At 72.6% G+C, this 56,189-nt stretch carries 50 protein-coding genes (1 of these 50 only partly in view); 29 read left to right on the top strand and 21 right to left on the bottom strand.

What is annotated here, in order from left to right; genetic code table 11:
• The 3 genes from ACZ5Y0_RS16725 to ACZ5Y0_RS16715 all read right to left on the bottom strand — a co-directional run.
• Positions 1-1,104: the 5' portion of a damage-control phosphatase ARMT1 family protein gene (locus ACZ5Y0_RS16725; protein WP_469129395.1), read on the bottom strand. It extends 81 nt beyond the left edge of the window; the window shows 1,104 of its 1,185 coding nt (coding positions 1-1,104); the start codon lies at positions 1,102-1,104; its stop codon lies beyond the left edge, outside the window.
• 238 nt (positions 1,105-1,342) lie between these two features.
• Entirely contained in the window at positions 1,343-1,993 is a 651-nt protein-coding gene (locus ACZ5Y0_RS16720) for a ScbR family autoregulator-binding transcription factor (RefSeq protein ID WP_469129434.1), read from the bottom strand.
• A gap of 69 nt (positions 1,994-2,062) precedes the next feature.
• Entirely contained in the window at positions 2,063-2,938 is an 876-nt protein-coding gene (locus ACZ5Y0_RS16715; RefSeq protein ID WP_469129394.1) for a ScbA/BarX family gamma-butyrolactone biosynthesis protein, read from the bottom strand.
• 206 nt (positions 2,939-3,144) lie between these two features.
• On the opposite strand from ACZ5Y0_RS16715, the gene ACZ5Y0_RS16710 reads away from it, so the two are divergent.
• Positions 3,145-3,795, top strand: a complete 651-nt coding sequence (locus tag ACZ5Y0_RS16710; RefSeq protein ID WP_469129393.1) for a ScbR family autoregulator-binding transcription factor — start codon at positions 3,145-3,147, stop codon at positions 3,793-3,795.
• A gap of 94 nt (positions 3,796-3,889) precedes the next feature.
• Here ACZ5Y0_RS16710 and ACZ5Y0_RS16705 read toward each other — a convergent pair whose 3' ends face one another.
• Positions 3,890-5,725 carry a S8 family peptidase gene (locus tag ACZ5Y0_RS16705; protein WP_469129392.1) on the bottom strand — a complete coding sequence of 612 codons (1,836 nt, stop codon included), beginning with the start codon at positions 5,723-5,725 and terminating at the stop codon, positions 3,890-3,892.
• Between the two features lie 354 nt (positions 5,726-6,079).
• Between ACZ5Y0_RS16705 and ACZ5Y0_RS16700 the strand changes: the two genes are divergently transcribed.
• Positions 6,080-7,024: a lytic polysaccharide monooxygenase gene (locus ACZ5Y0_RS16700; RefSeq protein ID WP_469129391.1), complete on the top strand. Its 945-nt coding sequence runs from the start codon at positions 6,080-6,082 to the stop codon at positions 7,022-7,024.
• Between the two features lie 98 nt (positions 7,025-7,122).
• Here the strand turns inward: ACZ5Y0_RS16700 and ACZ5Y0_RS16695 are convergent, their stop codons facing one another.
• Entirely contained in the window at positions 7,123-7,761 is a 639-nt protein-coding gene (locus ACZ5Y0_RS16695; RefSeq protein WP_469129390.1) for a Tat pathway signal sequence domain protein, read from the bottom strand.
• A gap of 685 nt (positions 7,762-8,446) precedes the next feature.
• On the opposite strand from ACZ5Y0_RS16695, the gene ACZ5Y0_RS16690 reads away from it, so the two are divergent.
• Positions 8,447-9,112 (top strand): DUF6230 family protein, encoded by a 666-nt coding sequence (locus tag ACZ5Y0_RS16690; RefSeq protein ID WP_469129389.1) that lies wholly within the window; start codon positions 8,447-8,449, stop codon positions 9,110-9,112.
• Complete coding sequence (locus ACZ5Y0_RS16685; protein WP_469129388.1) at positions 9,109-9,531, top strand: DUF6114 domain-containing protein; 423 nt, start codon at positions 9,109-9,111, stop codon at positions 9,529-9,531. The genes ACZ5Y0_RS16690 and ACZ5Y0_RS16685 overlap by 4 nt, the downstream gene beginning before the upstream one ends.
• Before the next feature lie 55 nt (positions 9,532-9,586).
• Here the strand turns inward: ACZ5Y0_RS16685 and ACZ5Y0_RS16680 are convergent, their stop codons facing one another.
• Genes ACZ5Y0_RS16680 through ACZ5Y0_RS16670 form a run of 3 tightly spaced genes read right to left on the bottom strand, consistent with a single transcriptional unit; the run spans position 9,587 to position 12,982 of the window.
• Positions 9,587-10,045 (bottom strand): ankyrin repeat domain-containing protein, encoded by a 459-nt coding sequence (locus ACZ5Y0_RS16680; protein WP_469129387.1) that lies wholly within the window; start codon positions 10,043-10,045, stop codon positions 9,587-9,589.
• A 35-nt stretch (positions 10,046-10,080) separates the two neighbouring features.
• Positions 10,081-12,021, bottom strand: coding sequence for an aromatic amino acid ammonia-lyase (locus ACZ5Y0_RS16675; RefSeq protein ID WP_469129386.1), 1,941 nt, complete (start codon positions 12,019-12,021; stop codon positions 10,081-10,083).
• 10 nt (positions 12,022-12,031) lie between these two features.
• Positions 12,032-12,982: an ABC transporter substrate-binding protein gene (locus ACZ5Y0_RS16670; RefSeq protein ID WP_469129385.1), complete on the bottom strand. Its 951-nt coding sequence runs from the start codon at positions 12,980-12,982 to the stop codon at positions 12,032-12,034.
• Positions 12,983-13,377: 395 nt separating this feature from the next.
• On the opposite strand from ACZ5Y0_RS16670, the gene ACZ5Y0_RS16665 reads away from it, so the two are divergent.
• From ACZ5Y0_RS16665 to ACZ5Y0_RS16650, 4 genes are read left to right on the top strand one after another with little or no spacing between them, the layout of a single operon-like run.
• Complete coding sequence (locus ACZ5Y0_RS16665; protein WP_469129384.1) at positions 13,378-16,218, top strand: sensor histidine kinase; 2,841 nt, start codon at positions 13,378-13,380, stop codon at positions 16,216-16,218.
• Positions 16,215-16,691 (top strand): roadblock/LC7 domain-containing protein, encoded by a 477-nt coding sequence (locus ACZ5Y0_RS16660; RefSeq protein WP_469129383.1) that lies wholly within the window; start codon positions 16,215-16,217, stop codon positions 16,689-16,691. Before ACZ5Y0_RS16665 ends, ACZ5Y0_RS16660 begins: the two co-directional genes overlap by 4 nt.
• A gap of 37 nt (positions 16,692-16,728) precedes the next feature.
• Positions 16,729-17,169, top strand: a complete 441-nt coding sequence (locus tag ACZ5Y0_RS16655; protein WP_469129382.1) for a DUF742 domain-containing protein — start codon at positions 16,729-16,731, stop codon at positions 17,167-17,169.
• Positions 17,156-17,755 carry a GTP-binding protein gene (locus tag ACZ5Y0_RS16650; RefSeq protein WP_469129381.1) on the top strand — a complete coding sequence of 200 codons (600 nt, stop codon included), beginning with the start codon at positions 17,156-17,158 and terminating at the stop codon, positions 17,753-17,755. The genes ACZ5Y0_RS16655 and ACZ5Y0_RS16650 overlap by 14 nt, the downstream gene beginning before the upstream one ends.
• A gap of 236 nt (positions 17,756-17,991) precedes the next feature.
• Here the strand turns inward: ACZ5Y0_RS16650 and ACZ5Y0_RS16645 are convergent, their stop codons facing one another.
• Genes ACZ5Y0_RS16645 through ACZ5Y0_RS16635 form a run of 3 tightly spaced genes read right to left on the bottom strand, consistent with a single transcriptional unit; the run spans position 17,992 to position 20,503 of the window.
• Positions 17,992-18,660: an ABC transporter permease gene (locus ACZ5Y0_RS16645; protein WP_469129380.1), complete on the bottom strand. Its 669-nt coding sequence runs from the start codon at positions 18,658-18,660 to the stop codon at positions 17,992-17,994.
• On the bottom strand, positions 18,657-19,376 hold the full coding sequence (locus ACZ5Y0_RS16640; RefSeq protein WP_469129379.1) for an ABC transporter permease: 720 nt from the start codon (positions 19,374-19,376) through the stop codon (positions 18,657-18,659). Before ACZ5Y0_RS16640 ends, ACZ5Y0_RS16645 begins: the two co-directional genes overlap by 4 nt.
• Positions 19,373-20,503 (bottom strand): ABC transporter ATP-binding protein, encoded by a 1,131-nt coding sequence (locus tag ACZ5Y0_RS16635; protein ID WP_469129378.1) that lies wholly within the window; start codon positions 20,501-20,503, stop codon positions 19,373-19,375. Before ACZ5Y0_RS16635 ends, ACZ5Y0_RS16640 begins: the two co-directional genes overlap by 4 nt.
• 617 nt (positions 20,504-21,120) lie before the next feature.
• Between ACZ5Y0_RS16635 and ACZ5Y0_RS16630 the strand changes: the two genes are divergently transcribed.
• Positions 21,121-22,146 (top strand): lysylphosphatidylglycerol synthase transmembrane domain-containing protein, encoded by a 1,026-nt coding sequence (locus ACZ5Y0_RS16630; protein ID WP_469129377.1) that lies wholly within the window; start codon positions 21,121-21,123, stop codon positions 22,144-22,146.
• Positions 22,147-22,170: 24 nt separating this feature from the next.
• Here ACZ5Y0_RS16630 and msrB read toward each other — a convergent pair whose 3' ends face one another.
• From msrB to ACZ5Y0_RS16610, 4 genes are all read right to left on the bottom strand, one after another.
• Positions 22,171-22,578, bottom strand: a complete 408-nt coding sequence (gene msrB / locus ACZ5Y0_RS16625) for a peptide-methionine (R)-S-oxide reductase MsrB (protein ID WP_469129376.1) — start codon at positions 22,576-22,578, stop codon at positions 22,171-22,173.
• 13 nt (positions 22,579-22,591) lie between these two features.
• Entirely contained in the window at positions 22,592-23,980 is a 1,389-nt protein-coding gene (gene murC / locus ACZ5Y0_RS16620) for a UDP-N-acetylmuramate--L-alanine ligase (RefSeq protein WP_469129375.1), read from the bottom strand.
• A gap of 295 nt (positions 23,981-24,275) precedes the next feature.
• Positions 24,276-24,749 carry an indole-3-glycerol phosphate synthase gene (locus tag ACZ5Y0_RS16615; protein WP_469129374.1) on the bottom strand — a complete coding sequence of 158 codons (474 nt, stop codon included), beginning with the start codon at positions 24,747-24,749 and terminating at the stop codon, positions 24,276-24,278.
• Positions 24,750-24,971: 222 nt separating this feature from the next.
• Complete coding sequence (locus ACZ5Y0_RS16610) at positions 24,972-25,817, bottom strand: pyrimidine reductase family protein (protein ID WP_469129373.1); 846 nt, start codon at positions 25,815-25,817, stop codon at positions 24,972-24,974.
• A 37-nt stretch (positions 25,818-25,854) separates the two neighbouring features.
• On the opposite strand from ACZ5Y0_RS16610, the gene zapE reads away from it, so the two are divergent.
• From zapE to ACZ5Y0_RS16565, 9 genes are all read left to right on the top strand, one after another.
• On the top strand, positions 25,855-26,961 hold the full coding sequence (gene zapE / locus ACZ5Y0_RS16605) for a cell division protein ZapE (protein ID WP_469129372.1): 1,107 nt from the start codon (positions 25,855-25,857) through the stop codon (positions 26,959-26,961).
• Between the two features lie 178 nt (positions 26,962-27,139).
• Positions 27,140-27,541, top strand: coding sequence for a hypothetical protein (locus ACZ5Y0_RS16600; protein WP_469129371.1), 402 nt, complete (start codon positions 27,140-27,142; stop codon positions 27,539-27,541).
• An 82-nt stretch (positions 27,542-27,623) separates the two neighbouring features.
• Positions 27,624-28,205: a carbonic anhydrase gene (locus tag ACZ5Y0_RS16595; RefSeq protein WP_469129370.1), complete on the top strand. Its 582-nt coding sequence runs from the start codon at positions 27,624-27,626 to the stop codon at positions 28,203-28,205.
• 8 nt (positions 28,206-28,213) lie between these two features.
• Complete coding sequence (locus ACZ5Y0_RS16590; RefSeq protein ID WP_469129369.1) at positions 28,214-29,671, top strand: SulP family inorganic anion transporter; 1,458 nt, start codon at positions 28,214-28,216, stop codon at positions 29,669-29,671.
• Positions 29,672-29,841: 170 nt separating this feature from the next.
• Positions 29,842-30,744, top strand: coding sequence for a slipin family protein (locus ACZ5Y0_RS16585; protein ID WP_469129368.1), 903 nt, complete (start codon positions 29,842-29,844; stop codon positions 30,742-30,744).
• Positions 30,745-30,834: 90 nt separating this feature from the next.
• Positions 30,835-32,205 carry a PhoX family protein gene (locus ACZ5Y0_RS16580; protein WP_469129367.1) on the top strand — a complete coding sequence of 457 codons (1,371 nt, stop codon included), beginning with the start codon at positions 30,835-30,837 and terminating at the stop codon, positions 32,203-32,205.
• Between the two features lie 97 nt (positions 32,206-32,302).
• Positions 32,303-33,160, top strand: a complete 858-nt coding sequence (locus ACZ5Y0_RS16575; RefSeq protein ID WP_469129366.1) for a polysaccharide deacetylase family protein — start codon at positions 32,303-32,305, stop codon at positions 33,158-33,160.
• Positions 33,161-33,189: 29 nt separating this feature from the next.
• Positions 33,190-33,378 carry a hypothetical protein gene (locus ACZ5Y0_RS16570; protein ID WP_467515557.1) on the top strand — a complete coding sequence of 63 codons (189 nt, stop codon included), beginning with the start codon at positions 33,190-33,192 and terminating at the stop codon, positions 33,376-33,378.
• Between the two features lie 426 nt (positions 33,379-33,804).
• The gene (locus ACZ5Y0_RS16565; protein WP_469129365.1) at positions 33,805-34,506 is read left to right on the top strand and encodes a peptidyl-tRNA hydrolase; all 702 of its coding nucleotides are present in this window, start codon (positions 33,805-33,807) and stop codon (positions 34,504-34,506) included.
• 110 nt (positions 34,507-34,616) lie between these two features.
• Here ACZ5Y0_RS16565 and ACZ5Y0_RS16560 read toward each other — a convergent pair whose 3' ends face one another.
• Both ACZ5Y0_RS16560 and ACZ5Y0_RS16555 read right to left on the bottom strand, forming a co-directional pair.
• Positions 34,617-35,810, bottom strand: a complete 1,194-nt coding sequence (locus tag ACZ5Y0_RS16560) for a N(5)-(carboxyethyl)ornithine synthase (RefSeq protein WP_469129364.1) — start codon at positions 35,808-35,810, stop codon at positions 34,617-34,619.
• A 117-nt stretch (positions 35,811-35,927) separates the two neighbouring features.
• Positions 35,928-36,203, bottom strand: coding sequence for a hypothetical protein (locus ACZ5Y0_RS16555; protein ID WP_469129363.1), 276 nt, complete (start codon positions 36,201-36,203; stop codon positions 35,928-35,930).
• Positions 36,204-36,916: 713 nt separating this feature from the next.
• On the opposite strand from ACZ5Y0_RS16555, the gene ACZ5Y0_RS16550 reads away from it, so the two are divergent.
• The 5 genes from ACZ5Y0_RS16550 (at position 36,917) to ACZ5Y0_RS16530 (ending at position 43,873) form a co-directional block, all read left to right on the top strand.
• A complete protein-coding gene (locus ACZ5Y0_RS16550) occupies positions 36,917-37,999 on the top strand; it encodes a fatty acid desaturase family protein (RefSeq protein ID WP_469129433.1) in 1,083 nt (360 codons plus the stop codon).
• Between the two features lie 209 nt (positions 38,000-38,208).
• The gene (locus tag ACZ5Y0_RS16545) at positions 38,209-39,564 is read left to right on the top strand and encodes an MbnB/TglH/ChrH family RiPP precursor modification enzyme (RefSeq protein WP_469129362.1); all 1,356 of its coding nucleotides are present in this window, start codon (positions 38,209-38,211) and stop codon (positions 39,562-39,564) included.
• A 253-nt stretch (positions 39,565-39,817) separates the two neighbouring features.
• A complete protein-coding gene (locus ACZ5Y0_RS16540) occupies positions 39,818-40,600 on the top strand; it encodes a DUF4142 domain-containing protein (protein WP_469129361.1) in 783 nt (260 codons plus the stop codon).
• Between the two features lie 104 nt (positions 40,601-40,704).
• Positions 40,705-41,496: a TIGR04222 domain-containing membrane protein gene (locus ACZ5Y0_RS16535; protein WP_469129360.1), complete on the top strand. Its 792-nt coding sequence runs from the start codon at positions 40,705-40,707 to the stop codon at positions 41,494-41,496.
• A 778-nt stretch (positions 41,497-42,274) separates the two neighbouring features.
• Positions 42,275-43,873, top strand: coding sequence for an alpha/beta hydrolase (locus ACZ5Y0_RS16530; protein WP_469129359.1), 1,599 nt, complete (start codon positions 42,275-42,277; stop codon positions 43,871-43,873).
• On the opposite strand, the gene hemQ is transcribed toward ACZ5Y0_RS16530, so the two are convergent.
• Entirely contained in the window at positions 43,874-44,605 is a 732-nt protein-coding gene (gene hemQ, locus ACZ5Y0_RS16525) for a hydrogen peroxide-dependent heme synthase (protein ID WP_469129358.1), read from the bottom strand.
• Between the two features lie 5 nt (positions 44,606-44,610).
• Complete coding sequence (hemG, locus tag ACZ5Y0_RS16520; protein ID WP_469129357.1) at positions 44,611-46,065, bottom strand: protoporphyrinogen oxidase; 1,455 nt, start codon at positions 46,063-46,065, stop codon at positions 44,611-44,613.
• Positions 46,066-46,248: 183 nt separating this feature from the next.
• On the opposite strand from hemG, the gene ACZ5Y0_RS16515 reads away from it, so the two are divergent.
• Together ACZ5Y0_RS16515 and ACZ5Y0_RS16510 are read left to right on the top strand one after the other, a co-directional pair.
• Positions 46,249-47,166: a DUF4349 domain-containing protein gene (locus tag ACZ5Y0_RS16515; protein WP_469129356.1), complete on the top strand. Its 918-nt coding sequence runs from the start codon at positions 46,249-46,251 to the stop codon at positions 47,164-47,166.
• Between the two features lie 476 nt (positions 47,167-47,642).
• Complete coding sequence (locus ACZ5Y0_RS16510) at positions 47,643-49,049, top strand: FAD-dependent oxidoreductase (protein ID WP_469129432.1); 1,407 nt, start codon at positions 47,643-47,645, stop codon at positions 49,047-49,049.
• 59 nt (positions 49,050-49,108) lie between these two features.
• Here the strand turns inward: ACZ5Y0_RS16510 and ACZ5Y0_RS16505 are convergent, their stop codons facing one another.
• Complete coding sequence (locus ACZ5Y0_RS16505; protein ID WP_469129355.1) at positions 49,109-49,378, bottom strand: hypothetical protein; 270 nt, start codon at positions 49,376-49,378, stop codon at positions 49,109-49,111.
• A 125-nt stretch (positions 49,379-49,503) separates the two neighbouring features.
• Here ACZ5Y0_RS16505 and ACZ5Y0_RS16500 point away from each other — a divergent pair, with 125 nt between their 5' ends.
• Positions 49,504-50,310, top strand: coding sequence for a rhomboid family intramembrane serine protease (locus ACZ5Y0_RS16500; protein WP_469129354.1), 807 nt, complete (start codon positions 49,504-49,506; stop codon positions 50,308-50,310).
• A gap of 259 nt (positions 50,311-50,569) precedes the next feature.
• Complete coding sequence (locus ACZ5Y0_RS16495) at positions 50,570-52,735, top strand: ATP-binding protein (RefSeq protein ID WP_469129353.1); 2,166 nt, start codon at positions 50,570-50,572, stop codon at positions 52,733-52,735.
• Between the two features lie 126 nt (positions 52,736-52,861).
• On the opposite strand, the gene hemE is transcribed toward ACZ5Y0_RS16495, so the two are convergent.
• Positions 52,862-53,929, bottom strand: a complete 1,068-nt coding sequence (hemE, locus tag ACZ5Y0_RS16490) for a uroporphyrinogen decarboxylase (RefSeq protein WP_469129352.1) — start codon at positions 53,927-53,929, stop codon at positions 52,862-52,864.
• 183 nt (positions 53,930-54,112) lie between these two features.
• On the opposite strand from hemE, the gene ACZ5Y0_RS16485 reads away from it, so the two are divergent.
• Entirely contained in the window at positions 54,113-54,778 is a 666-nt protein-coding gene (locus tag ACZ5Y0_RS16485) for a DUF3000 domain-containing protein (RefSeq protein ID WP_469129351.1), read from the top strand.
• Between the two features lie 483 nt (positions 54,779-55,261).
• Positions 55,262-55,924: a response regulator transcription factor gene (locus ACZ5Y0_RS16480; RefSeq protein ID WP_003972894.1), complete on the top strand. Its 663-nt coding sequence runs from the start codon at positions 55,262-55,264 to the stop codon at positions 55,922-55,924.
• Positions 55,925-56,189: the final 265 nt, after the last annotated feature.

Raw genomic sequence — 56,189 nt, 5'->3', positions numbered from 1 at the left:
GTCGGCGGACAGCCCGGTGATCACGTCCGACTTCAGGGTGCGCAGGGCGACGACCGGGCCGGGGAAGTGTGCGGTCACGTCCGCGAAGGGGGTGGTCGGCGGCCAGAGCCTGTCGCCCACCAGACGTCGGTAGTTGAGGTCGCCTTTCACGATCGTCAGCGCCGCGGCCGCGAACTCGGCGCGCAGGTCGTCGGGCATCCGCTCGTACGGCAGCGGGGCCGCGGCGAAGGGGTGGGCGCGGACCGTGAGGGTGCCGTCCGCCATGGCCGCCCACAGCCGCCGCCCGTAGGCGGCGGCCGCCCCCTGAGCCGCCGTCAGGCGGCGCAGAGCGTCGACGACATCGGCCGTCGTGGCGTCCGAGACGTAGTAGGGGTAGGGCTTGAGGTGCAGGACGACCCGGCCGACGCGCCGGTGGGCGAGCAGGTGGGCGGCGAGGAGCAGATCGGGGATCAGCTCGCGGCCGGCGTTGTCGGCGACCAGGCACAGCGTGCCCTCGGCGGCATTCGCGGGCTCCAGCAGCTCCCACAGCGTCTCGCTGTCGTCGGCGACGAGACCGGGTACGGCGGCCCGGTCCCGCGCGCCCGCGTCGGACAGCCGGAAGCCGAGGTCGGCGCGGTTGCCCCACAGCGAGCCGTGCAACAGGGCCTGGGCCCGTTCCCGTGCCGGGAGGTCCCCGAGGCCGTCCAGCGCGGCGAGTTCCTCGTCGGTCTCGGGAGCGTCCAGCTCGGCCAGCTTGAACGGGCGGAACGGGTCGAGGCCCTGCCAGGGACCGGGCCGGAACCAGCCGACGGCTTCGAGGAGCAGGCGGTAGAAGTAGCTCTCCGACCACAGCCAGGGCACCTCGTACCAGGAGCTGCCCGCGAATTCGTCCAGCCCCCAGGCACGCCAGCGCTCGCGGTCGTGCGCGTCGGCGGGGAGCGGCTCGATCACGCCCTCGACGCAGGTCGTCAGCAGGGCCTCCAGGGACCGCCGGACGTCCGGTCCGTAGGGGAAGGCGTCCCGCACCTGCCGGATGATCGCCGGGTGCCTCTCGGCGAGGACGCCGCGCGGGAAGGAGCCGGGCTCGTCGCCGAGGATCACGGGCGGCACGGGAGTGTCGGGCATGCGCATCACGGTATCGCGGGGCGGGTGAGGGTGGAGGCAGGCGGACGGCGGGGGCGGGCGCGGGGCGCGGGAGGGGGTGAAGACATGCGGACGGCGAGGTGGCCCGCGGGCGGGTCCGGGGGTGGCCCGCGGGCGCGGGTCCGGGCGCGATCGGCCTTGGGCGGTGTCACGGACCGCGGAATCGGCTTCCCCGCGCGGGCCACCGGCCGCGAGGGCGGCGGAACACGGGCGGGGTCGTTCAGACCGCCGCCATGACCTCCCGTTCCAGACGGGCCGCGAGGCTCAGGTAGCGGGGACGGCGGGGGACCGGGACCAGGCCGCGGATGAGGACGAGCCACATCTCGGCCATGCGGCGCGGGAGCCGGGTGCCGGGTTCGCGGGAGCGGCCGACCACGCGGGTGCCGACGAAGAAACAGACCAGGGAGTGGGCCACGGCGTCCACGTCGACGTCCGGATGGATGTCGGACTCCCGCACCGCGCCGACGAGTCGGCGGGAGATCAGCTCCAGCCACTCGGTGAACGGGTGGGGCACGGGCGGCCGTACGGCGACGCCGCCGGTGGCCAGGCGCAGGCCCGCGCGGGCGATCGGGCCCTCGACCGACAGCCGCGCCATCCCGAAGGTGAGGCGCATCAGGGCTTCGAGGGACGGGTAGCCGCGGTCGTCGATCTCACCGGCGACCCGGCGCGAGGCCTGGGACTGCAACTCCAGGATGGCCTGGGCGAGATCCTCCTTGGCCGCGAAGTGGAAGTAGAGCGCGCCCTTGGTGACTTGGGCGTGCTCGACGATGTCGCTGAGGCTGGTCGACTCGTAGCCGTTGCGGTCGAACAGATCGGCTGCGGCCCTGATGATCGTCGCGCGGGTCTGTTCCGCGCGTAGTTGCCTCGCCATCGACTGGTCACCCCTGGGCGGTAAGGAACGGGTCATGCCGTTTGTTTCTCACCCCCAGTAAACAACAGTTCACGATCCGGCGGTACCGACCAGGCAGTCAAAGACCGTCGATTCCCCTTGCAGGCCGACCACTTGCACCTCGGTGCCGTGGCCGCCCTTCGCCTCGATCCAGATGGGTTCGTCCAGCTCAGCGTACCGGTGGAAGACGGCGTGGTAAGCCGTGGGCACCCGTTTCCCCGGCGTTCGCAGCAGGGCCGCCTGGCGGGCGGACTCCAGCAGGAGCATGCCGGGAACGTGGTCGAGCGGATGGTCGAAGAAAACGGGGTGTGCGGTATGTACTCGCAGCTGCCAGCGGTCCGGTCGGTCGGCGGGGGCGAGGACGACGTCCGTGGGCAGGGCGCGGTCGACGGCTTCGACGGGTACGCCCGGTGGGACGGGGAGGGCGGTCACGGTCTCGGGCGTACGCCCGCCGCGCAGCCGCTGGTAGACGGGTCCGCTCACACAGGTGAAGGCGACGTCCGCGGTGGCGACGAGGGTGCCCTCGCGCAGGACGCGCGCGGTGTAGCGGGCGGCCGCGGGGCGCCCGCCCCGGTAGCGGACGTCGGTGAAGACGAGTTCGACCTCGGGTTCGGCCGGCAGGGGGCCGAGCGCCAACGTCGCGGCCTCCGTCCTGACCCGCAGCTCGTTGAGGACGAACCGCCGATCCAACGGGACCTCGTACTCGGTGTGGGTGACCAGGGTGCCGCTCTGCCGGATCGTTTCGACGACGAGCAGCGGGTCGTACGCGGACCAGTCGGGCGACACGTGTAATCCGTGGGCGCGCGGCCACTGGGCGGACACGGTGAACCGGTCGGTGCCGGTGCGCCGCCAGCCGGTGAGGAAGGTCTCGGCGACGGCGGCGCGATGGACGAGTTGGCGCGGAACGGTTGCGGTCAGGGACGGCATGTCGGCAGGCTGCCGCGGTCGAGTCATCTCTCTCCCTACGGCCCCCCGAAGGCCACGGCGGACGGCGAACCGCCCGCTCGGTGAGCGTTAGAGTACGAGGCGACCGGTTTGTCTTCAATGAGATCAGTCGACGGCATCCTATGATCGGAACGAACCCGCATCCGACAGCGGGGACGGCCGACTCGGTGCCGTGAAAGGGCTCTTCAATGGCGAAGCAGGAGCGCGCGATCAGGACGCGCAGGGCGGTCGTGGAAGCGGCGGGCGCGGTGTTCGACGAGCACGGCTACACCTCCACCACCATCTCCATGGTCCTGGAGCGCGCCCAGGTCACCAAGGGTGCCCTGTACTTCCATTTCGCCTCGAAAGAGGCCCTCGCGCAGGCCGTCCTGAACGAGCAGGTGCCCTTCGGGTCGGTCCCGCCGCAGCCGTGCAAGCTCCAGGAGATCATCGACATGACCTTCGTGGTGGCGCGTCGGCTGCTGGACAACGCCCTGCTGCGGGGCAGCGTGCGGCTGGCGGTGGACCAGGAGACGCCGTCGGGGGTGGACCACGGCGAGCCGTTCCGGCAGTGGGCGAAGGCGCTGGCCGAGCTGCTGGAACTGGCGGGCGCGCAAGGCGAGTTGCTGCCCACGGTGAAGCCGGCGGAAACGGTCGAGCTGCTGGTGGGCGCCTTCACGGGCGTCCAGTTGATGTCCCGGGCGCTGACCGACCGCGCCGACCTCGGTGACCGGCTGTCGGTGATGTGGGCGCACATCCTGCCCAGCATCGCGGTGCCCGGTCTGCTCCCCGGTCTCGACGCCCGCGCCGACCGGGGCGCCCGGGTGCTGGCCTCGCTGGAGCAGCGCGTCGCTTCCTGACCCGGACGTGCGGCGGGCCGGTCGGTGTCCATCCACACCGGCCGGCCCGCCCGTTTGTGCGGTCGCGAGACCGCTCCTCCGTACGGCGCGAGGCCTAGAAGGTCAGCTTCCAGCTGTTGAGCCGGCCCGTGTCCTGGGCGGCGACGTCCTGCACCCGCAGCTTCCAGGTGCCGTTGGCGACCTCGCTGGAGGCGTTCACCGAGTAGGTGGCGACGACGTTGTCCGCGGAGTCCGAGGTGCTGGACGCCTTCAGGCGGTACGCCGTGCCGTCCGGGGCGACGAGGTCGATGACCAGGTCACCGCGGTAGGTGTGGGTGATGTCCACGCCGACCTGGAGGGCCGTGGGCGCGTTGCCGGTGCGGCCGGTGACGGCGATCGACGACTCGACGGCCGACCCGTTGTCCGGGATGCCGACCGCGGTGGTGTTGGTGAAGGTGGTGCCCCCGGTGGAGCCGCCGGAGCCGCTCACCGCCTGCACCGTCTTGGCCGCGTCCGCCAGACCCGCGCCGCAGCCGCCGGAGCAGGCGCCGGGCAGGGCACGGGCGTTGCTCTTGATGGCCGTCTCGATCTGTGCCGGGGTCAGCGAGGAGTTCGCCGACTTCATCAGCGCGACCAGGCCGGCGATGTGCGGGGTGGCCATGCTGGTGCCCTGGTAGTAGGCGTACGACTCCGTGGACGCCGTCTTGGTGCCGGAGTTCAGCGTGGACAGGATGCCGTTCGCGGTGCCGGTGCTGGTCTGGCCACCGGGCGCCGAGATGTCCACGAGGGAGCCGTAGTTGGAGTACGAGGCCTTGGCGCCGGTGCGGCTCGTCGCGGCGACCGAGATCACGTTGTTGCAGTTGCCCGGCGAGTGGTTCGCGACGTTGTCGTTCTCGTTCCCGGCCGCCACGGCGATGGTCGTGCCCCGGCTCACGGCCGCGTTGATCGCGCTCTGGGTGGCCGACGTGCAGGCTCCGTCGCCGCCCAGGCTCATGTTGATGACCTTGGCGACGTTGGTGTTGGCGGGCACGCCGGACACCGTACCGCCGGACGCCCAGGTGATGGCGTCGATGATGTCGGAGTCGTAACCGCCGCACTTGCCGAGGACGCGGAGGGGGGAGATCTTGGCGCCGTGGGCGATGCCCGCGATGCCCTTGCCGTTGTTGGTGACGGCGGCGATGGTGCCGGCGACGTGGGTGCCGTGCCAGGAGGAGTTGCTGGCCGGGATGCCCGAGCCGCACTCGTTGGCCGCGTAGTAGTCGCCCGGGTCGGCCGGGTTGCTGTCACGGCCGTCGCCGTCCACCGAGACGGCGGTGTCGGCGATGAAGTCGTAGCCGCCGACGATGTTCGCGGCGAGGTCGCTGTGGGCGACGTACCCGGTGTCGATGACGGCGACCGTCACGCCGGTGCCGGTCGCGGTGTTCCAGGCGCCGGGTACGTTCATGCCGGCGGTGGCCTCGAACAGGTCCCACTGCTTGGCGTACTCGGTGTCGTTGGGGTCGGCCTTCGCGGTGTTCAGACGGTCCGGTACGACATAGGCGACCTGCGGGTCGGCCCGGTACTCGGCGACGACGTCGGCGACGTCCGCTCCGGTGACGCCGGAGCCCAGGTCGACCAGGGCTGCGCCGGTGCCGAGGCGGCGCGTGAAGTCGACGTCCTCGCCGGCCTCCTTGCCCTTCGCGGCGGCGTCGGCTTCGGCAGCCTGGTTCGACTTGGCCTCCTCCGCACCGGACTTGTAGCCGACGATCAGGCGCTCGGCCGGGGTGCCGGGCGCGGCCTCGGTCTGAGCGGCCGGCACGGCGGCCTCGGTCTGAGCGGCCGGCACGGCGGCCTCGGCCGGCGCGCTGCCCGGGGTGGCGGCGGAGGAGGCGGTGGTGGCGGCGGTCAGGAGGGCCGCGGAGACCGCGGCGACGGATATCAGCTTCCGTCTGAGGGCGGGTGAGGTGCGCATGGGGCGTGCCTTTCGTGGCCGGCTCCGGGCAGGAGGAGCCGCGGTCGATTCGCTTCGTCGTCGAAGCGGCGGGGGGTGAACCGAGGAGCAACGCGATGGCCGGCCAGGCGGGCTGCCGCCACGAGGGGTTACCTGTGGGTCAGCTGTGCTGGAACGATAGGCAGGGCACCTGTGGTTCGGATACGGGGGAAACCCTCGATCAGGCTGGAATACGACCCTCGGCAGCGGCAAGTGGCGCGCGATTGCCCGGATTTGCCGGGGAGAGGTCCGGTGCGCGGCGCGTTGAACGCGCCGGGCCGCCACCGCGTACTGCACGTCGAACCGTTCCCGCGCCGGCCGGAGGAGACGTCCCCGATGCGCCGCACGACCGCACACCGCACCGCCGCCCTGGCGGCCACCGTCCTGACCCCGCTGCTGCCGGCGCTGCTGTGGGCGGCGGCACCGGCGCAGGCGCACGGCGCGCCGACGAACCCGGTCAGCCGTGTGTACGCCTGCTCCCCCGAGGGCGGTCCGCCGTCCGGGTCCGCCGCCTGTCGGGCGGCCGTGGCCGCCAACGGAGCGCCCTTCACGGCCTGGGACAACCTGCGGGTGGCGAACGTCGGCGGCCGCGACCGGAGCACGATTCCCGACGGGCGGTTGTGCAGCGGCGGCCTGCCGGCCTACCGGGGACTGGACCTCGCGCGCTCCGACTGGCCGTCGACCCGCCTCACGCCGGGCGGGACACTGCGCATGACGTATGTCTCGACGATCCCGCACAAGGGCACGTTCAGGTTCTACCTGACGAAGCCGGGATACGACCCGTCCCAGCCGCTGACCTGGGACGATCTCCCCGATCGGCCGTTCGCCCAGGTGACGGACCCGGCACTGCGGGACGGCGCCTACCGGCTCACGGCCGAGCTGCCCGCCGACCGCACGGGACGTCAGGTGCTGTACACGGTCTGGCAGAACAGCGGGACGCCCGACACCTACTACTCGTGCTCGGACGTGGTGTTCCCGGAGAAGGCCGCGGCGGCGTCCTCGCCGTCGGCGGCAACGGGCACCGCATCGACGAGGCCCCCGTCCGCCGACCCCTCGGTTTCGGCCAGTAGGGCGGCCGGTACGACGACGTCCGCCGCCCCCGCACGGGGAGCGGCGCCGGCCACCGGCACGCCGGCCGCCGCGACTCCCGCGAGCACCCCGGTGGCCTCCGCCTCCGGGGCCGGCTCCGGGCCGTCCGCGCCGCTGCTGGCGGGTGGCGCCGCGACGGTGCTGGTGCTCACCGGCGGCGCCACCCTGGTACTGCGCCTACGACGGCGCTGAACCGTTGCCTCAGCCCCTTTCCGGACCGGTCCCGGAGCAGCTTGCGGCTCGCTTCGCGGGCCGGGGTCCGAACCGGTCGCTGAACCTCCCCCCGACGATCAGTTGACGGTGACGACGGCGCCCGCGTCGGTCACCGGGGCGTACTTGGCGGTGAAGTAGCCGTTGGCGAAGCACAGCGACGAGCCGGACGCCTTGGTGAACTGCTGACCGGTGAAGGTGATGCTGTTGTCGGCGTTGCTCGCCACGCCGGTCAGGCTGGGCGCCCGGTAGACGCAGCTGATGCTGCCGAGGAGGGTGCGCAGCACGACCGTCGTCTGGATGGTGGAACCGGCCGCCGGGGTCACGGTGACGGCGCCGGCGGAGGACACGGCCGTGGAGTACGGCAGGTTGTTGACCGTGATGCTGGTGACGCCGAGCACGCCCGGGACGTTCGCGGAGCAGTTGCCGAAGGTGTGCGCGGTGAGCGACTCGGTGGCCGTGCCGGGAGCGGTGGGGTTGCCGGTGACGGTGGCGGTGAAGCCCGACGAGGCGCAGGAGACGCCACTGGTCCCGGTGGCGGAGGAGTAGAGGGTGGCGTTGGTGCCACCGGCGAGGGAGGCGGTGAGGACGTCACCGACCGCGACGTCGCCGTTGGCGGTGGTGAGGACGGCCGGGCCGGCCGCGGAGGCCGGGGTGGCCGCCGTCAGCGAGAGGGCGGCAACGGTACCGGCGAGGGCGAGGAGAGGGCGAGTGCGCATGCGGGTGCCTCGTTTTCTCGAGTGGGGGTGCCCCAGAGGTTTCTGGGAGGTGTTCCGAGAGGGGTGTGCTCAGGGGAGTCGCGGAACGCGAGTCGACGCCCGAACCGGTGCCGGCCCGGCACGCCTTCTCCGTACGTGACGGACCGGCAGGGAGGTGGCGGCGGGCACAGCCGCAGGGGGAAGCGGCCGTGGCGGCGCCGGGTGGGAATCGGACTCGGGGCGCGTGAGGTGCCCGTGCTGGATGCCCGGGCAGGTCGTACCCGTACCGACGGGGGTCCGGCCGTCGGTTTCGCGGACGGCCGGACCGGGGGTCCGGGAGCGCGGAGAGCGGCTCGCCGCGCTACGGATCCGGCGCCACGGATCCGGGCTGAGTCACCGAGAGTTGTAGACCTGATGGTTCGTCACAGTCAAGGCCTCTCACCGAAGTTGCCGGGTGCGCAGATATATGCGGAGAGAGCGCCGAACATGTCGGCCGACAGCCGCACGCTTCCCACACCCCATTTCCACATCTCCCTTGACCCTGGGGTGTAACCATCGGTAACTTCCTCGTTGGCTACTGACGCGTAATGAGAAAGCCCTTGCAGTTTCCGGGAGTTGTGAGGCGACGTGCGCGGTAGCCGCTGTCCGCGCCAGGACAACGCGCCACTGAAGCCCAACCCGCATGACTATGCCTATGGGAGCAGACATGGCCTCGTCCTCGGACGTCACATCGTCCGCCGAGAACACCGGGAACCCGGCAAGCGGTTCCGCAGACAGGCGCGGCCGGGTCCGGCTGCGCCGGGCCGCCGTGATGGCCGTGCCCGCCACCTTCGTCGCCGCAGGCCTCGCGGTGCTCACCGCCCAGGGGGCCCTCGGTGTGCAGTTCGCGATCTCCGGCATGCCGTTCGTGGTGACCGCCGACAAGCTCGAGGGAAACGGATTCGCACAGTTCGGCTCGCTGGACCACATGATCGAGAACAGCCCCAACGAGGGCGACACCGGCGGTCAGGTCCTGGTCGTCACGTCAGTGGTGAAGTCGGGCAAGCTGACCAGCCTGTGCCAGAGCGTCGACCTCGGCGGTGTCCAGCTCGTCCTCACCGCCGGCGACAAGGGCGACAGGGTGAGCGTGGAGAACCTGGCGATCGACTCGGACGACATCACCGGCGACGCCGCGTTCAACAACATCGAGATCGGCCGCGACGCCAGCACCTTCGACAAGGTCGACACCCGCGGCATGCCGGGCGTCTACGGCCAGCAGGCGGAGAAGGTCGTCATCAACAACCTGTACCAGCACAACTACGCCGCCACCGCCGCCGTGTTCAAGCTGCCCGACCTGCACATGCGGTTCGGGGGCGAGGGCTGCCCGCGGTGAACCGCTTCCGACGGTGGACCGCGCGCCGTCCCTTCCCGGGCGGGCTGCTGCTCGTCCTGGGCGGCGCGGAGATCCTGGTGACCATGAAGGCACCGCTTCCGGTGATCCTGCACATCGGTATGCAGGGCCTGGCGGGTTATCTCCTGCCGACCCTGATGGTGCTGATCGGGCTGCTGATCCTGTTCAACCCGACGCAGCGGCTGTTCTACTCGATCATCGGCGTGCTGCTGTCCCTCGGGACGTGGCCCACCTCGAACCTCGGGGGCTTCTTCGTCGGTCTGCTCCTCGGGGTCGTGGGCAGTTGCCTGACCTTCGGGTGGCTGCCGGACCAGGAGCCGCGCGGATTCCGCAGGCAGCGGCGCGAGGAGGCGCGGGCGGCTGATCAGCCGCCGTTGGCGCAGGCCGGTGAACCCGCCTGAGCGGGGCTCCGCCGGGCTCACCGCGGGGGCCGGGCACGATCCACCGTCGACGGGATCACTCCCGGTCCCTTTTCCACCGGCGTCCCGCCGGCGGGGAAGCGGCCGCCCCCGCCGCGAGCAGTACGGCGATCGCCTCGGGGTGCGGCCCTCGCTGCGCCCACTGAAGCGGCGTCCAGCCCGTGCCCCGGTCCTCGCGCAGGCCGGGGTCGGCGCCGTGGGCGAGCAGGACACGGGCGGTCTCGGTGTGCCCCCAGCAGGCGGCCGCGCACAGCGGGGTTCCCTCGGAGCCGGCTCCGGCGCTCTCCGCGTCGGGCGGGGCGCCGGCCTCCAGCAGCCGTCGGGCGATGCCGGCGTTGCCCTGGACGGAGGCGAGGTACAGCGCGGTGGTGCCGTCGCGGTCGGCCGCCGCCGGGTCCGCACCGGCCCGCAGCAGTGCGTCGACGCGGGCGCCCTCGTCGAGCAACGCCGCCGTGACGAGTTTCGTGGCCAGTTTCTTCTGCCGCCGCCTGTTCATGACCGACGAGGGTAGTCGGATGGCGGTAACGGTGCTCACAACTGCGCCAGCAACGGCAGAAGTTCGCTCGCCGCGGTCAGATCTCCGGTCAGCGGGCGGTCGTCGGTGCCGTCGGGCAGGGCGCCCGCCGCCAGGGTGAAGGCGGCCACCGCCGGAGGCCCGGGGTGCATTCTCAACGCCCGGACGGACGCGACCAGTTCGCAGCCGAGGACCGTGCGGTACGCCTGCGCCGCGCGCAGCGTCTGACGGGCGGCCTGGCCCGCGAAGCTGGCCGCCTCCTCCAGCCCGTGCGACAGGACGGCGTGCCCGACGGAGGCGGGAGCGGCGCACGAACGCAGCTCCGCCAGGGCCGAGTTGGCGGTGTACTCCAGAATCATCGTGCCCGAGCTGCTGGCCGGGCCGACGGCGAGGAAGGCGGACAGGCCGGTGAGACCGGGATCGCCGAGCGCGGCCAGGCGCGCCGCCGAGAGCTGGGCGGTCTGCAACAGCGTGAGGCTGACCGTCTCCAGGGCGTGACCCAGGGGTGCGGCGAAGAAGCCGCCGTGGTGGTAGGCCGCGGTGCCGTCGAGGGCCACGAGGGGATTCTCCGAAGGGCAGTTGATCTCCACCTCGACGACCTCGCGCAGTCGTTCCGCCGCGTCGAGGGCACAGCCGTGGACCTGGGGGAAGGCACGGAAGCCGTACGGGTCCTGGATGCGGCGCCCCGAGTTCTCCGGCCGGTCCGGCAGCCCGAGCAGGCGCCGCACCTCCCCTGCCGCACGGGCCCCGCCGGGGTAGGGCCGCAGCGCGTGCACGGGCGCGGCGTACGCCTCGGCCGACCCGCCGACCGCGGCCAGCGACAGAGCGGCCACGGCGTGTGTGGCCCGCAGCAACCGGTCCACCTCGTGCAGACCGAGCGAGGCCTGCCCCAGCGCGAGCGCGTTGCTGCTGAGCAACGCGAGCGCGTCCCCCGGGTGCAGGACCACGGGGGCGGGGAGGGCTCGGGACGCGGGACCGGTCCGCGCGGGCACACCGACCGCCGCCGTCCCGGCAGGCACGGTCTCGGGCACACCCACCGCCGCCGTCCCGGCAGGCACGGTCTCGGGCACACCGACCGCCGCCGTCCCGGCAGGCACGGTCTCGGGCACACCCACCGCCGCCGTCCCGGCAGGCACGGGCCCGCCGTCGCGTGCCGTACCGGCTCCCGCCGGCCGGATTCCCGGCGTGCCGCCGCGAGGCGCGGGGCCGCCCTCGGGCGCGCTCCCGCGCGGGTCGGAGAGGCTCTCTGGCCCTGGCCCTTGCGCCGTCCTCGAGGACCGCGCCCCGGACGCGCCGTCGACCGAGGTGATGTCGCCGTCGGGCGAGCCGCGGTCCACGGTGGGCGGGCTCTCGCCACCGCTGCCCGCGATTCCCTCGTGCCCGCCGCCGGTGCGGGCCTCGGGCACGCTGCCCGTCCGGTCCGGCCTGTCCGCCCCGGACGGGTTGTTCAACCCGCTGTCCAGCCAGGGCCTTTCGCCCAGGAGGGTCAGGCCCGTCTGGGCCAGGGCCGTCAGGTCGCCCGTGCCTACCGAACCGTATTCGTTGACGGCCGGGTGGACGCCCAGGCGGAGGGCCTCGACGAGGGCGTCGATGAAGGCGGGGTGGATGCCGGAGCCGCCGGCCAGGAGTTGGTTGGCGCGGATCGCGAGCATCGCGCGGATCTGCCGGGCGGGCAGCAGCGCCCCCGCCCCACCCGCGTGGCTGCGCAGTACGCGCAGGCCGTGCGCTGCCTCGTCGTCCGGGTCGACGGACACCGCGCGTTGGGCGCCGACACCGGTGCCACGACCGTACAGCCGGCCGGCGGCGGCCAGTTCGCGTCCGGCGCGGAAGGAACGTACGGCCCGCTCGCGTGCCTCGGGGGCCGTCACGGGCACGGCCGCACCGTCGGCGAGCGCGATCAGCTCGCCGACGGTGAGGGTGGTGCCGTTCAGGACGACCGGAAGTGCTGTCGTGTCCAACGCGGGCGGGTCAGCCCAGGCCGACGGACTTCAGCCAGGCCTTGGCGACGTCCAGCGGGTCCTTGCTCTCCAGCTGCACCTGGGAGTCCAGGTCCAGCAGCGTCTTGGTGTCGAGCTTGGCGGAGACCGCGTTGAGCGCGTCGACACCCTTCTGCGAGAGCCCGCTCTTGTAGACCAGCGGTGTCACGTTCGCGAAACCGAAGAGGTTCTCCGGGTCCTGGAGGACGACGAACTTCTCCTTGGTGATGGTCGGGTCCGTGGTGAAGACGTCCGCGGCCTGCACGGTGTTCTTCTTCAGCGCGGCCTGGGTCAGCGGACCGCCGGCGTCCAGGGCCTTGAAGGTCTTGAACTTCAGTCCGTACACCGATTCCAGTCCGACCATGCCCTGCTGCCGGGTCTGGAACTCGGGTGAACCCCCGAGGACCAGTTCGGGGGCGATGTCCTTGAGGTCGGCGAGCGTGGACCGCGCGGTGAGGTTGTACTTCTTCGCGGTGTCCGCGTTGACCGTGACGGAGTCCTTGTCCTCGGCGGGCGAGGACTCAAGCAGGGTCAGCTTCGGGTCGAGCTTGGCCTTGGCGGCGGCGTTGACGGCCTCGAGCGACTTCTGCTCGGCCTTGGCGTCGAGGTACGCCAGCAGCGAGCCGTTGTACTCGGGCAGGACGGTGATGGAACCGTTCTTGAGCAGGCCGTACGTGGTCTCCCGGCTGCCGATGTTGGGCTTGTAGGACACCTTGATGTCCTTGGCCTTGAGGGCCTCGCCGTAGATGTCGGCCAGCAGGATGCTCTCGGCGAAGTTGTTGGAGCCGACGACGACGGTGTCGCCGGCCGCCTTGTCCTCGGAGAGCGGGTCGGTGTCGTCGGAGGAACAACCCGCCAGCAGGGCCGTCATCGCGGCGAGCGCGACGGCCGCCGCGCCTGGGTGGTTCCTGAAGGACCTGCTGCTGTGGGCGTTGGAAGTCACGTCTGCCGTTCCGGGCTCGGAGGTTGGTGGAGAGAACGAACGCTCCACCTGATCCAATCCAGCGCGTTCTCCGTCAGTCAAGTGCCACCGGGTTACCGATTGGCTTCGATGCGCGGGCGGTTGTGTCGGTTTGTGAAGGAGAAAAGGCCACTACGACACCCGCGGGACAGCGGTTTGTAATGGATTCTTGACGTAGGGCCACGCGCTTGATCGATCGAAGAGGCGATAGTGTCGCCGGAGTTGGCGTCGGCCACAGCGGTGTGCGGGGGGCCGCTCCGAGGCCACGAGGCATTACTCGTGGCGTCGTCGCGCACCCGGCCATGTCGCCGAAAACGTGGATCACAATCGGACAGAAGCGTGCGTCGCGGTGCGCACGACCTCATGAAGGAGGCCTGGTGTCCACGACCGAGGTGGACGCGCCCTCCGCCCGTCTCTCGGCTTCTCACGAGCAGCACGAGCAGGGGGGACCCCGACGGTCGGCGGTCTCGTCCGTACGCCGGGGTCTGCGGGGTTTCGCCGACCGGTGGCCCTTCCAGCGCAAGCTCAACGTCCTCGTCGGCGTCCCGCTGACGGTGATCGCCCTGCTGCTGACGTGGATCATCGCCGAGCTGGTGCAGGAGTCCAACCACTCCGAGTCGGCGGCTCGCCTGGTCCGGGACAGCGCCCAGGTCGCCCGGCTGGTGGCCGACGTGCAGGCCGAGCACCAGCAGGCCGTCCTGCTCTCGGTGCGCTACGAGGCCTCGTTCGACGGGGGTACGCCCTCCACCTCCGCCTACCGGGTCGCCCAGCTCGCCGTCGACACTCAGGTCAAGAAGGTGCGCGACACCTTCGGCGACCGGCTGCCGGACACCGAGGCGCAGGCGCTGCGCGAGGTCGAGGGCCTGGCAGGCCTGCGGGACACCATCGAGCAGGGCTATCTGCCCGCCGACAACATCGACCCGGCCTACTCCGGCGCCGCCGACGGACTGATCGACGGTCTCGGCCTCGACCGCAACACCTCCCTCGCCACCACTTTCACCGGCAGCCTGCTCGACTCGCTGCTGCGTGCCGACGCCGCCCACGGCGCCTACGAGACCGGCGTGTTCTCCGCGCGCACCGGCGACAGCAACGCCCTCATCGAGTTCACCGGCGCGGTCGGCTCCCACGAGCTGTACACCTATCAGGCCGAACGATTCGCCCGGTTCGCCACCGAGGCGCAGACCGCCCTGCTCGGCGACATCGAGCACAACTCGGCCCAGGCCGTCATCGGCCGGCACTACGCCGAGCTCGCCGTCGACCCGAGCACGTTGCAGGCCGATTCCAGGACCGAGATCCGCGTCGCGTTCCGCGAGGCGCTGGACTCCTACCACCATTACAACGAGCAGGCCGAGACCCGGCTGAGGATCACGGGCTCGCTCATCGACCAGATCGCCGACCGCGCCGACGCCGCCGCTTCCAGCGCCGCGTGGCGCGCGGGTCTGCTGCTGAGCCTGGCGCTGCTGGGCTTCGCCGTGTGGATCGCGCTGGCGGCCCTGGTGCGCCGCTCCGTGATCCGCCCGGTGCTGGCCCTGACCGGGGCCGCGCAGGAGGTCGCCGACGTCGCCGGGCGCGAGCTGGCCCGAGTGGCCGACGACGACGCCGAGGAGAGCGGGCCGCCGCGGCTGCGCGAGCTGCCGGTCACCGCCGACGACGAGATCGGCGCGCTCGCCGAGGCCTTCAACAACGTCCAGACGACCGCGGCCGCGCTGCTGGAGCGCCAAGTACTCAGCCGGCGCAACGTCGCCGAGATGTTCGGCAACGTGGGACGCCGGGTCAGCAACCTGACGACCCGCCAACTGGCCTTGATCGACGCGGTGGAGCGTGGCGAGACCGATCCGGCGCTGCTCGAACGCCTCTACTCCATCGACCACATCGCGGTCCGCCTGCGCCGCAACGCCGACAGCCTGATGCTGCTGGCCGGAATCCGCGAAACGGTTCTCGACTCCGGTCCGGCCGCGCTCACCAACGTGGTCCGCGCCGCGCTCGGCCAGATCGAGGGCTTCCAGCGCGTGCAGCTGTACGCCGGCACCGAGGTCATGGTCGAGCCCGACATCATCGGCGACCTGACCCTGATGATCGCCGAACTCCTGGAGAACGCCGTGTTGTTCTCCCCCGAGGGCAGCCCCGTCGAGGTGCGGGTCCGGCCCGGGGACGACGGCGCGACGATCACCGTCGCCGACCACGGCCTGGGCATGAGTGCCGAGCGTCTCGCCGAGGAGAACGCCCGCCTGGTGCGCCGCGAACGCCTCGACCTCGTTCCCACGAAGGTGCTGGGCCTGTTCGTGGTCGGCGCGCTGGCCCGCCGCTGGGAGATCGACGTCACCCTCACCCGCACCCCGGGTGGCGGCGTGACGGCGGAGGTCGCCATCCCCTCCCCCCTGCTCCTGACACTGGGCGGCGCGACCCTCCAGGCAGCGGCACCGGCGACGGCGGCGCTCCCGTCCGGTACGACGGTGTCCACGGCACCCGGTACGACGAGTACGGCACCGGGTACGACAGCCGCGGTACCGCCGGGTGCGCCGGACTCCCCCACGGCGTCGGCCCCGGCCCCGTCGGGCGGCCCCTCCCGGGCGGCGTCCGTGCCGGCCTGGGCGGCGGTGGACCACCAGGACCCGGTCCCGCTCCCCCGCCGGGTGCCCCGGCGAGGGACCGCCGAGGCCGACGCGAGGTCCTCCCCCGCCGCCGGCACCCGTACCGAGGAATTGACGGTCCACGACCGTACGCCGGAGTCCGCGCCGCACGCCCGTACCGAAACCTCGGACACCGGGCCGGCCGGCGGCGCCGTACGCCCCGAGGCCCGCGCCGGGGACACCGTGCCCGGCGCCGAGGACCACACGGCCGGCGCGTACGACGGCACCCCCGACGGTGCGGGCGTGCCGCGCCCGGCGGCGGACCCCGCCCCCGACGGCGCCCGTCCGCTCCGCCGCCGGGTCCGCGGGGCGACGCTGCGGACCACCGCGGAGGCCGCCGCCCGGCAGGCCGCGCGACGGTCGGCGCCCCCGCCGGCCGACGCGGACGCCGTGCGCAGCGCGCTGGAGGAGTTCGAGGCGGCCGTGCAACGCGCCCACCGCGACACCGGCGAGCACCCTCGCCCCACCTACGACGGTTCCGCCCTCCCCGGTGACGCCGGGCGCGACGACCGTACGACCGACCACCGAACCGACGACCGGAACAACACGCACCACCAGAACCACCTTCCGGAAGGAGCCGAGCAGTGAGCACGTCGACAGGTGGCATTCCCGCGGGAGACGCCACGCCGACCGACCTGCGGGCCGCCGCAGCCGACTTCACCTGGCTGCTCAGCCGTTTCGCCACCGAGACGGCCGGGGTCGTGGACGCCATCGCGGTGTCCACCGACGGCCTGCTGATCGCCGTGTCGGAGCTGCGCGAGCACGCCGACTCCGAGCGGCTGGCCGCGATCGTCTCGGGCATCACCAGTCTGGCCGCCGGCGCCTCCGGCAACTACGGCCTGGGCGCCCTGAACAAGGTCATCATCGACCTCGAGGGCGGCCATGTGCTGGTCTCCGCGATCGGCAGCGGCGCCGTGCTCGGCGTGGTCACCGACAAGGAGGCCAAGCTGGGCAACATCGCCTACGAGATGACCGTGTTCGCCAACCGCGCCGGCACCGCGCTCAGCCCGCAGCTCGTGCTGGAGCTGAAGAACAGCGTCGGCGCCACCAGGTCGCGCTGAGCGCTCACCGGCGGTCCAGAGAGGAAAGCAACCACCGATGGCGGACGGCCGCACTCCGCGCGGCGCCGACGAGGACGGCGTCGCACCCGTCGGCCCGGCGTCCGCCGTCCGGCCCTTCCTGGTCACCGCCGGCCGGGTGGCGGGCGCGGGCGAGGCCGCGACCGGCCGGCCGATGCCCGTGGAGACCCAACTGGTGACCACCGCCACCGGACTCGCCGCGCTCGACCGGCTCTCCTTCGAACGGCACGACATCGTCGCCGCCTGTCGGCAGCCGCAGTCGATCGCGGAGATCGCGGCCCGGCTGCGACTGCACCTGAACGTGGTGCGGGTCCTCGCCGAGGACCTGCGCGCGGCCGGGCAGCTGTCGGTGCACGTGCCCGACTCCGGCGTCACCCATGACGCGTCCGTCCTGCGCAGGGTTATCGATGGCCTGCGGGCCATCCCCGACTCCCGAGGGGTACTCCGTGACTCCGACTGAACCGCTTGTCGGCCGATTCGCCGGTCAGGCGGCCGTACGACCGCCGCTGCCGGTGAAACTGGTGATCGCGGGCGGCTTCGGCGTGGGCAAGACCACCGCCGTCGGCGCGATCTCCGAGATCGAGCCGCTGACCACCGAGGCCGCCATCACCGAAGTGGCGGCGGGGGTGGACGACCTCAGCCACACCCCGCACAAGACCACCACCACGGTCGCGATGGACTTCGGCTGCATCACCATCGATCCGACCCTGAAGCTGTACCTGTTCGGCACGCCAGGACAGGAGCGGTTCGGGTTCATGTGGGACGACATCGTGGAGGGCGCGGTCGGCGGGCTCGTCATCGTGGACACCCGCCGCCTCGACGACTGTTACGCCGCCGTCGACTACTTCGAGCACAAGGGGATCCCGTTCGCCGTCGCCGTGAACGCCTTCGACGGTCACGTCGAGCACGGACTGGACGAGGTCCGCTGGGCCCTCGACGTGTCCGAGGGGGTCCCGGTCCTGGTCTTCGACGCCCGCGAGCGCGGCTCGGTGCGGGACGCGCTGCTGGTGGTCCTGGAGCAGGCGCTGGCACGGTCGCAGGGGTGACGGGCGCGGCGGTCCGGGCAGCGCGCCGACTCCCGTGACCGTCGAGCGCGTCGTGCCCCGCACGAGCACCGCGACGCGCGCACTCACCGCCCCGCCCGCCCCGCACGAACCGACGCCCTCCGGCTGCCGCCACGCCGGCTCGGCGCACGGCGAGGCCGGTGGCCGTGCCGGCCCAGCCGGCAACGCTGTTCGAGGTGGACGCGACCGCGGTACGGCCCACCCCGACGGCCTGACCGCTACGCGCTTCCGCGCACCCCCGGCGACACCGTCACCTTGCTGACCGCCCAGAACACCGCGAGGGTGGCCAGGGCCATGCCGGCGGTGAGGGTGGCGCCGCCGACGACCTTCTCGTAGTCGCGCTGGTAGAGGCCGTCGATGATGTATCGGCCGAGGCCGCCCAGGCTGACGTACGCGGCGATCGTGGCGGTGGAGACGATCTGGATGGCGGCCGAGCGCAGACCGCCGAGGATCAGTGGGAGGGCGACCGGCAGTTCCACCTGGAGGAGGATCCGCGTCTCCGCCATGCCCATGCCCCGTGCGGCATCCACCGGGGACGGGTCGACGGAGCGCATGGCCTCGTAGGTGGTGACCAGGATGGGCGGCACGGCGAGGACGACCAGGGGGATCATCACGGGCAGCATGCCGAAGCCGAGCAGCATCGTCATCAGCACCAGCAGACCGAAGGTGGGCAGGGCCCGGCCGGCCGTGGCGATGAGGGAGAGGGCGTTGCCGCCACGGCCGTAGTGGCCGGTGACCAGGCCGACCGGCAGCCCGATCACGGCGGCGAAGGCGAGCGCCTCCAGCGTGTACCCGAGATGTTCGCTCAGGCGGGTCGGGATGCCGTCGTAGCCCTGCCAGTGGGCGCTGTCGCTGAAGAAGGCGCTGACGAAGTCGAGTACGTTCACCGGGCTGCGTCCTTCAGGGCGGGCTCGGCCGGCACGGGCCGGGTGCCGGCGGGTCTGGGCGTCGTGCGGCGGCCGGCACCGCTCGGCATCCAGGGAGTGAGCAGGATGCGTACGGCAACCAGCGCGGCGTCGGCGAGCATCGCCAGGACGGCCATGGTGATGACGGCGTTCCAGGCGAGTTCGGGACGGTTGTAGATGTTGGCGTCGTGGAGGAGGTTGCCGAGGGCGCCCTGGTTGCCGATGAGGGTGCCGACGCTGACGAGGCTGATGCTGGAGACGGTGGCCACCCGCAGCCCGGCGATGATCGCCGGCACGGCGATCGGCAACTGCACCTGGAGATAGCGGCGTACCGGACCGAAGCCCATGGCGGTCGCGGCGGCGAGGGTCTCCTGCGGCACCGAGCGCACCGCGTCGACGATCGCGGGGACCAGCACGACCATGCTGTACACGGTCAGCGGGATCATCACGGTCAGCTCGGTCTGGCCGGTGTAGTCGATGAGCACGACGAAGAAGGCCAGCGACGGGATGGCGTACAGCACGGTGGTCACCCACAGCACCGGCGCGTACAACCAGCGCATCCGCACGCAGAGTTGGCCGAGCGGGAGGGCGAGGAGCAGGCCGGCCAGAACGGGCAGCAGCGCCTCGCGCAGGTGCAGTCCGATGAGTCCCCACCAGCTGTGCTGGAGGTCGCTGGGGATGTCGAAGAAGCCGCTCATCGCAGGGCCTTGGGCCGGCTGACGCTGTCCTCGTGGGCGCCGCGGATCGCCTCTCCGATGGCCTGCTGGGAGACGACTCCGGCCGCCCGGCCCTCGCCGTCCACGGCGACCGCCCAACCGGTGGGCGAGAGCACCGCGCAGTCGAGGGCGGCCCGCAGCGAGTCCTGTCCGGCCACGAACGGCCGCCCGTGGGACAGCAGTCGGCTGGCGTCGACACCACCCGCGGTGAGCCGGTCCGGCTCGCTCCAGCCGAGGGGCCTGCCGTCGAGGTCGGTGACGAGGAGGTAGGGCGCTCCGGCGCCCGCACGGGCGGCGATCTGCTCGGCGGTGGCGTCGACGGCGACGATCGGCGCGGTGAGCAGGTCGAGTCCGGAGGAGGAGAAGAAGGACAGGCGCCGGATGCCTCGGTCGGCGCCGAGGAAGTCCTCGACGAACGCGTCGGCGGGGCTCGACAGGAGTTCGGCGGGTGGCGCGAACTGGGCGAGGCGGCCACCGGTGCGCAGCACGGCGACCATCGTGCCGATCTTGACGGCCTCGTCGATGTCATGCGTGACGAAGACGATGGTCTTTCCCAACTCGTCCTGGATGCGCAGGAGTTCGTCCTGGAGTCCCTTGCGGACGACCGGGTCGACGGCTGAGAACGGCTCGTCCATCAGCAGGACGGGCGGGTCGGCGGCGAGGGCACGCGCGACCCCGACCCGCTGTTGCTGTCCCCCGGAGAGCTGGTGGGGGTAGCGCTTGGCGAGCGAGGCGTCGAGGCCGACGCGTTCCATCAACTCGCGGGCGCGGGCGCGTGACTTGTCCTTGCTCCACCCGAGCAGCCGCGGCACGGTGGCGATGTTGTCGACGATCGTGCGGTGCTGGAAGAGACCGGCGTTCTGGATGACGTAACCCATGGAACGGCGCAGGGTGTTGACCGGCTGCTGGCGGCTGTCGGCGCCGTCGATGAGGATGGTGCCCTCGGTCGGTTCGACCATCCGGTTGATCATGCGCAGAGTCGTCGTCTTGCCGCATCCCGAGGGGCCGACGAGGACGGTGATCGCGCGGTCCGGTATCTCGAGGGAGAGGCGGTCGACCGCCACCGTGCCGTCCGGGTACCGCTTGGTGACTGAATCTATCCGTATCAAAACGCCGAATACCCTTCGGGTCTGGCCGTGTCTGTCCGCTCTCGACCACGCACGTTCCGGGCCGTTGCGGGGAGAGTCTAGACCGCTTGTGCGGCGGGGTTTTGACGCGCGGGGCGGCCAGCCGCGGCCCTCACCGGATCAGCAGACCCCCACCGGCCGCCGCGCCTGCCGGGCGCATGCCTCGATCCGTGCCAGGCGGCTCTCGACGTGCGGGCGTGCCGCTCGATCGTCCGCTCCGGTGGGCAGATCTCCGTGGCGAGCCGGGGCCACGCGGCACGGTGCCCGCGCGCGAGCGGGGGAGCATCGACACCAGCCGCGCGCCCCGTGGGTGAGCGGCCCGTGCGCCGGGCAGACATTCCACAGCACCTCCGTCACCCCTCCGTCCGCGCGCCGTCGACGTGCGGACACCGCACCGTCACACCGGAGGGGAACGTCTCCGCCCGTCCCCTGGCCCGCCCAGGGTCCACCCGACGAGTTCCCGCCGGCCGTCGCCGCCGGCCCGCCCGCACCCGCCGCGGTGCCGTGCCCGCCTCGGGCGGCGGGGACACGCCGGGCGGGCCCGCCCCGATCCGTCGCCCCGCCGCGCGCGGACGTGACGCGGAAGGACGCCGTCTGCCGTGCCCCTGATGCCGCTCGACGGTCCCGCCTCCCCGCTGCCCCGCGCGGACGACCACCCCCCGCCGCCCGCCTCACCCGCCCGGCGCGCCCTCGGCTCCGCCACCGCCCGCCGCGCCCTGAGCCTGCTGCCGCTGCTGTTGCTCGGGATCTGGGCGGCGGTCGACTGGAACGCCGTCCACGACGGTGCCGCCCGCCTCACCACCGCCGACCCCTGGTGGCTGCTGGCCGGGCTCGTCTTCACCTGCCTGGGCTGGGTCGCCGCCGCGTGTGTCCGCCAGGGCGCGGTCCCCGACCGGCTGCCCAAGGGCCTGCTGCTCGCCTCCCAGATCGCCGCGGACGCCGCCAACCACCTGCTGCCCGCGAGCATCGGCGCCCACGCGGTCACCGTCCGCTTCCTGCTGCGCCAAGGCGTCGCGCTCTCCCGCGCGACCACCTCGATCGCGCTGTACTCCCTGGTCAGAGCCCTGGCGAAGACCCCGCTGCTGCTCGTGTTCCTCCTGGCCGCCCCGACGGCCGTACCGCCCGTCACCGTTCTCCCGGACGGGCGGACCCTGGTCCTCGCCGTCGGCGGCGTCCTCCTCGTGCCCGCCGCGGCGGCGGTCGTCCTGTCGCTGGTGAGGCCGCTGCGCCGCCCGGCGCTGGACTTCTGCCGGACGGCCCTCACCGACGCCCGGCATCTGCACACCCGCCCCGGCCGCTTCCTCCCCCTGTGGGGAGGGGCGATGGCGGCGCCCCTGCTCCAGGCGTGCGTGGTCGCCTCGGTGGGCACCGCGCTGGGCGTCCCGCTGTCCTGGCCCCAACTGGTCCTGGCGTTCCTTGCCGCCGGCACCGTCGCGGGCGCGGTCCCCGCCCCCGGCGGCATCGGCCCGATCGACGCGGCCCTGGTCCTCACCCTCGCCGGCTACGGCACCCCCCTCGCCCTCGCCACGACCACCGTGATCGGCTACCGCGTCCTGACGGTCTGGCTCCCCCTGCTGCCCGGGATGCTGGTGCTGTCGGCGCTGGTCCAGCGGAAGGTGCTGTGAGGCGTGCCGGGTCTCCGGCGGGTGTCAGCCCTCGGTCGGCGTCAGCCGCAGCGAGATGCTGTTGATGCAGTACCGCTGGTCGGTGGGGGTGGCATACCCCTCCCCCTCGAAGACGTGGCCGAGGTGCGAGCCGCAGCGCGCGCAGCGCACCTCGGTCCGCACCATGCCGTGCGAGCGGTCGTCGATCAGCTCCACCGCGTCGCTGTCCTTCGGGTCGAAGAAGGAAGGCCACCCGCAGTGGGACTCGAACTTGGTTTCGGAGGTGAACAGTTCGGCGCCGCAGGCCCGGCAGGAGTAGACGCCGGTCGTCCTGGTGTCGGTGTACTCACCGACGAACGCGGGTTCCGTCCCGGCCTGGCGCAGTACGGCGTACTCGGCCGGGGTCAGCTCCGCCCGCCACTGCTCGTCGGGCTTTTCGACGTCGTACGGCATGAAGGCAACCCCTCTACTTCTGTGCGAGACGGTCCAGGATGCGCGGGCCCAGGTCCGTCACGTCACCCGCGCCCATGGTGAGAACGAGATCACCGGGCCCGGCCATTCCCGCGATCAGCGACGGCACCTCGTCCTTGTCGTGCACCGGCGTCACCGCGGCGCCCGCGGCCCGCCCCGCGTCGATGATCAGCTCGCTGGTCACGCCCGGGATCGGGTCCTCGCGGGCCGGGTAGATGTCGAGGACCACGGAGCCGTCCGCGAGGGCCAGCGCCTGCCCCATCTCCTTGCCCAGCTCCTGGGTACGGGAGAACAGGTGCGGCTGGAAGACGACGAGGATGCGGGCGTCGCCGGCGGCGGCACGCATCGCCTCCAGGTCGGCCGTCATCTCCGTCGGGTGGTGCGCGTAGGAGTCGATGACCTGTACACCGGCCACCTCGCCCTTGAGCTGGAGGCGGCGCTTGACGCCGGTGTAGGCGGCCAGGGCGGGTGCCAGCTCGGCGGCGGGGATTCCGAGTGAGACGCCGGCCACGAGCGCGGCGACGGCGTTGTGCGCGTAGTGACGGCCGGGCACGGAGACCGCGAAGGTCAGCTGCTGCCCGTCCAGCAGGACGCTGACCTCACTCTTCAGTCCCTGGGCCACCACCGACAGCACGCGTACGTCGGCGTCCTCGGCCTCGCCGTAGGTCACCACCCGCACGCCCTCCACCCGCCGGGTCAACTCCCGCGCGCCCTCGTGGTCGGCGGAGATCACCAGCGTGCCGCCGGGCACGATCTTGGCGGCGAACGTCTCGAAGGACTCGTAGATCTCGTCCATCGACGCGTAGTTGGCGTGGTGGTCCAGCTCCACGTTGAGGACGATCGCGACCTCGGGGGCGTACTTGTGGAAGCTGCGGTCCGACTCGTCGGCCTCGGCGACGAAGATCTCGCCGTCGCCGTGCAGCGCGTTGGAGCCGGGCGCGTCCAGGTCGCCGCCGATGGCGTACGAGGGGTTCAGCCCCAGCTCGGACAGCGAGACCGCGAGCATGGAGGTCGTGGTGGTCTTGCCGTGCGTGCCGGCGACCGCGATCGGCCGCAGGCCGTCCATCAGCCGGGCGAGGGCGTCCGAGCGGTGCACCACCGGGATCCCCAGCTCGGCGGCGCGGGCCAGTTCCGGGTTGTCCGCGCGGATCGCCGACGACACGACGACACAGCTCGCGTCGTCGGCCAGGTGCTCCGCGGCGTGCCCGATGTGCACGGTCGCCCCGAGCGCCCGCAGCGCCTCGGCGGTCGCCGACTCCTTGGCGTCGCTGCCGGCCACCTCGGCCCCGCGCTGGGCCAGGATCTTGGCGATCCCGGACATCCCGGCCCCGCCGATGCCGATGAAGTGCGGTCGGTCCATGGCGGAAGGAAGGCCGGGTGCCATGCGTGTCTCTCCCAGATGCGGTACGACGGTGACGCCCCCACCCTATTGCGCACGGCGGCCCCGTCCGACCCAGGGGCGCGAGGAGCGCCACGGACGGCCGCCGGCACAAGGCCTGCGCTCCACTCCGCGAGTCAGACCGGCTCCGCCTCGCCCTGCCGCCCCCTCGTCCGCGAGCACGACCACGGCCCACCCAGGGGGCGGGCACGGGGAACGGCGCGACCGGCCACCTACGACCGCCGCCCGCCCGGCCACCCGCACCCCCACGGCAGACCACCGCACGCCCAGCCGCCGGCAGTCACACCTTGCTGTGCGAGAACAGCTTCAGCACCGGCACCCCCACCTTGTGCCGGGCCCGCGACGCCCAGTCGCGGTGGAAGAACTCCTCGACGTAGTGCGGATCGGTCAGGACGATCACCTCGTCGGCTCTGGTCTCCTCGACGAGCGCCTTCAGCGCGTCCAGCGGGTGGTCCTCCACCAGCCGTCCCACCGCCTCCTTGCCTGCGGCGCGCAACGCCTGCAAGGACACGTCCAGGGCCCGGACCCCGAACCCCTTGGCCTCGTCGCCCTCGGGCGTCCCGCCCTCCTTCGCCGCCTCGTCCAGCTCGCCGAGCGCGACGTCGTCGATGGCCCGCAGCAAGCGGTCCGCCTGATCGCCGCGCGGCTGGAGCAGTACGTGGAAGGCGACCGGCTCGTCACCGTGCAATGTGGTGACGAACTCCACGTCGGCGGACGTCAGGGCCTTCTCGATCATCAAAACGCTTGTGAACACCAGCGCCTCATTCTCCTTCGAGGACCCCCGTGGCCCTCAGTCCTCCGCGGGCCGGCAGGCCCTGCGGAAACCATCCTTCCCCGTGTTCGCACGGGGCCTGCGTGTCCTAGTCTGCCCACCCGAAGCTGACCGGAACGGAAGATTCCGACGAAGTCGGCTTCCGGGGGTGTTGCCACCCTCTTCCCCGGCCGCACCCGGTCACACCCCCTTCCACCTGGGACGTCAGACCCGGCCGTACCTGCTGTAGAGAAATCCGTCCTCCTCCAGAAGCGACACCAGCGCGAACCGTTGCGGAACCGCGACCGCCGGTCCCCCCGCGATCCGCTGCGCGCCGCCCGCGGTGAGCATCGGGGAGACGGTCAGGCACAGTTCGTCGAGCACCCCCGCGGCCACCAGCTGCCCGAGCAGGCGGGGACCGCCCTCGGTGAGCAGCCGGGTGTGCCCGAGGCCGGCGAGGGCCCGGACGGCCCGCGCGGGTTCGACGCCCACGCCGTCCCCGGCGGTCACCACCCGGGCACCCGCCCTCTCGGCCGCCGCGACCCGGTCGGGGGCCGCCGCCGCGCCGGTCAGGATCAGGGTGGGGACCAGCGGGGAGGTGAACAGGGGGAGCGAGAAGTCCAGGTCCAGGCCGGCGCTGACGATCGCGATCGCCGGAGCGGCGCCCTGTCCGGCCGCCCTCCGCCGCTCCGCGAACTCCGCTCGCGCGCGTGCCGGGCGGTACTGCTCCTGCCGTACCGTTTCGGCACCGACGAGCACCACATCGGCGAGCGCCCGCAGCGTGCCGAAGACGCGCATGTCGGTCGCGTTGGAGATGGGTTGGGAGCGCCCGTCGTGCTGGGCGGCCCCGTCGAGGGTGGAGACCATGTTGGCGCGCAGCCAGGGCACGGGCTCACCGGGGCCGGGTTCCGGATAGGCGTAGGCGTCGGCGATCTCGTCGAGGCTCCACTCACGCCCCTCGAAACCTCGCTCCCGCCCGTCGGGGCCCCGCTCACGGGTGCCGGGCGCCGCACCCCCCTCACCCGGAGTGTCGGCCACTGTCTGGTCGGTCACAGGGAACAGCCGTCGCATGCCTGGCAGTCTGGCACGGCGCTTACCATGGGGAACCGTGTCGTCCTCCCATCCCGCCCCCGGCCTCGATCCGTCCGCCGACGCGGCCCCCGTGTCCCTCTGCGCCCGTGAGCCGCGCGTCCCCGCGGACCGGCTGGTCGCGGAGATGGTCCCGCCGCCCCGCTTCGACTCGGTGCGCTTCAGCACCTACATCCCGGATCCGAACCAGCCCAGCCAGACGCAGGCGGTGGGAGTCCTGGAGGACTTCGCCGCGGGTCTCGGCGGGGCGCACGCCGTCGGTACCGCCAAACGGGGGTTCCTCGGCTTCGGCCGGGCGAAGGCGCCGAAGGTCCCGGCCGGCCCGCGCGGCGTCTACCTGGACGGCGGGTACGGCGTCGGCAAGACCCACCTGCTCGCGTCCCTGTGGCACGCCACTCCGGCCGAGCCCGCGCTCAAGGCGTTCGGCACCTTCGTCGAGCTGACGAACCTGGTCGGCGCCCTCGGCTTCCAGCAGACGGTGCGCACCCTCTCCGGCCACCGGCTGCTGTGCATCGACGAGTTCGAACTGGACGACCCCGGCGACACCGTCCTGGTCTCGACACTGCTGGGCAAGCTCGTCGAGGCGGGTGTCGCCCTCGCGGCCACCTCCAACACCCTGCCGGGCAAGCTCGGTGAGGGCCGGTTCGCGGCGGCCGACTTCCTGCGCGAGATCCAGGGCCTGTCCGCGCACTTCCGTGCCCTGCGCATCGACGGCGAGGACTACCGCCACCGCGGCCTGCCCGAGGCGCCGGCGCCGTACTCCGAGGAACAGGTGACGAAGGCGGCGTACGCCACCGCCGGGTCCTCGCTCGACGACTTTCCGCGCCTGCTCGACCACCTCGCCCGGGTCCACCCCAGCCGCTACGGCGCGCTGACCGAGGGCCTGAAGGCGGTCTGCCTCACCGACGTGCGGGCGGTCCCCGACCAGGCGACGGCGCTGCGTCTGGTCGTCCTCGCCGACCGGCTCTACGACCGCGAGGTCCCGGTGCTCGCCTCCGGAGTCCCGTTCGACCGACTGTTCAGCGAGGAGATGCTGAACGGCGGCTACCGCAAGAAGTACTTCCGGGCGATCTCCCGCCTCACCGCGCTGGCACGCGACGCCAAGGGGCTCGTCGAACCGGCCTGAGCACCCGCCTGTCCCGGACGACCGGTTCGCGCCACCCATCCCTCGCTTTTGAGGCGCAGTTCGTCTCGAAACACGGAGTTAACCCTGCAAACGACTTTGCAGGGTTAACGTGTTTCTTGACCAATGGTTGACCAACTGTTGGTACGGACTATAGACGTGTGATGCCGGGAGGGGGCGCATGTTCCGCGACACGACGGCCCGGACCGTGGTTTCCCTCCTCGCCGCCGCCCTGCTCGCGCTCCCGCTCTTCGCACTCACGCCTTCCTTCACATACGCGCACACAACCCGTCACGCCGAGGCCAAGGCTCAGACCGCAATCAAGCCGTCCGCCAAGCCCTCGCGCGTCGAGATCCGCACCTCCCGCACCTGCGGTCGGCCCGAGGACCCCTTCCACCCGCTGCGCCCACGCGACCGGCACCGCACCAACGTCACGGCCGACCCGGCTCCCCCGCAGCCCGAGCGCACCCGGTCGGACCCGGCTGCCGGTCACCGGCCCGCCGGCCCGGCCGGCATCCGTCGGCACTGGTCCAGACCCTCGACGGCCCACTCTCCGGCGGCACTTCAGGTCTTCCGCTGCTGAGAGCGGAGCAGAACAGCGCTTCCCCACCCTGTCCTGCACGTCCGACGCGCCCCCACTGCGCGCCAGGAGGAGTCACCACGTCATGCAGCCCCTCATCGACAACGCCCGTACGTTCGGACAGCGCCCTGAGGAGTTCGCCAAGCTCGCAGATGGCCAGTCCCCCGAGGTCCTGTTCATCACCTGCTCCGACTCGCGGGTCGTCCCCGCCCTGATCACGGGCGCCCGCCCGGGCCAGCTGTTCGAGCTGCGCACCGCGGGCAACATCGTTCCCCCCTACGTCTCCGACCCCCCCACCGGCGAGGCCGCCACCATCGAGTACGCGGTCGAGGTGCTCGGCGTCCAGGACGTCGTCGTCTGCGGTCACTCGCACTGCGGTGCCGTCGGCGCGCTCGTACGCGGCGACGACCTCGACTCCGTCCCCGCCGTGCGCGCCTGGCTCGCGCACGCCGCCGACGAACCAGCGGCCGCCGACCCCGGCGACCCGACCGTCGCGGCGGCCGTGCAGAACCACGTCCTCGCCCAACTGCTGCGACTGCGCTCCTACCCGTGCGTGGAGAAGCGGCTCGCGGACGGCCGGCTGCGGGTGCGCGGCTGGTACTACGAGGTCCACACCGGTGCCGTGCGCGAACACCGCGCCGACACCGATTCCTTCGAGGCCCTGTGAGGACCCCGATGACCAAGTTCCCGTACCTCAAGGAGGACTTCGCCGCCTCCCTCGTCGTGTTCCTGGTCGCGGTGCCGCTGTGCGTCGGCGTGGCCGTGGCCTCCGGCGTGCCGGCCGAGCTGGGGCTCGTGACCGGCATCGTCGGCGGCCTCGTCACCGGCATGATGCGGGGCAGCAGCCTCCAGGTGTCCGGGCCGGCGGCCGGGCTCACCGTGCTGGTCTTCGAAGCGGTCCAGGAGTTCGGGCTGCCCGCGCTCGGCGTGATCGTGCTCGGCACGGGAGTGCTCCAGATCGCCATGGGCGCCCTGAAACTGGGGCGCTACTTCCGTGCCATCTCGGTCTCCGTCGTCGAGGGCATGCTGGCCGGGATCGGCCTGGTGCTGATCGCCGGACAGCTGTACTCGTTGATCGGCACCAAGGCGCCCGACTCCGGCCTGGAGAAGATCGCCGGGCTGCCGGACGCTCTCGTGGGCGCCTTCGACAGCTCCGGCGCCCTCGCCTCGCTCGCCGTCGGCGTCGGCACCATCGCCGTCCTCGTGCTGTGGAAGCGGTTGCCGGCGAAGGCGCGCACCGTGCCCGGCCCGCTCGCCGCAGTCGGTCTCGCCACCCTCGCCGTACTGGTGCTGGACCTGCCCGTGGCCACCGTCGAGGTACAGGGTCTGCTCGGGTCGATCCAGCCGCCGTCCCTGGACGCCTTCGGCGACCTGGCGAACATCGGTCTGCTCGGCACGATCGTCGCGTTCGCGCTCATCGCGTCCGCCGAGTCGCTGTTCAGTGCGGCGGCGGTGGACCGGCTGCACGACGGGCCGCGCACCGAGTACGACCGGGAACTCCTCGCGCAGGGCACGGGCAACGCCGTCTGCGGTGTGCTCGGCGCGCTGCCGATGACCGCGGTGATCGTGCGCAGCGCGGCCAACGTGCAGGCGGGCGCCCGCACCAAGGCGTCACGGGTGCTGCACGGCGCCTGGCTGCTGCTGTTCGCGGCGCTCCTGCCCGACGTGCTCGCCTACATACCCATCCCGGCGCTCGCGGGCATCCTGGTGCACGCGGGGGCCAAGCTCATCCCGGTCCGCTCGCTCGTGTCGCTGTGGCGCGATCACCGGGGCGAGGCGCTGATACTGGTCGTCACGGCCGTGTCGATCGTCGCGGTCAGCATGTTCGAGGGTGTCCTGATCGGTCTCGCCCTGGCGATCGTCAAGACGGCGTGGGAGGCCTCGCACATCAGGATGGAGATCGTCGACAAGGGCGCCGGACCCGTCCAGGCGTACCTGTCGGGCAACGCGACCTTCCTGCGGCTGCCGAAGATCCTGGACAGCCTGGAGGGCCTGCCTCAGGACCGTCCGGTCGAGCTGGACCTCTCCGGTCTGCACCACCTCGACCACGCCTGCCGTACGGCGCTGGAGAACTGGGCCGAACGGCACAGCGACGCCGACACCGAACCGGTACGGCTCACGATGGCCGCATAGGGCGACGCAAGGACCTTCCGCACGCCTCCGCACATCCCTGCGGGAACACTTCCGGAGAACCCTCTTCCACCTGCCCGCCGCCGGTTCCGGGGCCCAGCACCTGGCCTCGGACCGGCGGCGGGCCTATCTTTACAGAACAGGCATTTCGGACCTCTGCGGAGGAGGTCGTCATGGTCGGGGAGCTGCTGGCGGCCGGCGCGGCGGTCGGCGCCGCGGGGGTCGCCTATCTGGCGGCGGGTGCGCGGGTGGTCAAACAGTACGAGCGCGGGGTCGTGTTCCGGCTCGGCCGGGTCGCCGGCGCGGTGCGCAAGCCGGGCTTCACCCTGGTGGTCCCCGTCGTCGACCGGCTGCACAAGGTCAATCTCCAGATCGTCACGATGCCCGTGCCCGCCCAGGAGGGCATCACCCGCGACAACGTGACCGTGCGGGTCGACGCGGTCGTCTACTTCCGTGTCGTGGACCCGGCGGCGGCGATCGTCAACGTGGAGGACTACCGCTTCGCCGTCTCACAGATGGCGCAGACCTCGCTGCGGTCCATCATCGGCAAGAGCGAACTGGACGACCTGCTGTCCGACCGGGAGAAGCTCAACCAGGGCCTGGAGCTGATGATCGACAGCCCGGCGGTGGGCTGGGGCGTGCAGATCGACCGGGTCGAGATCAAGGACGTGTCGCTGCCGGACACGATGAAGCGCTCGATGGCCCGTCAGGCGGAGGCCGACCGCGAGCGGCGGGCCCGGATCATCAACGCGGACGCGGAACTCCAGGCGTCGAAGAAGCTCGCCGAGGCGGCCCAGCAGATGGAGGACACCCCCTCGGCCCTCCAACTCCGGCTGCTCCAGACGGTGGTCGCGGTGGCCGCCGAGAAGAACTCCACGCTCGTGCTGCCCTTCCCGGTGGAACTGCTGCGCTTCCTGGAGCGCGCCCAGCAACAACCGCAGCCTCAGCAACAAGCGCAGCCACCACCACAACCACGGCTTCAGCCACCACAACCGCAGCTACAACCGCAGTCACCACCACGACAGCAGCCACAACCACAGCCCCCACCGCAGCCGCCTCCACCGGTGGACCGGTGACACGAGGGACACGCGTGGTTCCCGAGGCGGGCGCCGGGTGATAGACACGACGGGGTCACCGTCCCTGTCCGCCAGCAGGAAGGTCACCTCATGTCCACGACCCGTCGTCAGCTTCTCGCCCGCACCGGTGCCCTGGGAGCGGGCATCGCCTTCTCCGGGGCGCTGTCCGAGCTGTTCCCGGGCACCGCCGTCGCCGCCCAGAACCTCGGCCACGGCGGCTACGGCCCCCTCGTGCCCGACCCGCACGGCCTGCTCGACCTGCCGAAAGGTTTCCGCTACCGGGTGCTGTCCCGCGAGGGCGACCCGCTGCGCTCCGGAGAGGGCCCGGTGCCCTCCAACCACGACGGCATGGCGGCCCTGCCCGGCCGCCACGGCCGCGTCCACCTGGTCCGCAACCACGAGAACCGGCACAACGCCGCACTTCCCGTCCCCACCGTCGAGGGCCTGACGTACGACCCGGCCGGCAAGGGCGGCTGTACGGCCCTGACGCTGGACTCGGGCGACCGGGTGCTCACCGAGCGGGTCGCGATCGCCGGTACGGCCGTCAACTGCGCGGGGGGACCCACCCCATGGCACACCTGGCTGACCTGCGAGGAGACCGAGGACAAGGCCGGCACCAACGGCTACACCAAGGACCACGGCTTCATCTTCGAGGTCGACCCGTCCGACCCGCGCCGCACCGGGGCGGTCCCGCTGACCGCGATGGGCCGCTTCCAGCACGAGGCGATCGCCGTCGACCCGCACCTGGGGATCGTCTACGAGACGGAGGACGCCTTCCTCAAGCCCTTCGGCCTCTTCTACCGCTTCCTCCCGGAGAAGCCGCTGGGCGGCGTGGGCTCGCTGCGCGCGGGCGGCCGGCTCCAGGCGATGCGCGTGCCGGGCGTACCCGACCTCTCCTCGATCCAGGAGACGGGCGCGAGCTTCGACGGCGTCGAGTGGCTCGACGTACCGGACCCGCTGGCCGCCGGGACGCCGATCAGACTCCAGGACTTCGGGCCGAAGGGCATCACGCACGCCCAGAAACTGGAGGGCTGCTACTGGGGCGGGCGGTGCGTGTACTTCGTGTCGTCGTTCGCGCGCGGCTCGGACGGCTCGGCGGCCGACCACTTCGGCCAGATCTGGCGCTACGACCCGGCCCGGCGCCGGCTGACCCTGGTGATCGTCTTCGGCCCCGACACGGACGTACAGCTGCCGGGCGAGTCCCCCGACAACATCTGCCTCGCCCCCAGCGGCGGCCTGATGGTCTGCGAGGACGGCAACGGCGCCCAGCACGTCTACGGCGTGACGCGCCGCGGCGAGGTGTACGCGATGGCACGCAACCGGCAGAACATCGGTACCCCGCAGGAGCCCGAGTGGGGCGAGTTCGCCGGCGTGACCTTCTCCCCCGACGGCCGGACGATGTACGTCAACTGCTACACGCCGGGGACGACGTTCGCGGTGACGGGCCCCTGGCGCCGGTAGGCCGGTGACGGGGCCCGGTGAGCCGGGCGGGTGACTCGGCACGAGGCGCGCGCATATATACACATGAGCAACGGTTCGCTGCTCATAGCTTCATACGGTGATCCCTCCCGTACGCCGTCTCGCCGCCGTCTGCGTCCTCGGTGCCGTGCTCGCCGCCTGCGGCACCGCCGAGGCGCCCCGCGCCGCCCGCCCGGCCCGGACCGGAGTCTCGCCCGCCCCGACCGCGCCCGCCGTGTCCCGGCCGCCCACGCTCGCGCCGGGACCGGCCGGCCAGGCCCCCGTCTTCGCACACGCCCCCCGCACCCACGACAGGACCGTCGCCCTCACCTTCGACGCCGACATGACCGCGGGGCAGGGGGCGCGGGCGGCGGCCGGGGAGCGCTTCGACAATCCCGAGCTGATCGCGGCCCTGCGGGCGTTGGCGGTACCGGCGACCGTGTTCATGACCGGCCGGTGGGCCGAGGAGTACCCGGTCCAGGCCCGCGCCCTCGGCCGGGACCCGCTCTTCGAGGTCGCCAACCACTCCTACAGCCACTACGCCTTCACCGACGACTGCTACGGCCTGCCGACCGTGGCGCCCCAGGCGATGCGGGCGGACGTGGAGCGGGCGTACGCGGCCTTCCGCAAGGCCGGTGTGCCGGACGCGATGCCGTACTTCCGTTTCCCGGGCGGCTGTTACGACGGGCAGGCGCTGCGCGCGGTGAGGGGCACCGGTGTCACGGCGGTGCAGTGGGACGTGGTGAGCGGCGACGCCTTCGCCACCGACGCGGACGCGGTGGCCCGGCAGGTGCTGGAGGGCGTGAGACCGGGGTCGGTGGTGGTCATGCACTGCACCCGCAGCGCCGCCCCGGTCACCGAGCGGGCGGTGCGCGCGATCGTGCCGGAGCTGCGCCGCCGCGGGTACCGGTTCGTCAAGGTGTCCGAGCTGATCGGTGCCGCGGGCGGCCGCCGCTGAGGCCTTCGGCGCTCTCGTACGCTGGAGTCATGAGCGACGACAGCGACGACGCCTACTGTCTGATCGACGCGACCAGGCCGCCCCGGGCCGAGGGGCCGCCGTACGCGGAGTGCGTGCTGTGCCGGAAGCCGACGGAGTACCCGGAGTCGTACAAGGGGATCACCTTGTGCCCCGTGTGCGAGTGGCAGGAGGCTCAGCGGACGGCTTGCTCAGGGTGATCTCCGGGAGGCCGACGCGCAGGCCACGGCCCTCGCGGCGGCCGTGAGCAGGGCCGCCGCGAGCAGGCCGCGGTGAGCAGGGCCGCCGCGGCCAGGGGCGGCAGCGGCAGGGGCACGGCCGCGGGGTGTGAGCCCCGGACCGCTCCGCTGACCGCCGCCCGCGCCGGAGCGTGTCATCACCAGCGTCGGCAGGGGGCGCCAGGAGCGCTGGGGGGGGCGGCGAGGCCGGATGAGCGCGGCCCGGTGGCCGGGCGGTGAGCGCGCCGACGGCGGTGTCCCGGAGGACCCACGGGCCACGTAGGCCCTGGCGGCGTGCGGCGTCCCGCGTCCTCCAGGCGTAGCGCGCGTCCCATGACGGCCTTTCCCGTACGGCGACCTCTGACGCGGGGCCTCGGTCGGATCGGCCGGTCCAGTACCCTGCGCCGAGTGAGTGAGAGCCCGTTTCAGACCGAGCCGAATCCGCGTGATCAGGCGCCGCAGTTCGTCCTTCCCCTCGTCGTCCGGTTGGAGAGGGCGGACCCTCCCGGCCGTACCGACGCCCTCGAGACCGCCGCCCGTGCCGTGCTCGTGCTGCTGAGCGACGAGCGGGCCCGCGGGGACGGCGAGTGGGCGCAGGCCGTACGGGACTGGCAGGACGCCCGGATCCGCAAGGTCGTACGGCGGGCCCGCGGGGCCGAGTGGCGGCGGGCCGGGGAACTGCCCGGAATCACGGTGACCGGGAAGACGGCGGAGGTGAGGGTCTTCGTGCCCGTGCCGCTGGACGGGTGGCCGAAGGAGCTGGCCAAGCTCCAGGTGTCGGGGACCGATCTCGACGACCCGCAGGAGCCGCCGCCGGCCGATCCGGGGGTGCCGGTGTTGTGGATGAGCCCCGAGGTGGAGATGTCGGCGGGCAAGGCCATGGCGCAGGCCGGGCACGGTGCGCAGCTCGCCTGGTGGGAACTGTCCGACGACGAACGGTCGGCATGGCGCGAGGCGGGCTTCCCGCTGGCCGTGCGCACCGCGCGGCCCGAGCGCTGGCGTGAGCTGACCGCGAGCGGGCTGCCGCTGGTGCGGGACGCGGGATTCACCGAGATCGCGCCGGGAAGCTGCACGGTGGTCGCGGAGCATCCGGCGCTGCGCTCGCGGTGAGGACCCGCAGCGGTGTCGGCCCGGGACGGCGACCCCGGACGCCGGACCCGGGACACCGGACCCGGAGTGCGACACCGGACCCGGAGTGCGACACCGAGTCGGCGAGATCGTCAGGCCGGTCGGGCCGAGGAGTCCGTCGCCGGGGCGGTGACGGGCGCCGAGGGCTCGGAGGCGTGGGGGTAGGCGGCGTTCCGGTGCTGGAAGGAGAGGATCTTCGGATTCGTGACGACGCCGTCCCGGATCTCGATGGCCTTGCTGACCGTGACGTCGGCTTCCCATGCCTCGGGGCCGCTCATGACTGTGCGCAGGTAGGGCAGGAGCGCCTCGCTGATCTCCCACGTGGCCGAGTTCCACAGGTGGGACGGGCTGTGATCCACCGCGTAGTAGTGGCAGTCCGGGCCGACCGTGAGCATCGGGTCGCCGAAGGTCGTCGGCCTGGCCCATCCGAAGCCCATGCCTTCGTCGCAGGAGACGTCGATGAAGAAGGTTCCCGGCCGGAACAGGGCGAGTTCCTCTTCGGTGACGAACGTCAGCGGCGCGTCGGTGTCCTGGAGGACACAGTTGACGATGATGTCGAAACCGGCCAGGTACTCCGCCAACGGCACGGAACCGGCCGCGGTGAACGCCCGCAGGCGCGACGGGTCGCCTTCCTCCTCCTCGAAGTGGCCCATCACGACGGAGGGCATCGGCGAAGCCACCGCCGCCGCGGCGCGTTGGGTCAGCACCGTGACGTCCGAGACCCCCATGGCGCCCAGGCCCGTGACCGCTCCGCGCGCCGTGGCGCCGAAGCTGATGACGACCGCCCGCATGCGACGCCCGTAGCTGCCGGTCACACCGCCGAGTTGCAGGGCGTGCAGCACCGAGCAGTAGCCGGCCAGCTCGTTGTTCTTGTGGAACACATGGACGCTGAAGGCGCCCGTGGAGGTCCAGTGGTTCATGGCCTCCCAGGCGATCAGGGTCAGCCGTCGGTCGATGCCGATCTGGGTCATCTTCTCGTCCTGCACGCAGTGCGGCCATCCCCACAGGACCTGGCCCTCGCGCAGCTCCGCGACGTCTTCGTGCATGGGTTTGGGCAGCAGCAACACCTCGCACTCGGCGATGAGTTGCTCACGGGAGCGCAGTCCGGCCACGAGCGGACGCAGCGCGTCGTCGGCGACACCGAACCGTTCGCCGTACCCGTGTTCGAGGAAGATCCTCTCGCGTACGTCAGGGGCGATCCGCTCCAGGTGATCGGGGTGCAACGGCAGTCGGAACTCGTTCTCCTTGCGGGAGGAGGCGAAAACTCCAAGGCTCAGAAGGCTCATACGCTTCCTCATCGTTTCGTTCGTGTCGTACGACCCGCACGACGCGTACGGCCACGCGGGCCGTACCTCGCGTGCGTGTCATTCATGTCGCGCCGGTCGCGCCCGCCGGTCGCCGGATCAAGGGCGGTCGGTCTGATGCCCACGGATGCGTTCGACCAGCGGGAGGGGTGTCTCCCCGTCCAGGCCGTCGACCGACCCGCACGCCATGCGGGCGCACGTTCCGCGGCAGGCGAGCAGTTGTCTGTCGTCGCGGTGGGACACCACCACCGCCTCCGGGGCCGGCACCTTCCGGTAGTCGGTGCCACAGATCAGGCAGGCCAGCCCGGAGAGCGTCTCGGGGGTCGGTTCGCGGCGGCCACGTCGGTGGCCGGAGATGGAGTCCTGTGAATACATGCGCCCTACATCCTGTTGTCGGTCGGGCCGGGTGCGAAGCGCCGGAACGCGTCTCGGCCCCCGGACGGTGCGGAGATCCGGTACCGCGGGAGGCGCGACGTGATACGGAACGGAATACGGGACGAAATGCGGATTCGAGCACGGATTCCGGATGCCTCTCCGGATCCCGCGTTCCGTGATCCGTCTTCCGTAAACGCATACAGAACGGGAAATCCGTTTCCGTAGAGGGACACGGATACGGGACAGGTGAGCCGGCAAGACAGCGCGTCAGGACTGGCCAGGGGGCATGGTGCGGCTCGTCTCCGACCGGACGCGGGGTGCTCCGGTCTTGCCGTTGCCCGAGGGCGACGCCGACATGGAACGGCACGCGAGGTGCGCTCGGTGCCATAACCGTACTCCCCCGCGGACCGGCCGGCCGACCCGAGCGGCGCTGCCCGGACCGGGAGGCGGCGCTCTGCTCCGCCCGGCCGGGAACCTTCCCGGCGCCCCGGACGTTGGAACGAGTGGTTGTGGTTGAGGTTTGCGACGTGGAAGCGCCCGCGGAGTTCCGACAGCGGGCGCTTCGCCTTTTCCGGGTTCTCTTCGGCGGTTGGCGACCAGCAGCCCGGGGCCGCGCGAGTGCGCGCTCTCCGACCCGTTCGCCATCTCGAAGGAGACATCGCGTGACTCGAGGAAGCGTGAAACAGTCCGCTCCGGACACGTTTTCCGGCGTCATCGCCCCCGGTGAGGGCGGTGCAGGCCGCTTCGGCCCGGACCCCGCCGAGCCCCCGCCCGCCGGACGGGGCAGCGACTACGCCGCGCTGTCCCGCGAGGTGAAGCAGAGCGGGCTGCTGAAGCGCCGGCCGGGCTACTACTGCCTCAAGGTGGGGGCGAACCTGCTGCTGCTGGCCGTCGGCTGGACCGCGTTCGCCCTGATCGGACAGTCGTGGTGGCAGTTGGTCACCGCCGCCTTCCTGGCGGTGATGTTCACCCAGACCGGGTTCATCGGGCACGACGCCGGACACCACCAGATCGCCACATCCAAGCGCGTCAACAGTCTGCTCGGTCACGTGCACGCCGACTTGCTGATCGGCCTCAGCTACGGCTGGTGGATCGCCAAGCACAACCGGCACCACTCCCATCCCAACCACGTCGACCGTGACCCCGACATCGCCGACGGCGCGATCGCCTTCACCGAGGACCAGGCCCGCGTCCGCCGCGGCGCGTATGCCTGGCTGGCCCGCCACCAGGCCTGGCTGTTCTTCCCGATGCTGCTCCTGGAGGGACTCGCCCTGCACGTCGCCGGCGTACGGGCGCTGTTCGACCGCGCCGGCACGGCGACCTCGCGGCGGACCAGGCTGATCGGGGCGGGCCTGCTGACGGCGCACCTCGGCGGATATGTCGCCGCTCTCTTCCTAATCCTGTCACCCGTCCAGGCGGTGTGCTTCCTGCTGGTGCACCAGGGACTGTTCGGGCTCTACATGGGCTGCTCGTTCGCGCCCAACCACAAGGGCATGCCCGTCTTCGCCAAGGACGACAAGATCGACTTCCTGCGTCGGCAGGTACTGACCTCGCGCAACATCCGTGGCAGCCGGTTCACCGACCTCGCGCTCGGCGGACTGAACTACCAGATCGAACACCATCTGTTCCCCTCCATGCCGCGGCCCAGCCTGCGCCATGCCCAGGAACTCGTGCGCACGTTCTGCGCCCGGCACGGCGTCGCCTACCACGAGAGCGGCCTCTTCGACTCCTACGCCCAGGTGCTGCGGCACCTCCACGCGGTCGGCGGCCCCCTGCGCCCCGAGCTGGAGTACTGATCGGCCTGCCTCCTTCGCCGCCCGCCGTGTCCTTCCTCTGAACCGGGCGAGCCCGCCACGCGTACCTCCTGGCGCCGGGCGGGCAGCGCGGTGCTGCGCGGCCGAACCTCAAATGTTGCTCTGAAGGAGCTCCGTGGGAGGTTCGGGCCCGGCCGGCGGGGCCATATCCCCGTCACCACGCAGCGGGGGCGGCGATGAAGGAGGGGACCATGACGCGGCTCGGTACGGGAATCGGCTGGCGGCCGGAGATAGCGGACGCCGTGGAACGCATGCCGGGCATCGACTGGGTCGAGGTGGTGGCCGAGAACGTCTGCCCCGGCCACCTCCCCGAGTCCCTGCTGCGGTTGCGCGAGCGCGGGGTCACCGTCGTCCCGCACGGCGTCTCGCTCGGCCTCGGCGGCGCCGACCGGCCCGACGAGGAGCGGCTGACCGCGCTCGCCGCACGGGCCGAGGCGCTGGGCGCGCCGCTGATCACCGAGCACATCGCGTTCGTCCGGGCGGGCGGCCCGCTGACCGCCACGCCGCGGCTGGAAGCCGGACATCTGCTGCCGGTGCCGCGCACCCGGGACGCGCTGGACGTGCTGTGCGAGAACGTGCGCATCGCGCAGGAGTCGCTGCCCGTGCCGCTCGCCGTGGAGAACATCGCGGCGCTCCTCGCCTGGCCCGGCGAGGAGATGACGGAGGGGCAGTTCCTGTACGAGCTGGCCGACCGCACGGGAGTCCGGTTGCTCATCGACGTGGCCAATCTGCACACCAACCATGTCAACCGCGGCGAGGACCCCGCCAAGGCGCTCGCTGAACTGCCTCTGGAGGCCATCGCGTACGTCCATGTCGCGGGCGGCCTCGAGCGGGACGGCGTCTGGCACGACAGTCACGCGCATCCGGTGCCGCGCCCTGTTCTCGACATCCTGACCGACCTCACGTCTCGCGTGGCCCCGCCCGGCGTGCTGCTGGAGCGCGACGAGAACTTCCCCGAACCGGCCGAGCTGGAGCGAGAGCTGGCCACGATCCGGGAGGCGGTCGAGCTGGGCTCGCGACAGCGGGTGCCGACCGCCCGGGCCACCCCGGCCACGAGGGGCGGGAAGACGCAGCCCTCGGCGGCGGAGACCGGAGAGACGCAGCCATCCGAGAGCGACCCGGCGTGCGGCGGCGACGCCACGCGGCAGCGGCTCGGGCTCGCCCAGGCCGCGCTGCTGTCCGCGCTGGTCGCCGGGACGCCCGTCCCGGAGGGCTTCGACCGGGTGCGGCTCGGTGTGCAGGCCCGTGCGCTGGCCGCGAAGCGGGCGGCCGTGGTGGCGAAGCTGGCGCCGGAGTTGCCGCTGATCCTCGGTGCCGGCTACCGGGCCGCGTTCGTCGCCTACGCCCAGGGTCACCCGATGCGCGGCGGCTATCGCCAGGACGCCCTGGACTTCGCCGAGCGGCTGCTTCTCGGCGGGCAGTTGACGGAGGGGCGGGCCCGGCGCGAGCTGCGGCACTGGTGGCTGGACCGCTCGGGCCCGGCACCGAGACCGCTGTCCCGGCTGGGGCGCGTGGGACGGGCAGGGTGGGCGCTGATCGGGCGGTGACCCGGACGGCGAAGGCGCCGAGTCGCCCGCGCACTCCGGTGTGCCGAGGTTGACACCGGAATCGGCCGCCCCTCCCCGGCAAGCGATTCACGACGCTTTCCACCTCTTTGTCATGCGTCCGAGGCTCCTGTTCGCCCCCGGATGTCCGAGTTGCAACCCTTCCGCCCCGTACGGCAGTTGGCCTCCCAGGCGCAGTAACATGCCAACTCCGCACCCGAAGCACGAGCGTGCGGTGCCGTGAGCAGGAGGCACCATGCGACCCCGACCCCCGATCCAGGGCAGAGGCATCTTCAGTGGAACCGGGCTCATCATCGTCGGCCTGGCCGCGACACTCCTCGCGCTGATGGTCCCGGTCTGGTCGTACGAGGACCGGTCGGGCACAAACGTCGACGTACTGAACGCGGAGACCGTGGCGACGCAGTACGGGCCGCTGTCCGGACTCGACCGCGACTTCGTCACCAAGGTGCGGCTGGCCGGGCTGTGGGAACTTCCGGCCGGCCGGCTGGCGCAGGGCAGAGGCACGACCGAGGCCGTACGCACGGCGGGACGGCACCTCGTCGAGGGGCACACCTTCCTGGACGAGCGGGTGCGCACCGTCGCCGCACAGCTCGGGCTCGCGCTGCCGAACGAGCCCAACAGCCGGCAGAAGGACTGGCTGGAGCAGCTGGACGCGGCGCGAGGCGAGGACTTCGACCGCGAGTTCGCCAACATCCTGCGGCTGGCGCACGGCCGGGTGTTCTCCGTCGTCGCCCAGGTGCGGGCCGGCACCCAGAACGCGCTCGTGCGCGACCTCGCCGACGACGCCAACACCACCGTCCTGGACCACATCAAGGTCCTGGAGGCCACCGGGTACGTCGACTTCGCCGACCTGGCCCGGGATCTCGCGGCCGGCAGCCCTCCGCCGGTCACCCGCCCGCCCGCACCGCCCGGCCCGGTCGCCGACCCCGGCGCGGTCGTGCCGCTCGCCCCGTCGCCCTCCCCGACCTATCCGCTCCCGCCGGCCGCGACCGGCCCGCCGTCGGCCGACGGCTCCTGACCCGGCCGGACGAAGGCATGCGGAACGTCACATACCCACGACGCCCGGTCCGGACAGTGAACAAGGCGTGGCGCTTCGCGGTGCGGCCGGCGTAGAAACACGACATGCTCTGGGTCCTTCTCCTGCTGCCGGCCTGGGCCGTCGCCGGTGTCGCGTGCACCCGGCTGTGCCTGGCCGCCGTCCGTGCGGCATCCATCGGCTCGGACGTGGATCGGGGACACGACCTGACGCTCTACGAGGCGGCGTTCCTGTCCGGCGGCCCGAGCCGGGTCGCGGAGCTGACCCTGGTGTCGATGGCCCGGCAGCGGCGGCTGCTGCTCTCCCGCACCGGCTGGGCCACGATCGTGGACCCGCACGGTCGCGACGAGATGGAACGCTCCGTCATAGGAGCCGTCGGCCCCGAGGGCCAGTCCCGCATCGCCCCGGTGCGGGCCGCCGCGGCGGCCGCCGACTCGGTGCGCGGACTCGCCGACCGACTGGTCGACGCCGGCCTCGCGGTGCCCGACGGCGCCCGTACGACGGTGGCCGCGGGCGTCCGCCAGGTGCGCGGCGCCGCCCTGGCCGTCCTCGCGCTGGGGACGGCCGCACTGCTGATGCCGACCTCCTCGGACGTGCCCCGCGTCCTCGTCGCCGCCTGGTTCGGCCTGCCTCTCGCCCTCACCCTGAGCTGCCTCGCCCTCGCCCGGATCGAGACGCACCCGTACTCACGCTGGGCCTCCCCGGCGGGACAGCACCTGCTGGCCGCCCTGACCCGTCGCAGCAGCGCGGCCACGGGTGACGAGCGCGCCCACCTGACCTCCATCGCCGTCCGCGGCATCGGCGCGGCCCCCGGAACAGACCTACGAGCGGCGTTCGCCCACCGGGACCCCGGCCACGGGGCGTCCGGGGACGGCTGAGGCGGGCGGCGGCGCCGGGCGAACCCTGGCGGCCCCGGTGAGGCCCCTCGCCGCGCCAGGCCCAGGGCGAGCCTCGGTGAGCCTCTTCGGACACCGGGGCGGGGCGCTTCAGGTGTGCGCCGGTGAGGCTTCTCGACACCGGAGCGGGGCGCTTCCGTCGTGCGCCGGTGAGGCTCCTGGCTTCTTGGCGAGGGGTCCACTTCGGGCGGGTCCCGGCTGGGGCGCCGCCGCGGTGGGGAGGTACTCCGCCGACGAGGCTGAGTACCTCCGGCGCACGGCGCGCACCGGGCCGACGGACGGCTGACGCGCCCTCGGCCCCCGGAGGTTCCCTGCGGCTCCGGCTGCCGCACGGTGGACCCACGGTTGACCCAGTCGCCGCTCGACCGGCCCCGGCCGGCTCGGGGCAGCGAGCCGTAGGTGCGGCCTTGGAGCGGGCCGTACGCCGGGCGGCGCCCGCGTGCGGCCCGGCGTGCGCGGGCGCCCCCGGCCCACGAACCATCGGCCCACGACCGGCCGGCCCCCGCCGCGTCGAGCCGACGCACGGCTGGGCGCCGTGAGCCCGCGACGGGAGCGCGGCCGGCCGCGGACCGACCGCCGGCCGGGCACTGGTCGGCCGGCGCACGGCGCGGGCCGAACCGCACCCGTCCCCCGGCGCGTCCGGGTCCCCCCAGGGCGCACAAGGGGGCATTGCAGCCGACACCCTTCCTTGGTGCTTGCCTTCGGCAACGGGCGAACGAAGCATCCCCTCTGTCGCTGCCGCGCTTCGAAGGGACACGCGATGAGAGCTGCCGTCCTCTACCCGGCCACGGGAGCCCTGCTCCTGACCACCCTCTCCGCCGCCCCGGCGGGCGGGACCCCGAACGCCGTCCCCGGCGTCGTGCTCGCCGCCGAGCGGGCCGCGGCGAAGGGCGTCGACTTCGGCGCCTGCTCCGACGTGCCGGACCTGCCGGGCAGCGTGGAGTGCGGCACCGTCGGCGTGCCGCTCGACTACGCGCGGCCGAACGGCAAACAGATCGAGTTGGCCGTCAGCCGGGTCCGGGCCACCCACCGCGACCCGCACAACAGCAAGCGCCGGGTGCCGCGGCAGGGCTCGCTGGTCTTCAACCCGGGCGGGCCCGGCGCCTCCGGCCTGTACTTCCCGATGATCGGCATGGTCCCCGAGTGGAAACGCATCGGCGCCGCCTACGACCTGGTGGGTTACGACCCGCGCGGGGTCGGCCGCTCGGCCCCGCTGTCCTGCGAGGACCCCAGGACCTTCTTCAAGGGGCCCGCCCCGGCGCCGACGCACCCCTCAAAGACGTACAAGCGGGAGCGCGTGACGCGCGCGAAGGCGTACGCGCGCGGCTGCGCGCAGCGGGCGGGCGGCGCACTGCGGCACTACAACTCGCTGAACAACGCCCGTGACCTGGACGTCCTGCGGGCCGCGCTCGGCGAGGACCGGCTGACGTTCATGGGGGCGTCGTACGGCACCTACTTCGGGGCGCTGTACGCGGCGATGTTCCCCTCACACGTACGGCGGATGGTGTTCGACGCGGCGGTGAACCCGGACCCGGCGCAGATCTGGTACCGCAACAACCTCGACCAGTCGGCCGCGTTCGAGAGCCGCTGGGAGGACTTCCGGGAGTGGGTCGCCAAACACGACCGGATGTACCGGCTGGGCAGCACCTCGCGGGCGGTACTGCGCAGTTACGAGCGGGCGCGGGCGAAGCTGGCCGCCGAGCCGGCCGGCGGGAAGGTGGGGCCCGCGCAGTTGCAGGACACCCTCCTCCAGGCCGGGTACTACGACGACTACTGGCCGTCCCGCGCCGAGGCGCTGTCGGCGTATCTGAAGGGTGATCCGAAGCTGCTGATCGCGCTGGCCGCGCCGGTCCGGGAGGCGGCGGTCGAGGCGGAGAACGCGAACGCCCTCTACACGGCCGTGGAGTGCAACGACGGGCCGTGGCCGACGGACTTCAGGGTGTGGGACCGGGACAACACGCGGCTCGCGCGGGTGGCGCCGTTCGAGACCTGGGACAACGTGTGGGCGAACCTGCCGTGTGCCTACTGGCAGGCGCCCCGGCAACAGCCCCTGGACGTGCGGACCGGGCCCGGCGAGCTGCCTCCGACGCTGATCCTGGCGGCCGAACGGGACGCCGCCGCGCCCTACGACGGCGCCCTGGAGATGCACCGGCGGCTGACGGGCTCGGTGCTGGTGACGGAGCGGGACGCCGGTACCCACGGCATCGCGGGCGGGCCGAACCCATGCGTCAACGGCCATCTGGAGGCCTACCTGCTGGAGGGGCGGCTGCCGGCGCGGCGCGCGGCGTGCGCCCCGCACGCGGAACCCCGGCCGGCCGGCCGTGCCGAGAAGACGGCGGCCGCCCGGCCGGCACGCTGATCAGGCGAGGCCCGCGACCAGCTCGGCGATCTCCCTGCGACGGCCCGTGTAGAACGGGACCTCTTCGCGGACGTGCATACGGGCCTCGGAGGCGCGCAGGTGGCGCATGAGGTCGACGATGCGGTACAGCTCGTCGGCCTCGAAGGCCAGGATCCACTCGTAGTCCCCGAGGGAGAACGAGGCGACCGTGTTGGCTCGGACGTCCGGGTAGCCGCGGGCCATCTTGCCGTGGTCGGCGAGCATGCGGCGGCGGTCCTCGTCGGGCAACAGGTACCAGTCGTAGCTGCGGACGAACGGGTAGACGCTGATGTAGTCGCGCGGCGTCTCGTCGGCGAGGAACGCCGGGATGTGGGAGCGGTTGAACTCGGCGGGGCGGTGCAGCGCCATGTTCGACCAGACCGGCTCCAGGGCACGGCCCAGCCTGGTGCGGCGGAAGAGGTTGTACGCCTCCTGGAGCTGGTCGCTGGTCTCGGCGTGCCACCAGATCATGAGGTCGGCGTCGGCGCGCAGACCGGACACGTCGTAGGTGCCGCGGATCGTCACGTCCTTGGCGGCGAGCTGGTCGAACAGCTCCTGGACCTCGTCGGCGTAACCGGCGCGGTCCTCGGGGAGGGTGTCCTTCAGCTTGAAGACGGACCACAGCGTGTAGCGGATGACCTCGTTGAGGTCCTTGGCCAGCTTGCCCTTGTTCGGGATCCTGCCGGGCTCGGTGGTGGGGGCGTCGTCACTCATGGTTCTCATTCTCCCGCTCCGCCGTGCAGACTTTGCACGGGGTTGGCCGTCAGCTCGCGCGCGGTGCTGTCGTCGCCGCCGATCCGGTCGACCGCCGCGTACGCGCTCGCGATGCAGGCGGGAATGCCGACGCCGTCGTAGGGCGCGCCGCACACCGCGAGGCCGGGGAGCTTCGCGACGTGCTCGCGGATGCGGGCCACACGCGCGTGGTGGCCGACCGGGTACTGGGGCAGTCCGTCCGTCCACCGGGTGACGCGGGTTTCGAGGGGTGCGGCGTCCAGGCCGGTGGCGGCCTTCAGGTCGTGCCGGGAGACGTCGACGAGTTCGGCGTCGGAGCGCTCCAGGATCTCCGTCTCGCCGTGCCGCCCGACGGAGGTGCGCAGCACGGTCACGTCCGGGTCCTCGTCGGCGACCCATCCCCACTTCCGGGAGGCGAACGTGGACGCCTTGATGGTGCGGCCGTCGACGGGCGGGACGAGGAAACCGCTGCCTTCCGGCAGGACGGCCTCGGAGCGGCGGTAGGCGAGCGTGATCAGGGCCATCGAGGCGTACTCGACGGTGCGCAGCTCGGCGGCGGCCTCGGGGGACTCGGCGGCGAGCAGCGCGGCGGCGGCGGGCGCGGGGACGGCGACGACCACCCCGTCGGCGTGCAGGACCCGGTCACCGGCGGTGACGCGCCAGCCGCCGGCCGCCTCGCGGCGCAGTGCGCTCACCGGCGTGCGCGTGAGGATCTCGCCGCCGCGCGCCTCGACGGACGCGGCCACCGCGAGCGGCAGCGACCCGACACCGCCCTCGATGCCCATGAACACCGGCCCGGTCCGCTGCCCGGCGACGGCGTTCGCCTGGATGTCGCGGACGGCCTCCGTCAGCGAGCGGTGGGTGCGTGCGGCCTGGAACAGCTGCGGGACGGCCGAGCGCATCGAGATGCGGTAGGCGTCGCCGGCGTAGACCCCGCCGAGCAGCGGCTCGACCAGGCGGTCGACGACCTCGCGGCCCAGGCGGGCCGCCACGAACTCGCCGACGGCCACGTCCTCGGCGACCTCCGTGCGGGGCAGGTCGGCGTCGCGGGCGATGCGGGCGAGCCCTGCGTCGGAGAGGAGGCCGGCCAGCGCGGAGGCGGTGCCGGGGACGCCCATGACATGGCCCTTGGGCATGGGGCGCAGGGCGCCGCGGGTCCAGATCGAGGCGGTGGCGGTGGCCGGCGGCTGGAGGCGGCCGGCGAGGCCCACCTCGCGCGCGAGGGCGACCGCCTCGGGACGGCGGGCGAGCATCGACTCGGCGCCCAGGTCGACCCGGACGCCCGCGATCTCACCGGGCAACAGCTTGCCGCCGACCCGGTCGGACGCCTCCAGCACGGTCACTCGCGCGCCGCGCTCCAGCAGCCGGTGGGCGGCCGCCAGTCCCGCGACTCCGGCTCCCACCACGACGACGTGCCCCGTGCTCGTACCCGTTGCGCTCATGCCCCAACTCTCTCAAATTCCACTGGCACCCCGATGGCGCCCCCTTCCTCCGCGCCCGCCCCAGGGAGTGTCCCTCCCGCGTCCCGACCGTGACCTGTTCGGAACCGTTCGGGGCCAACGTCCCGCCCCGCCCCGGCGTCGAAGGACCGTCAGCCGTCGCCGAACCCTCGGGGGTACGCCCACATGCGCACACGCCGTTCCGTACGACCTGTCCACGCTCTGGCGGGCGTCCTGCTCGCCGCCACCGTCGCCCTCACCGGATGCGGCGCTAACGACACGGGAGAGAGCAGCAGCTCCGACAAGGCGGCGGGCCCCGAGGCCGGGGTCGCGCAGCCGGCCGAGGACGTCAGGGCCGGCGCGGGCGCGAGCGGCGCCAAGGCGACCACGGCGCCGAAGCCGTCCGTGAACCGTGTCATTCGCACCGCGACCCTGACCGTGCGGGTCAAGGACGTGCCCAAGGCCCTCGACCAGGCCCGCACCACCACCGAGAACGCGGGCGGTTACGTCAGCGACGAGTCGACCGTCCGCGACGAGGACAGCGCCGAACAGACCCGCGTCGTCCTGCGCGTGCCGGTGGACGAGTACGACGACGTCCTGGACGGCCTCCAGGGCGCCGGCAAACTGCTGGAGCGTACGGCGAAGGCCCAGGACGTCACCGACCAGGTGGTCGACGTGGAGAGCCGCATCACCTCGCAGCGCGCCAGCGTGACCCGCGTGCGCGAACTGATGGGCCGGGCGACGAAGCTGAGCGACGTGGTCACCCTGGAGGGCGAACTCAGCCGCCGGGAGGCCGACCTGGAGGCCCTGCTCGCCCAGCAGGCTTCCCTGAAGGACCGCACCAGCATGGCCACGATCACGCTGACCCTGTCCGAGAAGCCCGTGCCGGTCGGGGCGCAGGACGACGACCCCGGCTTCGTGGACGCGCTGGCAGGCGGCTGGGACGCGTTCGTGACCATGCTGCGCTGGATCGCGATCGCCTTCGGCGCGGTGCTGCCGTTCGCCGCGGTGCTCGCGGTGCTCCTGCTCGTGTGGCTGCGGCTGCGGCGGCGCCGACCCGCCCGGGCGGGCGAGTCCGTGCGGGAAGGAACCGAGCGGGACTGAGGGTGGCGGGGCCGACTCGGGGCGGGGCCGGGCTGGGCCGAGCGGTGTCGGACCGGACCGGACCAAACCGGCCGGGCTGGGCTGGGCTGGGTCGGGGTGGGCCGAGGTGGGCCGAGGTGTGTCGGGCCGGACCAGCCAGGCCGAGCCGAACGGAGCCGGGCGGGTCGGACTGGGCCGGGCTGGGCCGAGCTGTGTTGGGCCGTGGGCCGGACCGGGTCGAACGGGCCGGGCGGGTCGGACAAGGCCGGACTGGGCCGGACTGGGCCGGACTGGGCCGGACTGGGCCGGACTGGGCCGGACTGGGCCGGACTGGGCCGGACTGGGCCGGGGTGGGCCGAGCGGGACCGAGTCAGGCCGTGCTCGGCCTGCCCCGACCGGGACGAACCGGGTCGCACCAGCTCGAACTGTGTCGAACCGGCCCCGACCGAGCCGGGCGGGACCGAAGTCCCGGCGCGCCGTAGCGTGTTCGCATGAGCATGAGTGAGAGCGCGCGCCGCGGCACGGCCGGGCGGGAGCGGTTGGTCGTGATCGGCGCGGACGCCGCGGGCATGTCCGCGGCGTCGCAGGCCCGCCGGCTGAAGGGGCCCGGGGAACTGGACATCGTGTCCTTCGAACGCGGCCACTTCACGTCCTACTCGGCCTGCGGCATCCCGTACTGGGTGGGCGGTGACGTCACCGAGCGGGACGAACTGATCGCCCGCACTCCGGAGGAGCACCGCGCGCGCGGGATCGACCTGCGCCTCCGTACCGAGGTGACGGAGATCGACCTGGCCCGGCAGAGGGTGCACGCGCGGGACGTCGATTCCGGCGCGGAGTCCTGGACGTCGTACGACAAACTCGTCATCGCCACCGGAGCCCGGCCGATCCGGCCGGACATGCCGGGGGCCGACGCTGAGGGCGTGCACGGGGTGCAGACGCTCGACGACGGGCAGGAACTGCTCGAGACGCTCGCGCGCACCCGTGCGCGTGGGCGGCACGCCGTGGTGGTCGGGGCGGGTTACATCGGCGTGGAGATGGCCGAGGCGCTCATCAAGCGCGGCTACCTGGTGACCGTCGTCAACCGGGGCAGCGAGCCGATGTCGACGCTCGACCCGGACATGGGCTGTCTGGTGCACCGGGCCATGGAGGGCCTCGGCATCACCATGGTGAACGACGCCGAGGTCACCGAAGTCCTCACCCATGACGACGGCCGGGTACGGGCGGTGGTCACACCGGACGCCGAGTATCCGGCGGACGTGGTGGTCCTCGGCATCGGTGTCCGCCCCGAGACCACCCTCGCCGAGGCGGCCGGCCTGCCCCTCGGCGTCCACGGCGGTCTGCTCACCGACCTGGCGATGCGGGTGCGCGGCCACGAGAACATCTGGGCGGGCGGCGACTGCGTCGAGGTCCTCGACCTTGTCTCCGGCCAGGAGCGCTACGTCCCCCTCGGGACCCATGCGAACAAGCACGGGCAGATCATCGGTGCCAACGCCGGCGGCGGGTACGCCACCTTCCCCGGCGTCGTCGGCACCGCCGTCAGCAAGGTCTGCGACCTGGAGATCGCCCGCACGGGCCTGCGCGAGAAGGACGCGCGCAGGGCGGGCCTCCGGTTCGAGTCGGTCACCATCGAGTCGACCAGCCGGGCCGGCTACTACCCCGGCGCCTCCCCCATGACGGTCAAGATGCTCGCCGAACGCCGCACGGGCCGCCTCCTCGGCGTGCAGATCGTCGGAGGAGAGGGCGCGGGCAAACGCGTCGACATCGCGGCGGTGGCCCTGACGGCCGGCATGACCGTCGACCAGATGACCACCCTGGACCTGGGATACGCCCCGCCGTTCAGCCCGGTGTGGGACCCCGTACTGGTGGCGGCGAGAAAGGCGGCGTCAAAGGTGCGCAACACGTAGGAGACGGCGAGACGTCGCCCCCGCCACCAGCCACCGCCGACCCGCACTCCGCACCCCGCCTACGCGGTCCCGGACAATCGCGGCAACGCGGAAACAGCCGCAGCGGGCTGCTGCTCGGCCGGCTTCGCGTGCGCGGCAGGCGCCGGCCGCGACCGCAGTCGGTGGCTGACGGCCTCGTCGAGCGTCACCGCCCGCTGTGTCTGCGCCGCCAGCCGCCCCACCTCCTGGCCGAGCCGCGCCACGTCCTCCCAGGGGAGTCGGATCACGAGCGCGATCTCCGCCTCGCCGTCGGGTGTGGCGTGCATCGGAGGATTGACCCGGTCGTTCATCGCCTGTTCCTCACGTCGTTCCCGCGACCCGCCTTCCCAGTGCCGCGGGCGGTTGCCGGTTCATACGCGCCCGTGGCGCACGGCGTTCACCGATTCGCCGAACGGATCGGGGGCAGTACTCCCTTGTGGTCATCCCCGTCCATGACGTGAACCCCGTGCGCCGCACCCCCGTGGTGACCTACGCCCTGATCGCGGTGAACGTCTTCGTGTTCGTGTTCATGCCGGGCCTGTCCGGCTCGGTGGCGGGTGACAGCACACTGGCGCAGACCTGCCATCTGCACGCGTTCCTGGAACACTACGCGGCCGTCCCCCGCGAGCTGATCCACCACCAGTTTCCGCAGCTCGTCCCCACCGGGGACGTCCGCGGCGGCGGCTGTCTGCTGGGCCCGCCCGACTACGACAAGTCCCCGGCACTGAGCGTCCTCACCGCGATGTTCCTGCACGGCGGCTGGCTGCACCTGCTGGGCAACATGCTGTTCCTGCTGATCTTCGGCAACAACATCGAGGACCGCATGGGCCACGTCCGCTTCGCGGTCTTCTACGTCGCCTGCGGCTATGCGGCGTCGTACGGCTTCGCGCTCGTCAACGCGGACTCGACCGACCCGCTGATCGGCGCGTCGGGGGCGATCGCGGGGGTGCTGGGTGCCTACCTGGTGCTGTACCCGAAGGCCCGAGTGTGGGTGCTGGTGCCGTTCCTGGTCTTCCTGCCGCTGCGGTTGCCGGCCTGGCTGGTGCTGGGGTTCTGGTTCGGGCTCCAGGCGGTGTACTCCTCCGGCGAGGGCATCTCCGGCGCGGGCACGGTGGCGTACGCGGCGCATGTCGTCGGCTTTGTCGCGGGCATGCTGCTCGCCTGGCCGTTGAAACGGGGCACGCCACCGCCGCCGGAGCCGCGCGGCCTGCTGTTCGGCAGGAGAGCCCGGCCCGGCTGGTGACGGCGAGGCACCCGCGATCCGGGAGGGACGACCTGGTGGACGCCGCGTCACGTCGGGTCGAACAGATTCCGCACCGGAAGACGTACAGAAGTTCGGCTCGTCATCGTCACGTGTGGTCCGGCGCGTGATGTCGCCACCTTGGGGCGGATACCGCGTTGGGACTGCCGTGACGCCGCCGAAGTGACGGTTCTGCGTACAGGGCTGCCGACCCCTGGGCCGCGGTGTCACCGCTCGCCGTAGCCGAGAAGTACGGAGGGTCATGAACGTGTGGAAGTGTGTCGGCAGCCCTGCGGTGCCGCCCGTGCACGACGGCGGGCCGGCCGACGCCCTGATCGGCCGGGAACGGGAATCCGCCGTCCTGCGGGAGTTGCTGACGAATCACCACCTGGTGACGGTGACCGGCCGCCCCGGCGTGGGCAAGAGTCGGCTGGCCGCGGAGGCTGCGGCGAGGACGGGAGGACCGTGGCGCCGGGTCGTCCACGTGCTGTGGCAGGGCACCGGTCCCGGCGAGCCGGGGGCGCTGGCCGCGGCCGTGTGTCAGGCCCTGACCGGCAGACGACCGCATCGCCGGGAAGCCGACGTCGCCGCCCTGGTGCGGCGGCTTCCGGCCACCGGTCTCCTGCTCTTCCTGGACGACGTCGACCCGGTCCACCGGGAATGCATGGGCCTGGTGCAGCGCCTGCTGGTGGCCGTGCCGGGACTACGGGTACTGGTGACGTCGCGACGGGTGCTCGGGCTGGGTGAGGAGCAGGTCCTGCTCGTGCCTCCGCTGGCCGTCACCACCCCCCTGGGCGCCGCAACGGAGCGGGCGCCCGCCGTCGAACTGTTCCTGCGCCGCGCCCGGACCGTACTGGACGGCCCGCCCACGGCCACCCCGGCCACTGGTCGGCGGACGGCGACGGCGACGGCGACGGCGACGTTGAAAGGGCTACCGGGGGAAGGCGCGTCGTCCGAGGAGGGCGTGCCGGCTGAGGAGACACCACTACCGCCGGCGGACACGGCCGATCCGCGCACGGACCCCGCCGGTCCTCGAAGTCGCACCGCCGGTCCGCGAGCCCACATCGCCGATCTGCGCGCCGTGGAAGCGGTGTGCCGCGCCCTGGAGGGCGTTCCCCACGCCATCGAGCTGGCCGCCGAGCAGGTGGCCGACCAGCCGGTGGAGGAGTTGGCCGATCTGCTGGAGAGCCACCAGTGCTGGCTGGCCGGCGATCGTCCCATGCTGCGACGCCACCGTTCGCTGCGCGACACCGTCGGAGCGAGCTATGTGCTGTGTGAGCGCGAGGCCAGGATCGTGTGGGGCAGGGCCAGCGCCTTCGCCGGGGCGTTCGACGAGTCGACGGCGGTGTTCCTGTGTGCCGGAGGCGGTCTGAAGCCGCACCGGATCCCCGCACTGCTGGCCCAGTTGGCCGCTTTCCACGTGCTGGAACCGGTGCGCGACCCGGGCGGTCCGCACCAGCCCCGCTACCGGATGACCCGCGCCGCCCGGGACTTCGGGGCGGAACGGCTGCGGGAGGCCGGGGAGTGCGACGTGGCCCTGGAGCGTCGGGCCGCGCACTGCCGGCAGATCGCCGCCGTCGCCGAGAACCTGTGGGCCTCGGGCTGCCAGGACCAGGCCGTGCGGCTCGTCCAGGAGGAGCGGGCCGAGCTGACGTCCCTGCTGCGCCAGGCGCTGTGCCGTCCCGACCAGGCCGAGACCGCGCTGGAGACGGTCGTGAGTCTGTGGTTCTGGTGGGCCGTGTTCGACCACGGTGAGGAAGGGCGCGGCTATCTGCTGCGGCTGCTTCCGCTGTGCCCCACGGACAGCGACCTGGCGATGCGCGGCCGCTGGCTGGCCGCCTGGCTCGGGGCCGGGTGCGATCCGCAGGGCGCACGTGCGCTGCTGGGGCGGGCCTGGTCGGCCGCCGTGCTGGCGGGCGACGACGCCACCGTCGGCCGCGTCGCCCACGTCCAGGGACTGATCGCCCTGCACGAAGGGGATCACCGGGCCGCGGCCGGACACTTCGAAGAGGCCGCCCGCACCATCCCGGACCACGCCTGCGGCGGTCCCTCACCGGCCGTCAGTCTGGCCTTCGGCGCGCTGGCGCAGGCCGCCTTCGCACCGGCGGCCGCGCGGCGCACCGCGCGGCGCGCACTGACCCGGCAGGGCGTCCGGGACGACGGCTGGGCCACCCTGGTCGCCCGCTACGCCAAAGCGTTCGTCGACCATCACCACGGCCGCGGCGCCGACGCCCGCAACCGCGCCCGCCGTGCCCTCGCCACGCTGGACGGCCCCCTGCGCGCGTCGCACGCGACCAGGGCACTGCGTGCCCTGGTCGCCGACATCGAGTCCGGGACGAAGGGCCACCCGCACCTGCCGCAGCCGCTCCTGCGCACCGGTCTCCTCCAGCCGGAGCCCGCGGGAACCGGCCGGGCGGTGACCCGCTAGCGGGCAGCACGGTGGGCGGGCGTCCCCGGGCCCCGCCCACCGCGTCGTCCGCTCGCCTCCGCCGGTGGGTGACGGTTCACACCGACGCGCCCTGCGGCCCGTGCGGGTTCAGCGGCCCGTGCGGGTTCAGCGGCCCGTGTGGGTGTGGACGTACTCCACGAGGCGGGTCAGCGCGTCCGGGTCGGTGGACGGCATGACGCCGTGACCGAGGTTGAAGACGTGACCCTCCAGGCCCCGTGCGGCGTCGAGGACCTCGCGGGTCTTGGTCTCGACGGCCTCGGTGGAGGCGAACAGCACGGTCGGGTCGAGGTTGCCCTGGAGCGCCTTGCCGGCGCCGACCCGGCGGGCGGCCTCGTCGAGCGGGACGCGCCAGTCGACGCCGACGACGTCCGCGCCGGCCTCGCCCATCAGCTGGAGCAGCTCACCGGTGCCGACGCCGAAGTGGATGCGCGGGACCCCGTACCCGGCGACGGCCTCGAAGACCTTCACCGAGGCGGGCATCACCGAGCGACGGTAGTCGGCCGGGGCGAGGGCGCCCACCCAGGAGTCGAACAGCTGCACCGCCGAGGCGCCGGCCTCGATCTGCACCTTCAGGAAGGCGGCCGTGATGTCCGCGAGGCGGTCCAGCAGGTCGGCCCACAGCGCGGGGTCGCCGTACATCATCGCCTTGGCGTTCTCGTACGTGCGCGACGGGCCGCCCTCGACGAGGTAGCTCGCGAGGGTGAAAGGCGCTCCCGCGAAGCCGATGAGGGGGGTCGGGCCCAGCTCGCGGGTCAGCAGGCCGATCGCCTCGGTGACGTAGGAGACGTCCTCGGGGGTGAGGTCGCGCAGCCGGGCGAGGTCGGCGCGGGTGCGGATCGGCTCCGCGACGACCGGGCCGACGCCGGGCTTGATGTCGAGGTCCAGGCCGATCGCCTTGAGCGGGACGACGATGTCGCTGAAGTAGATCGCCGCGTCCACGCCGTGCCGGCGCACCGGCTGGAGGGTGATCTCGGTGACCAGCTCGGGCCGCATGCAGGACTCGAGCATCGGGATGCCCTCGCGCACCTTGCGGTACTCCGGCAGCGAGCGCCCCGCCTGGCGCATGAACCACACCGGCGTGTGCGGCACCGGTTCACGTCGGCACGCCTTCAGGAAGGGGCTGTCGTACGTCGCTGTCGGCTGCCGGCCCGCGGGGCTCTCGTTCGCGCTCACGACGGCAAGTCTCCCATGTCACGGAAACCGCGCGGAAACCGGCGGGCCTCACCCTCACCGCCCGCGGCGCACCCGACGACGCCTGCCGACCGTGCGCGTGTTCGCCCAGCGCGCAGCCGTCCGAGGTCCGCGCACGGGTGTCTTGCCCTGCGCGAGGCTCCCGTTCCCCTTAATCTTCCCCGCATGGCTGCGGCTCAGGGACGACTGTCGGACGGCACGGGCGGGATGGACGACGCGAACAAGGAGGACCGGGATGGCACGGCGGTTCCGCTGCCCTTCCGGGCCGCCGTCGACGCGCTGAGGGCTGCCCGGCTGCGGCCCCAGATCGAGATCGAGCCGACACCGGCCCCGAGGCGCCTCGCGCCGCACGCGTACGCCCTGGAGGCGACCGTGGTGGACGGCGACCAGGACCTGGCCGACGGCCGCCTGGTGCTGCTGCACGACCCGGCCGGGCACGACGCCTGGCGCGGCACCTTCCGGCTGGTCACGCTCGTGCGGGCGGAGCTGGAGCAGGAGATGGCCGTCGACCCGCTGCTGCCGGACGTGTGCTGGTCCTGGCTGACCGGGGCGCTCCAGGCGCGCGGGCTCACGTACGGCGAGCCGAGCGGCACGGTCACGCGCGCGAGTTCGCACCACTTCGGCGGACTGTCGGAACGTCCGGCGTCCTCGCAGATCGAGATCCGGGCCTCCTGGACGCCCCGGGAGGGCGTCGGCGGGGTGCCGGACACGGCGGCGCACATGGCGTCCTGGTGCGATCTGCTGACGCAGGTCGCCGGACTGCCGCCGGCCGGTCCGGGGGACGCGTCCGTGGTGACGCTGCCGCAACGGCGAGGGCCCCAGTCGCACTGACCACGCACACCGGGGGATCCCGACGCCCGCGTGTCCGGAGGCCGCTCCCCCGGCTCTCCGACCGCTCCGGCCGCTCGGCCGATCGCCCTTCTCCGCCTTCTCTGAGCTCCCTGCTTTCCTGAGCCTTTCCAGGTTCCCGGCTCTCGGCGATCCCACCGGCCGCCCGCCGTTCCCGCCGGCCGGCCCCGCTCCCACGCCGTGTTCGGCTCCGATAACCGCGCACTCCCTCGAACGGCCGTCTCGATTGACCATCTCTTTGTCGATACGGCCACTTTCGATCTCATACGGCACCCGCTCAAACCGACTCGATCTTCGGATGATCGATCACGCGTCCGAATTGCTCAGATTGTTACTCACTAGATCGTGATCATTTTCTAAAGGCCAAAGGGTTCGATGCCGAAGACGACAGTGACCTTGAAAGCACGGTTCGTCCCGGCTTCATCCCCACGAGCCGGCCCCGTCGTCCCCCACCCAGGAGGCCTGGTGTCCGTTCTCCTCGAGCAGCCCGCAAGCCTGGTCGCCTACCGCCCGAACAAGCCCACCGCCATGGTGGTCGTGGCCGACCCGCGCGTCCGCTCCACCGTCACCCGCCACCTGTGGGCGCTCGGTGTGCGCGACGTCATCGAGGCCTCGTCCGTCGCGGAGGCTCGTCCCCGCATCGGCAACCCCCGCGACATCTGCGTCGCCGACGTCCACCTTCCCGACGGCTCCGGCCTCACCCTTCTGTCGGAGACCCGCGCGGCGGGCTGGCCCAACGGGCTCGCCCTCTCCGCGGCCGACGACATCGGCGCCGTGCGCAACGCCCTCGCGGGCGGCGTCAAGGGCTACGTCGTCACCGGCACCCGCACCAACGTCGGGCTCCCCACCCGCCCCGGTGCCGCCCCCATCGGCGCGGCCGCCGCCCGCCTCCACCGCCGCCCCCCGGGTGCCCCGAGCCACCCGGGCGGCTATCGCGAGCTGTCCGGCCGTGAGGTGGAGGTGCTGCGTCTGGTCGCCGAAGGCCAGTCGAACAAGGCGATCGGCGTCTCGATGGGTCTGTCCGCGCTCACCGTCAAGAGCCACCTCGCCCGCATCGCCCGCAAGCTCGGCACGGGAGACCGGGCCGGGATGGTCGCGGTGGCGCTGCGCACCGGCATCATCCACTGAGGGGCGAGGGCCCGCCCCACCGTCCAGCCCGATCGACCCCGCTCCCCCCGCTCCCCCCGCCCTCTGCCTCATCCGGCCCTCTGCCCCACTCCGACCGCCTCAGCTCCACCTCGATCCGCCCCGCCCTTCACCGATCTGACTGGTTTGCGACCCTGGGGGGGGGGGGGGGGGGGGAGGGGGGGGGGGGGGGGGGGGGGGAAAAAAAAAAAAAACAAAAAAAAAAAAAAAAAAAAAAAAAAAAGGAGGGGGGGGGGGGGAGATAAGG

It is taken from the genome of Streptomyces sp. NPDC033216, assembly GCF_055577115.1.
The sequence above is the reverse complement of the archived record's forward strand: the minus strand, read 5'-3'. Positions and strand labels throughout refer to the sequence as shown.

Excerpts from the sequence above, each read along its gene's own strand:
- ACZ5Y0_RS16510 (WP_469129432.1), top strand. The coding sequence starts at position 47,643 with ATGAGTGAGAGCGCGCGCCGCGGCACGGCCGGGCGGGAGCGGTTGGTC.
- ACZ5Y0_RS16495 (WP_469129353.1), top strand. The coding sequence starts at position 50,570 with ATGAACGTGTGGAAGTGTGTCGGCAGCCCTGCGGTGCCGCCCGTGCAC.
- ACZ5Y0_RS16530 (WP_469129359.1), top strand. The coding sequence starts at position 42,275 with ATGAGAGCTGCCGTCCTCTACCCGGCCACGGGAGCCCTGCTCCTGACC.
- ACZ5Y0_RS16580 (WP_469129367.1), top strand. The coding sequence starts at position 30,835 with ATGTCCACGACCCGTCGTCAGCTTCTCGCCCGCACCGGTGCCCTGGGA.
- ACZ5Y0_RS16720 (WP_469129434.1), bottom strand. The coding sequence starts at position 1,993 with ATGGCGAGGCAACTACGCGCGGAACAGACCCGCGCGACGATCATCAGG.
- ACZ5Y0_RS16715 (WP_469129394.1), bottom strand. The coding sequence starts at position 2,938 with ATGCCGTCCCTGACCGCAACCGTTCCGCGCCAACTCGTCCATCGCGCC.
- hemQ (WP_469129358.1), bottom strand. The coding sequence starts at position 44,605 with ATGAGTGACGACGCCCCCACCACCGAGCCCGGCAGGATCCCGAACAAG.
- ACZ5Y0_RS16655 (WP_469129382.1), top strand. The coding sequence starts at position 16,729 with ATGGCGGACGGCCGCACTCCGCGCGGCGCCGACGAGGACGGCGTCGCA.
- ACZ5Y0_RS16600 (WP_469129371.1), top strand. The coding sequence starts at position 27,140 with ATGTTCCGCGACACGACGGCCCGGACCGTGGTTTCCCTCCTCGCCGCC.
- ACZ5Y0_RS16485 (WP_469129351.1), top strand. The coding sequence starts at position 54,113 with ATGGCTGCGGCTCAGGGACGACTGTCGGACGGCACGGGCGGGATGGAC.
- ACZ5Y0_RS16570 (WP_467515557.1), top strand. The coding sequence starts at position 33,190 with ATGAGCGACGACAGCGACGACGCCTACTGTCTGATCGACGCGACCAGG.
- ACZ5Y0_RS16505 (WP_469129355.1), bottom strand. The coding sequence starts at position 49,378 with ATGAACGACCGGGTCAATCCTCCGATGCACGCCACACCCGACGGCGAG.
- msrB (WP_469129376.1), bottom strand. The coding sequence starts at position 22,578 with ATGCCGTACGACGTCGAAAAGCCCGACGAGCAGTGGCGGGCGGAGCTG.
- ACZ5Y0_RS16710 (WP_469129393.1), top strand. The coding sequence starts at position 3,145 with ATGGCGAAGCAGGAGCGCGCGATCAGGACGCGCAGGGCGGTCGTGGAA.
- ACZ5Y0_RS16595 (WP_469129370.1), top strand. The coding sequence starts at position 27,624 with ATGCAGCCCCTCATCGACAACGCCCGTACGTTCGGACAGCGCCCTGAG.
- ACZ5Y0_RS16695 (WP_469129390.1), bottom strand. The coding sequence starts at position 7,761 with ATGCGCACTCGCCCTCTCCTCGCCCTCGCCGGTACCGTTGCCGCCCTC.
- ACZ5Y0_RS16560 (WP_469129364.1), bottom strand. The coding sequence starts at position 35,810 with ATGAGCCTTCTGAGCCTTGGAGTTTTCGCCTCCTCCCGCAAGGAGAAC.
- murC (WP_469129375.1), bottom strand. The coding sequence starts at position 23,980 with ATGGCACCCGGCCTTCCTTCCGCCATGGACCGACCGCACTTCATCGGC.
- ACZ5Y0_RS16680 (WP_469129387.1), bottom strand. The coding sequence starts at position 10,045 with ATGAACAGGCGGCGGCAGAAGAAACTGGCCACGAAACTCGTCACGGCG.
- ACZ5Y0_RS16690 (WP_469129389.1), top strand. The coding sequence starts at position 8,447 with ATGGCCTCGTCCTCGGACGTCACATCGTCCGCCGAGAACACCGGGAAC.
- ACZ5Y0_RS16590 (WP_469129369.1), top strand. The coding sequence starts at position 28,214 with ATGACCAAGTTCCCGTACCTCAAGGAGGACTTCGCCGCCTCCCTCGTC.
- ACZ5Y0_RS16705 (WP_469129392.1), bottom strand. The coding sequence starts at position 5,725 with ATGCGCACCTCACCCGCCCTCAGACGGAAGCTGATATCCGTCGCCGCG.
- ACZ5Y0_RS16585 (WP_469129368.1), top strand. The coding sequence starts at position 29,842 with ATGGTCGGGGAGCTGCTGGCGGCCGGCGCGGCGGTCGGCGCCGCGGGG.
- ACZ5Y0_RS16515 (WP_469129356.1), top strand. The coding sequence starts at position 46,249 with ATGCGCACACGCCGTTCCGTACGACCTGTCCACGCTCTGGCGGGCGTC.
- ACZ5Y0_RS16610 (WP_469129373.1), bottom strand. The coding sequence starts at position 25,817 with ATGCGACGGCTGTTCCCTGTGACCGACCAGACAGTGGCCGACACTCCG.
- ACZ5Y0_RS16555 (WP_469129363.1), bottom strand. The coding sequence starts at position 36,203 with ATGTATTCACAGGACTCCATCTCCGGCCACCGACGTGGCCGCCGCGAA.
- hemG (WP_469129357.1), bottom strand. The coding sequence starts at position 46,065 with ATGAGCGCAACGGGTACGAGCACGGGGCACGTCGTCGTGGTGGGAGCC.
- ACZ5Y0_RS16545 (WP_469129362.1), top strand. The coding sequence starts at position 38,209 with ATGACGCGGCTCGGTACGGGAATCGGCTGGCGGCCGGAGATAGCGGAC.
- ACZ5Y0_RS16640 (WP_469129379.1), bottom strand. The coding sequence starts at position 19,376 with ATGAGCGGCTTCTTCGACATCCCCAGCGACCTCCAGCACAGCTGGTGG.
- ACZ5Y0_RS16535 (WP_469129360.1), top strand. The coding sequence starts at position 40,705 with ATGCTCTGGGTCCTTCTCCTGCTGCCGGCCTGGGCCGTCGCCGGTGTC.
- ACZ5Y0_RS16700 (WP_469129391.1), top strand. The coding sequence starts at position 6,080 with ATGCGCCGCACGACCGCACACCGCACCGCCGCCCTGGCGGCCACCGTC.
- ACZ5Y0_RS16540 (WP_469129361.1), top strand. The coding sequence starts at position 39,818 with ATGCGACCCCGACCCCCGATCCAGGGCAGAGGCATCTTCAGTGGAACC.